The following is a 56,242-nucleotide window of genomic DNA, read 5'->3' as shown; positions in this document are numbered from 1 at the left end:
TCCTCGGGGTGGCCGGCGAGGACGAGGCCGACCCGCTCGACGAATACCTGCGCACCCACAAGGTCGAATACCCGGTCGTGCTGGACGATTCGATGAACGTCTGGCGGGCGTACGCGGTGCGCGAACCTCCCGCCGTCATCATCCTCAGCAAGGACGGCCGGCTGCTGCGCGGCTGGCCCGGCGGCATCGACGCCGCCGCCCTCGACACGCAGCTCAAGGAGCACGTCCTCGGCTGAACCCGCCGCCCGCCCGCGACCGGTCGTCCACGACGGACAGCCGGTCGCGGGCGGTCGCCGTCTCAGGACCGGTCACCGACCATCGCGGCGATCAGTTTCAGCGACTCGGCCGGGTCGAGCGCGGCCGCGCAGAGCTGGTCGTACGCGTGCGCGAACCGCTGGCTGCGCGGCGCCTCCAGGTAGAACCGGCCGGCGAGATTCTCCAGGTAGGCCACCTCCGGGTAGGGGTCCGGCATCTCGAACAGGGTGAACGCGCCGAACGTCCGGGGGCGCAGGTTGGCGTCCGGCGGCAGCACCCGGATCTCGACGTCCCGCTCGCGGGCCAGCCGGCCCAGGTGGACGAGCTGCTCGCGCAGCAGGCCGGCGTCGCCGAACGACCGCCGCAGCACCGCGTCGTCGATCACGACCGACAGCCGGGCCCGGCCCTCCTGGAGCACCCGTTGCCGCTCCATCCGCTTGTCGACGAAGCGGGCGACCCGCTCGGAGGGCACCCGCGGACCCTCGACCAGGCGGACCGACGCCTCGGCGTACGCGCGGGTCTGCAGCAACACGTGCAGCATCGCGGCGTCGAAGAGGCGGATCTCGGTGGCGTTCTCCTCCAGCCACAGGTAGTCGACGAACGTGCTGTCGTAGACCGCGTCGGAGAAGTCGACGTCCCACTGGTCGCTGCGCCAGGTCTCGGTGCAGAGCTGCCGCAGCCGGGCCCGGTCCTGGGCGTCGAAGACGCCGTACAGGTCGAGCAGGGCGACCACGTCGTCGTGCTTGAAGGGCAGCTCGGCCCGTTCGAACCGGCCGAGCGAGCTGTAGTCGTACCGCAGGTAGCTCGCGGCCTCCTGCAGGGTCATTCCGCGCTCGACGCGCAGGTCCCGCAACTGGATGCCCAGCCACTGGGCACGCAGGGTCTTCTTCACGGGCTCTTTGAACGGCATGTCAACCTCTCCGCGCTACGAAACACAATCGGTGCCGTTGTTCCAAACGTTCATCGCCTGGAATCTGGCCATCGCGGTTTCGGTGCGTTCCGCCGTGACGGGCGGAGTGTGCGGAGATCGGGCCCGGGGGCGAACCGGGGAAAACGAATGGGCATGCATTGTTTAGCACGAGGGGTGAGCCGCTGGCGAGTTCGCGTACGGGTGAATCGGTGCCCCGACTCGAATCGTGGTTCGTCCGGCGGAGCCGCCGTTCGCATTTCGAGTAAGGGAGCCAAAAATGCTCCCGGTGATCCGGCGGAATGCGAGGTGGAAAAGGGACCGGCCCCCGGGAGGACGCGTCAGGTCGTCTCCCGGGGGCCGCGCCGCGGGCTGGCACTGGCCCGCGACGTGCTTGCATGGGTCCGGGCGCCAGGGAGGTCTCCGGCGCCCGGACCCGGTATCAGAGCCCCGCGGCGTGGGCCGCGGCCGTACCGCCCACGATGGGCAGGACGATCCGGCTGGTCTTCAGCGCCAGGTCGATGTTCGCCCGGTTCTGGTCAGCCTGGCTGGAGTACTGCGGGTAGCTGCCGACCACGATCACGCCGATCCGGTGGCCCGGCTTGAAGACGTAGTCCTCCGGCAGCAGCGGGAAGTCGTAGTTGTACGCCTGTCCCGGCACCAGCGGCACCGCGTTGCGGATCGACTGGCGGTTCTTGGCGTCGTGGACGCCCTTGGTGACCAGCTCCTGGTCGGCGGTCCAGACCCGGGTCTGCGTGTGCTTGTAGCAGGCGTCGTCGACGGCGCTGCTCTCGCCCCAGCAGTCCTCGGTGGTCAGGGTGATGATGCCGTCGTTGCCACCACGGTGGTGGACCCGCTCGTCGGTGCCGTAGTCGACCAGGATCACGCCGAAGTGGGTGCTGGTCTTGTCGGCGGTGGCCCGGATCTTCAGCCGCGGCGTGCCGGAGATGTGCAGCGGCGCGGTCAGCGGCTCGGACAGGAACGCCAGCTTGTTCGGGCTGGGCACGTCCGGGGTGTTGATCATGGCGTTCTGGCTCTGCGTCGGGCTGTCCTGCCAGGACAGCGTCGTCGGCTTCGCCACCGGCACCAGGCCGAGGCCGCCGGCACCGCCGGTGCCCGGCTGGAAGAACACCTCGGTGTCGTTCATGCCCGGGACCGGCCAGTCGGCGTACGTCGCGAACACGTTGGCGGAGCGCTCCACGTCGGCCCGCGGCTCGTCCATGATGCCGTTCTGGATGTCGTAGAGCCAGAAGTCGAACCAGCGGTGCAGGGTCGACACCCACTCGGCCCGGCGGAAGTCGAACGGGTCGATGTGCCCGGTCTGGTTCAGCCACAGCTTGCGCGGGATGTCGTACTCGGTCAGCGCGTACCAGTACTTGCTGAAGTGGTCGGCGCGGACGTTGTCGTCGTTGGTGCCGTGGATGAGGAACACGCTGGCGGTCTGGTTCTTGACCTTCTTGACGTAGCTGCGCTCGTTCCAGAAGGCGGTGTAGTCGCCGTGCTCGTCGCCGTCCTCGATGGCCAGCCGGTCGCGGACCGGCTTGCAGTACTCCCGGCGCTCCGGGTTGGTGACCGTGTTCGCCAGCGACGACGGGTAGTTGTTGCCCCGAGTGATCACGCCGTTGCTACGGGTGTAGTCGTAGTACTCCGACGGGCCGCCGATCGGCACGATCGTGGTCAGGCCCTTGACGCCGGTGACGGCGGTGGCCATCGCCAGCGAGCCGTCGTACGACTTGCCGATCATGCCGGACTTGCCGTTGTGCCAGTCCGCCTTGACGACCTCACCGGCGGCGTTGCGGGCGGTGGCCCGGCCGTTGAGCCAGTTGATCGCCTGCTTCGCGCTGAGGTTGTCCTCGTTGGCGTTGGTCGTGGGGCAGCCGGTCGAGTTACCGGTGCCGACCATGTCGAGCAGGATCACCGCGTAGCCGCGCGGCACGAAGTAGTTGTCGTACCACAGCGGCCACTTGTCGAGCAGCCCGTCGCCGTCCAGGTCGACCTTGCGCTCGGACTCGTTGCCCCGGCCCAGCGTGGTGTAGTACGGGCTGGCGTCCATGATGACGGGCACCTTGAGCCCGTCCTCGGTCGCCTTCGGACGCATCACGTCGAACGCGATGATGTCCCGCAGCCCGTCGCCGTCACTGTCGAAGGTGGAATCGATGAAGAGCCGTTCCCGGATCGCGTCGCCGTAGCCGAAGACGGGCTGGGTGACCCCGTCGGCGACGACGATCTCCGGCGTGTCCACGGCGAGCGCGTTCGGCGCCGCGCCGAGTACGGCGAGCGCGGTCGTGGCGACCGCCGCCACGCCCACCCGCCATGATCTATGTGTCCGACCCATGCGCACTCCTTGAGGTCCCGAGGTGCGTGCAGGTTATGGGCCGGTTCGCCGATCGAACCATATGCACTTGTCGGAACCTGCCCAGCCAGGTCTTCGACGTGGCGCGGAGGCGGTCGAGGGTCGTCGTGTGGGTAACGCGTGGGCAACTCGCCGGTAATGTGCGACGGCCGGCCCGCGGGTGCGGGCCGGCCGTCGTGGCGCGGGTCGTCGTGGATCAGCGCAGGGTGGCGAGGATCTGTTCGGCCGTCCGGTCACCCTGGACGATGATCGGATTGTCCGAGATGGAAGTATCGGTGGCATCTGTGGCGGTCGCGCCGGCCGGGCCGGCCCGCAGCCCCGGCGTCGCCGGCAGGCTGGCCGACGTTCCGGCCGGCGACCAGAGGACCAGCGTGGTCGCCCCGGCCCGCTCGAACGCCACCCCGGTCACCGCGTCCCGGCTCACGGCGGTGACGGTCGCGCCCCGCGAGGCGGCCACCAGAACCTCCATGATCCGGCCGGCCTCCCGCTCGGCGCCGTCCGGGTCGAGCAACCCGTACCGCACCTCGGAGCCGGCCCGGTTGTTCGGGTTGTAGGCCAGCGGCAGCCACATCACCTGCCGGATCCCGCCGGCCAGCAGCGCGGTCACCACCTTGGTCATCTCACCGGCCCGGCTGGCCGCGTCACCGTCGCCGTCCCGCCAGAACTGGCCGACCTCCCACGCCTCCATCGGCACCCCGGCCGGATTCTCGGCGCGCAGGTAGTCGAGCAGCGCCGACACCCCGCCCGGATGCTCGTAGTAGTGCACCTGGCGGACCTGGACCACGCCCTCGTCGAGCAGCCGCTCGGTGGCGGCCAGGAAGGCGACGTTGCGGGCGTTGGCCTCGTTGGCCAGCGCCCGGTCCAGGGCGGCCGCGTTGCGTACCTCGGGGATCTTCTGGCCCCGGGTGCCGATCCGGCGGGCGAAGTACGCCCCGTACGCGCGGATCGCCGCGTCGGTGTCACCGGCCCTGACCAGCCGGTCGACCACCCCGAACCCGTACGCGACACTGCTGATGCCCGAGTCGACCACCTTCGCCTGCGGGGCGGCCGCGTGGATCGCCTCGGCGGCGGCCCGCACCAGCGTGACGTAGTCCTCCGGCGTGCCCGACCAGTACTGCGGTGCGTTGACCTCGTTCTCCACCGCGAACTGCGTCACCCCGTACGGCGTGTAGCGCTCCACGACCGAGCGGACGAAAGCCTGGTAGGTGGCCATGTCGAGCGGCATCGCCGACTCGGTCTTGTTGGCCTGGCCACGGGTGTGCTGGGCGGTGCCGCCGGTCGCCCAGCAGACCCCGGTGCGGATCTTCAGGTTGAGCGTGATGCCCAGGTCGCGGCTGCGCTGCGCCACCCGGTCGACCGCGGCCCAGTCCACCTGCCCCTTGGTCTTCTCCATCGCGCACCAGGTCAGCTCGTGATAGGTCGCCGATCCGGAGATCTTGCGCAGGTAGGGCGTGAACTGGTCGTAGCGCGACCAGTCCCAGTGCGCCCCGAACGGGTTGGTGCCCTCCGGCACCACCAGCGGCGGCCCGCCGGACGGGGCCGGTGCGCTGCCGGTCGGCTCCGGGCCGGGCGGCGGCGCCGGATCCGGCTCGTCGGCCGTACACCCCACCGAGGCCGCCAGCACGACCGCGACCAGCCCGGCGACCAGGGCCGACCGCCGCCGCCGGTTCGCCCGCGCCCGCGTCACCGGTACCCCAGCTCACGCAGTGTGGACCGGGAGAAGACGAAGACCAGCAGCCGCAGCAGCGGGTCCAGTTCCCGGCGGTACGTGCCCACCCGCGAGCCGTAGATCGGCGCGTCGGTCTTCGCCGCCGCCCGCCGCCTGTCCGCCTCCACCGTGTACTTCGCGGCCACGTCGTGCTGCTTGTCGCCGTACTCCAGCACGTCGGGTTCCCACGGCTCGCCGAGGAACTCGAACAGCGCCCGCATCGTCTTCTCCGGCTCGTTGACCGCGTCCTCGTAGCGCAGTTCGTGGTAGCGGTCGGCGGGCAGTTCCCGGCCGGCGGCGCGGGCGGTGTGGATGTAACGCGGCCACTTCACGACGCACTTCACCGCCGACCAGTAGCCGAACCGCTTGCGGTGCGACACCACCACGTCGCGGCCGTCGCGGATCACGTGCACGATCTGCGCGTCCGGGAAGACCTTCGTGACGAACGGCAGCGACATCGCGTACAGCGGGGTCTTGTCCGCCCAGCGGGCCTTGCCCCGCCCGGCGGCGTAGTCGTGGTGGATGCCGCCGAAGAAGTCGGCGATCCGGCGCAGCCAGTCGTCCTGGGAGAAGCCGAAGCGGGCCAGCCGCTCCCAGTCCCGGCCGACGACGCGTTCGAGGTCGGTCAGGAACCGGGTCTCCGGGCCGCAACTGATGCGCGAGTGCGAATCGAGCACCAGCCGCAGCATCGTGGTGCCCGACCGCTGGCAGCCGACCAGGAAGATCGGCGCGGTGGACGGGGTCGGCTCGGTCACGTAGCGCCTCCAGTTTTCGCCGCCACGGGGCCGCCGGCCGCGACCAGGCGTTCGGTCAGCCGGTCGCACAGGTCGCGCACCCGGGGGTCGATCGGTAGCCGGTCGCGGCGCGGGGTCCGCCGCTCGACGTGGGCGGACAGCGCCGGCCGGTACGGGAAGTCGAGGAAGTCGCACAGCCGGCGGATCTGGCCGGCCGGATCGGTGACCAGCGCGTCGTAGCCGCACAGCAGCACGTCGGCGCGGGTGTGCAGGCCGAGCCGGAAGAACAGGTCGTTGCGGACGTACCAGAACAGGGCGGCGGCGGTGTGCGGGTCCATCCGCGCGTGGTCGAAGCCGTGGATCAGCTCGTACGTCGCCGCGTCCAGCCGCTGCCCCTGCCAGCGCCCGCCGATGGTGCCGTCGGCGATGGCCCGCAGCGCCCGCAGGTTGGCGTCGCCGAACTTGGCGACCTCGGAGCGGGCCCGGTCGTCGACGTCGCGCCACATCCACAGCGCCCGGCCCGGGGCGAGCCCGGGCAGGGCCAGCAACTCGTCCACCCGGTGCGTCTCGCACAGCGGCTTGACCAGCACGTACGCGTGCCGGCTGCGGCGGACCACGGCGGTCAGCACCTCGTCCGCGCGCAACTGGAAGCGGTGGAAGACCCGCCGGTCGTTCTCGTTGCGGACCTCGAACTCCGGCGCGTTGTCGAGGCCGCGGACCAGCATGTTCGTGCCGGAGCGTTGCAGTCCGACGAGGTAGACCGGCACCGCCGTGCCGGGCGCCACCCGGTGCCGCAGCCGCCAGCGGGCCTTGCCCAGGCCGGTGCGCAGCCGTTCGACCGGGTTGAGCCGGTCCTCCTCGATGAGCCGGCCGATGCCCTCGGTCCGCGCCCAGTGGACATGCCGGGCGATCCGCCGCGCCGTGTATGCCAGCGCCGAGGGTTCGTCGTCGGCCACCGTTCCTCCTCCGCCGTCGGATGCCGCCTCCGCCGGATGCCCTCTCCGCCGTCCGTCGGTCGCCTCCGCCGCCGGTGCCACCAGCCCCGACAGCCGGTCCGGGCGAGGTCGGGCCGTGCCAGGCTATACACACGATCCGGCCACAGGCCAGGCCACGGAACTAACGGGCATTCAGGGATCATCCGTTCAGTCAGTTGAAGATCATGAACTGGACTGACCGGGCGGCCCTGAATAGCGTGAGGCTCCAAGTCGGCGCCCGGACCGGCGCCCACGCGCCGGACCCGCCCCGTCCGCCGGTCGAGCTGAGCAGGTCAATGCGCGTCCTCCACGTCAACAAGTTCCTCTACCGCCGCGGCGGCGCCGAGGGCTACCTGCTCGACCTCGCCGACCTCCAGCGCGCGGCCGGCGACGAGGTCGCGTACTTCGGCATGCGGCACCCGGACAACGAGCCGGGACTGCCGTACGAGCGGCACTTCCCGCCGCACCTGGAACTGGACCCGGCACCGCGCGGGCTGCGCCCGCGGACCGCCGCCGCGGCCCGGATGGTCTGGTCGCCCGCCAGCCGGCGCGGGCTGGCCCGGGTCATCGACGACTTCCGGCCCGACGTCGTGCACCTGCACAACATCTACCACCAGCTCTCCCCGTCGGTCCTCGCCGCGGCCCGGTCGGCCGGCGTGCCGTGCGTGCTGACCATGCACGACTACAAGCTGGCCTGCCCCAGCTACCAGTTGCTCGACCGGGGCGGGATCTGCGACGCCTGCGTCACCGGCGGTCCGCTGACCGCCGCCCGCCGGCGCTGCAAGGACGGCTCGCTGGCGGCCAGCGGCCTGCTCGCCGTCGAGTCGTGGCTGCACCGTCGGCTCCGCGCCTACGACCCGGTGGCGGTCTTCGTCAGCCCTAGCCGGTTCCTCGCCGACGTGATGCGCCGGGCCGGGGTGTATCCCGACCGGCTGCGGGTCGTCAACCACTTCGTCGACCTGACCGGCCTGCCGGCCAAGTCGACCCCGGGCGGGGGAGTCGTCTACGCCGGCCGGCTCGCCGCCGAGAAGGGGGTCGACACCCTGGTCGAGGCGGCGGCCGCGCTGCCGCCGGGCGTCCCGGTCGACGTCGCCGGCGACGGGCCGGTCCGCCCGATGCTGGAGGAACTGGCCCGCCGGGTCGCCCCCGGCCGGGTCAGGTTCCACGGCCGGCTCGACAAGGCCCGGCTGCACGAGCTGGTCCGCGCCGCCGGGGTGGTCGCGGTCCCGTCGCGCTGGCACGAGAACCAGCCGCTGTCGGTGCTGGAGGCGTTCGCCTGCGGCGTACCGGTGGTCGGCACCGACCTCGGCGGCCTGCCCGAACTGGTCGAACCGGGCGTCGACGGCGAGATCGTGCCGGCCGACGATCCCGCGGCCCTGGCCGCCGCACTGACCTCGGTCCTCGCCGACCCCGACCGGGCGCTGGCGATGGGCCGGGCCGGCCGGCAGCGCATCGAACGCGACTTCCCGCCGGCGGCGCACCTGCGCCGGTTGCGCGAGATCTACGCCGGGGCGGCCGGGAGCCCGGCCGGCGCCGGCCGGGCGGCCACGGCACCGGCCGGCGGAGGTGGCCGGTGAGCCCGGTCCGGGTGCTCTACCTCGCCGGCAGCGGGCGCAGCGGCAGCACCCTGGTCACCACCGTGCTCGGCCAGCTCGACGGCTGCTTCGCCGCCGGCGAGCTGCGCTACCTGTGGCAGCGCGGGATCCTCGACAACCGGCCGTGCGGCTGCGGGGCACCGTTCGCCGAGTGCCCGCTGTGGACGAGGGTGGTGGCCGCGCTGCCGGCGGCCGACGCCGGCCGGATCGCCGCCGGGCTGCGTACCCGGCTGCGGATGCGCGGGCTGCCCGGCCTGCTGCGCCGGCACCGCGCGGGCCGTACCGCCGTACCGGCGCATCCCGACGACGCCGTGCTCGCCGCGCTCTACACCGCGCTCGCCGGGGCGGTCGGCCCCGCCGGGCCGGCCGGGCCGGTGATCGTCGACTCGTCGAAACTGCCGCCGTACGGGGCACTGCTCGACGGCCTGCCCGGCATCGACCTGCGGATCCTGCACGTCGTACGCGACCCGCGGGCGACCGCCTTCTCGTGGCGGCGGCGGCGGAGCCTGGACGGGGTGCCCGGGGACCGGCTCATGAGCCGCCCGCCGGTGTGGAAGGCGGCCCTGCTCTGGTCGGTGTGGAACGCGGCGACGCTGCGGCTGTGGGGGCGCCGGGCACCGGACCGCTACCTGCGGGTGCGCTACGAGGACTTCGTCGCCGACCCGGCCGGCACCACCGCCCGCATCGCCGGATTCGCCGGGCTCGACGCCGGCGAGCTGCCGTTCACCGGCCCCGGCGAGGTACGCCTCGCCGCCACCCACTCGGTCGCCGGCAACCCGTCGCGGCACCGGACCGGGCCGGTGCCGATCACCGACGACACCGAATGGATCACCGGGCTGTCCCGGCACGGCTACCTGGTGGCCAGCGCGGTGACCGCACCGCTGCTGCGCCGGTTCGGCTATCCGCTGCGCCGGCCCGACCGCCCGGCGGCCGGCGACCGCCCGGCGGCCGGAGACCGGACGGCCTGGACGGCCGACGACCGCCCGGCGGCCGACCTCGCCGGCGGGCGCCGGTCCGACGACGGGGAGGGCTGACACGTGCTGTCAGTGGTGGCCGGCACCGGCCGGTGCGGTTCGACGCTGGTGCAGGAACTGATCGCCCGGCACCCGGACGTCGGCTTCGTCTCCGGCCTGGACGACAAGCTGCCCCGGCTCAACCTGCGCGGGCGGTTCAACGGCCGGCTCTACCGTGGCTCGGTGCCACGGCCGGCCGGGATGACCTCGCTGCGGCACAGCCGGAAGCTGCTGGAGCGCGGCCGGTTGCGGGTCGCGCCGTCCGAGGCGTACCAGTTGCTCGACCGGCAGGTGATGGCCGGCTTCTCCCGGCCGTGCCGGGACCTGGTCGCCGCCGACCTGACCCCGTTCGTGGCCCGGCGGCTGCGGGCGTTCTTCGACTCCCGGATCGAGCGGCAGGGCTGCTCGGTGCTGCTCCAGCCGGTGACCGGCTGGCCGCGGACCGGGTTCCTGCACGCCGCGTACCCGGAGCTGCGGGTGGTCAACGTGGTCCGCGACGGGCGGGCGGTGGCCAACTCGTGGTTGCAGATGGGCTGGTGGGACGGCTGGCGCGGGCCGGACAACTGGCTCTACGGCCCGCTCCCCGGCGACCTGCGCGAGGAGTGGGAGGAGTCCGGGCGGTCGTTCCCGGTGCTCGCCGCGCTGGGCTGGAAGATGCTCATGGCGTCGTTCGGCGAGGCGCGGGCGGCGCATCCGACCGGGCAGTGGCTCGACGTCCGCTACGAGGACCTGATCGCCGACCCGCGCGGGCAGGTGGCCCGGATGCTCGACTTCCTCGGGCTGGAGTGGTCGCCGGCGTTCGACCGGGGCTTCGGGCGCTACGAGTTCCACGTCGGCCGGGGGGCGGCGTACCGCGACGAGTTGACTCCGGAGCAGGTCGCGGCGGTCGAGCGGGTGCTGGAGAAGCCGCTCGCCGAGTGGGGCTACTGAACCGGACCGGCGGCGGCCTCGGCCGGGGACTTTCGCTGGAACGAGCGAAAGGCGTCGTCAAAGCATCGAAAGATGTAGACGTATCCACGTCCGCTGATTAATCTGTTCGCAACATACGGCGTCGCGGTGGTCATGGCACACCCCCGGCGGCGCCCGATCGTTACGGTCCCGGCGCGGCGGCGCGCGCCCGGCCCGAGCCATCCCCAGTCAGGAAGGGATGCACCGCCATGTCCATTTACCGTGGACGGGCGACCGGCGCCGCACTCGTGCTCGCCGCCGCCACCGTCCTGGTGCAGGCGGCCGGCCCACCGGCCGCCGCCCACCCGATCAACGCCACCGACTTCCAGCAGGTCACCCTCGCCAGGGGGGTCGCCGAGGTCGGCGAGCCGATGTCGCTCGCGGTCCTGCCGGACCGGTCCGTCCTGCACACCGCCCGCAACGGCACGGTCCGCCGCACCGACGCGGCCGGCACCACCACCGTCATCGGCACGATCCCGGTCTACACCCACGACGAGGAGGGCCTGCAGGGCATCGGCGTCGACCCGAACTTCGCCACCAACCGGCACGTCTTCCTCTACTACGCGCCCCCACTGTCCACCCCGGGCGGCGACGCCCCGATCACCGGCACCGACTTCTCCGCCTGGCAGGGCGTCAACCGGCTGGCCCGGTTCACCCTCAACGCCGACTTCACCCTCAACACCGGCAGCCAGGTCACCGTCCTCGACGTACCCGCCGACCGCGGGCTGTGCTGCCACGTCGGCGGCGACATCGACTTCGACGCGGCCGGCAACCTCTACCTGTCGACCGGGGACGACACCAACCCGTTCGACTCCGCCGGCTACGCCCCGATCGACGAGCGGACCAACCGCAACCCCGGGTACGACGCCCAGCGCACCTCGGCCAACACCAACGACCTGCGCGGCAAGATCCTGCGGATCAGGGTCAACGCGAACGGGACGTACTCGATCCCGGCCGGCAACCTCTTCGCCCCCGGCACCGCGAGGACCCGGCCGGAGATCTACGCGATGGGCTTCCGCAACCCGTTCCGGATGAGCGTCGACAGGGCCACCGGCCACGTCTACGTCGGCGACTACGGCCCGGACGCCGGCTCCACCAACCCCAACCGCGGACCGTCCGGCCAGGTGGAGTTCAACCGGATCACCTCGCCGGGCAACTACGGCTGGCCGTACTGCACCGGCACCAACACGACCACCGAGACCTACAACGAGTGGGACTTCGCCACCGGCGCCAGCGGGCCGAAGTACAACTGCGCCGGCGGGCCGACCAACAACTCGTTCCGCAACACCGGCCTGACCACCCTGCCGCCGGCCCGGGCGGCCTGGATCCGGTACGGCGGCGACGCCGGCACCCCACCCGCGTTCGGCGGCGGATCGGAATCGCCGATGGCCGGACCCGTCTACCGCCACGACCCCGCCAACCCCTCGGCCACCAAGTTCCCGCAGTCCTTCGACGGGCAGTTCTTCGCCACCGAACTCGGCCGCGGCTGGATCAAGCCGATCCACCTCAACGCCGACGGCAGCCCCGGCACCATCGACACGTTCCCGTGGGTCGGCAAGCAGGTGATGGACTCCGCGTTCGGGCCGGACGGCGCGCTGTACGTACTCGACTACGGCACCGGCTACTTCAACGGTGACGAGAACTCGGCCCTGTACCGCTTCGACTACCTCGGCGGCGGCAACCGGGCGCCGACCGCGGTCGCCGGCGCCACCCCGCTGTCCGGCCCCGCGCCGCTCACCGTCAGGTTCTCGTCCGCCGGCTCCGCCGACCCGGAGGGCGGCGCGCTGACGTACGCCTGGAACTTCGGCGAGGGCACCACGTCGACGGCGGCGAACCCGACGAAGACGTACGCCACGAACGGGACCTACACCGCGACGCTGACCGTACGCGACCCGCAGGGCGCCACCGGCACGGCGAGCGTGACGGTCACCGTCGGCAACACCGCGCCCCGGGTGACGATCAACTCGCCGAGGAGCGGGCAACTCTTCTCGTTCGGCGACACCGTCCCGTTCTCGATCACCGTCACCGACCCGGAGGACGGCACGATCGACTGCTCCAAGGTGAAGATGACGTACGTGCTCGGCCACGACAGCCACGGCCACCAGATCACCTCGACGAACGGCTGCTCCGGCTCGCTGACCGTGCCCAACGACGGCGAGCACGACGACGCCGCGAACATCTTCGCCGTCTTCGACGCCGAATACACCGACGCCGGCGGGCTGACCACGCACACCCAGCACATCCTCCAGCCCCGGCACCGGCAGGCCGAGCACTTCAAGACCAGCTCCGGGGTGAACACCTTCGCCAAGGCGACCGCCGAGGGCGGCCGGACCGTCGGCGACATCCACAACGGCGACTGGATCGCCTTCGACCCGTACGACATCTCCAACGCCACCTCCTTCACCGCCCGGGTCTCGTCGGCCGGCGTCGGCGGCACGGTCCAGGTCCGGGCCGGCTCGGCGACCGGTGCCGTGCTCGGCTCGGCGACCGCGCCCGTCACCGGCTCCTGGGACACGTTCACCGAGGTCACCGGCACGATCGCCAACCCGCCGGCCGGCACCACCACGCTCTACCTGACGTTCGCCGGCGGCAGCGGCGCGCTGTTCGACATCGACGCCTTCACCCTCGCCACCGGTACGACCCCCGGCGGCACCGGTCCGGTGGTCGGGCTGGCCGGCAAGTGTCTGGACGTGCGTAACGCGGCGAGTGTCGACGGTACGCAGGTGCAGCTCTACACCTGTAACGGCTCGGCGGCGCAGACCTGGACGCGTAACGGGCAGACGTTGCGGGCACTGGGCAAGTGCCTGGACGTGTCGGGCGCGGGTACGGCGAACGGTACGAAGATCCAGTTGTGGACCTGCAACGGGACCGGGGCGCAGAACTGGACGCCACGGGCCGACCGGACGCTGCTCAACCCGGCGTCGGGCCGGTGCCTGGACGTGTCCGGCAACAACCCGGCCGACAGCACGCCCGTGCACCTGTGGGACTGCGGCACCGGCGCCAACCAGAAATGGACCCTTCCCTGAGAAAGGAGCAGACCGTGCGTAGATTCGTCAGATCCTCGATCGGCCTCGCCACCGCCTGCCTGGCTGCCCTGGCCTGCACCAGCGCCCCCGCCGGCCCGGCCAGCGCCAGCCCCACCGACGCCCCCTACGACGTGCTGATCTTCTCCAAGACCGCCGGCTTCCGCCACGACTCGATCCCGGTCGGCATCCAGACCATCCGCGACCTCGGCGCGGCCAACAACTTCACCGTCACCACCACCGAGGACGCCGCGGCGTTCACCACCGCCAACCTCAACCAGTACGAGGTGGTCGTCTTCCTCAACACCACCGGCGACGTGCTCAACGACACCCAGCAGGCGGCGTTCGAGGCGTACCTCGCCGGCGGCCGGGGCTACGTCGGCGTGCACGCCGCCGCCGACACCGAGTACGGCTGGTCCTTCTACGGCAACCTGGTCGGCGGCTACTTCGCCTCGCACCCGGCGATCCAGCAGGCGAACGTCAAGGTGGAGGACCGGGCGCACGCCGCCACCGCCCACCTGCCACAGACCTGGACCCGCACCGACGAGTGGTACAACTACCGGACCAACCCCCGCTCCGGCGCCAAGGTGCTGGCCACCCTCGACGAGTCGTCGTACTCCGGCGGGTCGATGGGCGCCGACCACCCGATCGCCTGGTGCAAGACGTACGGCGGCGGCCGCTCCTTCTACACCGGCGGCGGCCACACCCAGGCGTCGTACGCCGAACCCGCGTTCCGGACCCACCTGCTCGGCGGGATCCGCTACGCCGCCGGCCGGGTGCGGGCCGACTGCCGCGCCGAGACCGGCTACACCACCCTCTACAACGGCTCGACCACCGGCTGGTCGCAGGCCGGACCGGGCAGCTTCACCAACTCCGACGCCACCCTCACCTCGGTCGGCGGGATGGGCCTGTACTGGTACAGCGCCCGGCAGTTCACGTCGTACTCGCTGAAGCTGGACTGGCGGATGGCCGGCGACGACAACTCGGGCGTCTTCATCGGCTTCCCGCCGTCGACCGACCCGTGGTCGGCGGTGAACAACGGCTACGAGATCCAGATCGACGCGACCGACGCCGCCGACCGCACCACCGGCGCGGTCTACACGTTCAAGTCCGCCGACCTCGCCGCCCGCGACGCGGCGCTCAACCCGCCCGGCACCTGGAACACGTACGAGCTGCTGGTCGAGGGGGAGCGGCTGCAGATCTTCCTCAACGGTGTCAAGATCAACGACTTCACCAACACCGACCCGGTCCGCTCGCTGGCCGGCCACATCGGCCTGCAGAACCACGGTACGGGCGACGACGTCTCGTTCCGCAACGTCCGGATCCGGGAACTCGGCGGCCCGCCGCCGACCGGCGGCACCGGTCCGGTCGTCGGTCTGGCCGGCAAGTGCCTCGACGTACGAAGTGGTGCGACGGCCGACGGCACCCAGGTGCAGCTCTACACCTGTAACGGCTCGGCGGCGCAGACCTGGACGCGTAACGGGCAGACGTTGCGTGCCCTCGGCAAGTGCCTGGACGTGTCGGGCGCCGGTACGGCGAACGGGACGAAGATCCAGCTGTGGACCTGCAACGGGACCGGCGCGCAGAACTGGACGCCGCAGGCGAACCAGACGCTGGTGAATCCGACGTCGGGCAAGTGCCTGGATGTCTCCGGCAACAACTCCGCCGACAGCACCCCGGTGCACCTGTGGGCCTGCGGCAGCGGAGCGAACCAGAAGTGGACACTTCCCTGAGTTAGAGTGTGGTCGGCGACCCTCGGCGGTGGCCGGTGACCTGGCGGGAGGCGCAACCCGCTGGGCCCAGGTGCGAAAGCACCCGTCGGACCGGGTGTGAAAGCACCCGTCGGACCAGGTGTGAAAGCACCCGTCGGACCAGGTGTGGAAGCACCCACCGGTGACCGCCGTGGCCGCCACGCACCATGGCCTCCTCGCGCCACCCCACCGGCGCCGCGTCAGCGTGCCGCCGCCCGCGAATCCCGCGTCACGACAGGGGAGTAGGACAATGGCGCGACCCATCACCCTTTTCACCGGCCAGTGGGCCGACCTCCCGTTCGAGGAGGTGTGCCGGCTGGCCTCCGAGTGGGGCTACGACGGCCTGGAGATCGCCTGCGGCGGTGACCACTTCGAGGTCGACAAGGCACTGTCGGACGACACGTACGTCGACCGCAAGCGCGAGACGCTCGCCAAGTACAACCTCCAGGTCTTCGCGATCTCGGCGCACCTGGTCGGCCAGGCGGTCTGCGACCACCCGATCGACGAGCGGCACAAGGGCATCCTGCCCGGCCGGATCTGGGGGGACGGCGAGCCCGAGGGGGTCCGGCAGCGGGCCGCCGAGGAGCTCAAGAACACCGCCCGTGCCGCCGCGAAGTTCGGCGTCAAGACCGTCATCGGCTTCACCGGGTCGTCGATCTGGCACACGCTGGCCATGTTCCCGCCGGTGCCGCCGGAGATGATCGACCGCGGCTACCAGGACTTCGCCGACCGCTGGAACCCGATCCTCGACGTCTTCGACGAGGTCGGCGTCCGCTTCGCCCACGAGGTGCACCCCAGCGAGATCGCGTACGACTACTACACCACCAAGCGCACGTTGGAGGCGATCGGTCACCGGCCGGCGTTCGGCCTCAACTGGGACCCGTCGCACTTCGTGTGGCAGGAACTCGACCCGGTGAACTTCATCTTCGATTTCGCCGACCGGATCTACCACGTCGACTGCAAGGACGCGAAGGTCCGTACCGGGGACGGCCGGCGGGGCCGGCTCGCCTCCCACCTGCCGTGGGCGGACATGCGCCGGGGTTGGGACTTCGTCTCCACCGGTCACGGCGACGTGCCGTGGGAGGACTGCTTCCGGGCGTTGAACGCGATCGGCTACGACGGCCCGATCTCGATCGAGTGGGAGGACGCCGGCATGGACCGCCTGGTCGGTGCGCCCGACGCGCTGGCGTTCGTCCGTAGGCTGGCCTTCGACCCGCCGACCGCCGCGTTCGACGCGGCCTTCTCGACCAGGGACTGACCCGGCCTTCGACCAGGGACTGACCCGGTCTTCTCGATCAAGGAGTGACCTGGACGAAAAAGGGGGCCGGTCGCCAGGCGACCGGCCCCCTTTCGCTACCCGGGATTAGAGGGTGCTGCCGTTGGTGTTCGGGCTCGACGGCTTCGGCGTCGACGCCTTCGAGGTCGAAGTCGATCCGCTGCCCACGGACGAGCCGGCGAAGTCGTCGACCGGGCTCGCCGAACCGCCGCCGATGCTCAGCTTCTCGCCGAGTCGGGTGTGGCTCAGGCGGTCCCTGCCTTCGGTGTAGAGGCGGTTCGCCTGCGCCTGGGCGACGCCGGCGGCCTCCTGCACCGTCGGATGGTCGAGGACCTTACGGCCCTTGACGACCAGCTCGTCGTACTTTTCGCGGCCCGCCCGGGCGCCGATTACGAAGCCCGCCGCGACCCCGGCGATGAACCAAAGCTTTCCGCGCATTGCGGCTCCCTCCATGCCTGACGCGGTGTTGCTCCCCGGGACCTGCCCGGCGGTCAACGGTGTCGCGCCTGCGTCGTCTGTCCTGCGTTACCTACCCATCCTCCTCCGAGACCATGCACATCTGGGTGCGCCACGGCGATTTGCCCAGATTTGATGGGGTGGCGTGTCGCGAAGAACCCCCTGGACCGAAGGTGGGGGAGTTGCTGTAAAGTTGTGCCGGCACCAGGGGTCGGAGAGATCCGGAACCGGGCGCACAGCAGTCCCCCGTAGCTCAATTGGCAGAGCAGCCGGCTGTTAACCGGCAGGTTTTTGGTTCGAGTCCAAACGGGGGAGCTTTTTGTGGGCACACCCATTGTCGACACCGATGTTCTCGTCATCGGCGCCGGTCTGGCCGGCCTCGCGGCAGCCCGCCGACTGCACCGGGCCGGCATCGATTGGCAACTCCTCGAAGCAGCCGACCGCGTCGGCGGCCGGGTCACCACCGACGAAGTCGACGGATTCCAGCTCGATCGCGGCTTCCAGGTCCTCAACACCGCCTACCCGCGGCTCACCGCACTCGTCGACGTCGACCGGCTCGACCTGCGCGAGTTCACCGCCGGCGTGCTGGTCCGCCGGGCCGGCCGAACGCACCGGCTCACCAACCCGCTGCGCGACCCCACCGGCGCACCCTCCGCCGCCCTGCCCGGCATCGGCCGGCTGTCCGACCGGCTCCGGTTCGCCGCGCTGGCCACCCGGCTCGCCACCACCGACCCGGACCGGCTGCTCGCCGCACCCGAGGTCAGCACCCAGACCGCGCTGCGCCGCGCCGGCCTGTCCCACCGGATCATCGAGGAACTTCTCCGGCCGTTCCTGTCCGGCGTCTTCGCCGACCGCGAGCTGACGACCTCCAGCCACGTGTTCGCGATGGTCGTCCGCTCGTTCGCCCGCGGCCGGATCGGCGTACCCGCCCGGGGGATGGCCGCCCTGCCCCGGGCGCTGGCCGCGCCACTGCCCGCCGGCCGCATCCGGCTGGACACCCCGGTCGAGCGCGTCGCACCCGGCGCCGTCCACACCGCCGCCGCCCGGATCGGTTGCCGGGCGGTGCTGGTCGCCACCGGCCCGACCACCGCCGCCCGGCTGCTTCCCGACCTGCCGGCTCCCCGGATGCGGGCCCTGACCACCTACTACCACGCCGCGCCCGAGGCACCGCTGCGCGAACCCGTCCTGCTGCTCGACGGTGACCGGCGCGAACTCGTCGCCAGCACCGTCGTCGTCAGCAACGCCGCGCCGACGTACGCGCCACCCGGCCGGCACCTGATCGCGACCTCGGTCGCCGGGCCGGCGGTACCCGAGCCCGTCGTACGCGCCGAACTCGCCCGCCTCTACGGGCGCCCCACCGCCGACTGGACCCATCTGACCACGGTCGAGCTGCCGCAGGCCCTGCCGGCCGCCGACCCGCCCCAGGGGCACCTGCGCAAACCCGTCGCCCTCGGCGACCGGCGCTACGTCGCCGGCGACCACCGGGACAGCCCGTCGATCCAGGGCGCCCTGGCCAGCGGCTGGCGTGCCGCCGGCGCCGTCCTGCGCGACCTACGGGCTCACCACGCCGACGGGGAGTAGTCCTTCAGGAAGCAGCCGTACACGTCCTCGCCCTGCTCGCCGCGCACGATCGGGTCGTACACCCGGGCCGCCCCGTCGACCAGGTCCAGCGGCGCGTGGAACCCCGCGTCCGCCAGCCGCATCTTCGTCGGATGCGGCCGCTCGTCGGTGATCCAGCCGGTGTCCACACTCGTCATCAGGATGCCCTCGGCGAACATGTCGGCCGCGCTGGTGCGGGTCAGCATGTTCAGCGCCGCCTTGGCCATGTTGGTGTGCGGGTGGCCGGCACCCTTGTAGCCCCGGCTGAACTGGCCCTCCATCGCCGAGACGTTCACCACGTACTTGCGCCGCGCCGGTGCCGCCGCCAGCGCCGACCGCAGCCGGCTGACCAGCACGAACGGGGCGGTCACGTTGCACAACTGCACCTCGAGCAGCTCCAGCGGGTCGACCTCGTGCACCCGCTGGCTCCAGCTGTTGACCGGGTCCAGGTCGGGCACCAGACCACCGGCGTCGATCGCCGTCAGGGCCGCGATCCGGTCCGGGGTCGCCGACCGGCTGGTCAGCGCCAGCGCCGTCAGCGCCTGCGGGGTGAACATGCCACCGCCGGCCGCACCGGCGGTCAGCTCGGACCGGCCGGCACCGCCGAAGATCACCAGCTCGGGCAGCGAACCCTCCGGCAGCGGCGCCGATTCCGCCGCGACCAACTGCGCGTACGCCCCGGCGGAACGCCGTACGGTCTGCGCCGCGTTGTTGATCAGGATGTCCAGCGGGCCCTGCCCGGCGACCGAGTCGGCCAGGGCGACCACCTGCGCCGGGTCCCGCAGGTCGATGCCGACCACCTGCAGCCGGTGCAGCCAGTCGGCGCTGTCCGGCATCGCCTTGAAACGGCGTACGGCGTCGTGCGGGAACCGGGTCGTGATCGTGGTGTGCGCCCCGTCGCGCAGCAACCGCAGCGCGATGTACATGCCGATCTTCGCCCGGCCACCGGTCAGCAGCGCCCGCCGCCCGGTCAGGTCGGCCCGGGCGTCCCGCCGATCCCGGTTGATCTTCGCGCACGCCGGGCAGAGCTGGTGGTAGAAGGCGTCCACGTCGTGGTAGCGCTCCTTGCAGACGTAGCAGGCGCGCGGACGCAGCAGCCGGCCCGCGCTCGCCCCGCTCGTCGGCGACACCAGCGGGATGCCCTTGGTCTCGTCGTCGATCCGGCCCGGCGCCCCGGTCGCGGTCGCCGACGTCACCGCCTCGTCCGCGGCGAGCACCGCCTCCCGCCGGTCCCGGCGCCGGTGCTTCTTCACCGTCTTGAACAACCGGGCCGTCGCCCGCCGCACCCGCACCGCGTCCGGATGCTCGACCGGCAGGTCGTCGACCGTGGCCAGCACCCGCAGGCACACCTCGAGATCCGCCGGGTCGATCCCCGCCGCGCCCGCCGCCTGGTCGTACCCGTTCGCCGTCATGTCCCGAGCCGCTTCCGTTCCGCTTCCACCGGGCCGCCGACCAGCCCGCCCTGCGGACTCTACGCAACCGCCCGCCGCCCGCGAAAACCCACCAAGATCCGCGTGATCAGGGAGCTGAGCCGTCGCCATGCCAGCGACACTCCCGACCTGGTCCCTGATCACGCGGATCTTGCGAGCGGGTCCGGAAAGAGGGACGTGGAAAGGAGCCGTCCGGCGTCCCAACCTGACCGGACGTCGCCCGAAAGTGGATCTCGCCGGAGTCGACCCGCCTCTAGGATCGCCGCCATGCCCGCACCCCTGCTCGCCCCCGACTTCGACGCCGCGACGGCGTTTTCCGAGGTGGCCGCGCTACGCGCCGCACTGGCGGCGCACGACCTTCCCACCGTACGGGCCGTGTTCGACGCCGTGGACCCGGACACCCGCACCATGCTCGTCTGGGAGGCCGGCGAGCAGCGCGGGATCGAAGATCACCTGCGGCGGGCCGTCGACGCCGACCCGGCCGACACGCTCGCGGCCACCCTGCTGGCCGTCAACCACATCTCGATCGGCTGGGAGATCCGCACCGACGCCCGGGCACAGCACGTCAGCGCCGAGCAGTTCGCCGCACTACACGACCACCTGCGCCGGGCCGAGCGACTGCTGATCGACGTCACCGCCCGGGAACCAGACAACGCCCCGGCCTGGAACCTGCGCATGACCACCGCCCGCGGACTCCAGTTCGGCCAGGCGGAAACCCGCCGACGCTACGACCGGCTGGCCCGGCACCACCCCCACGACCTGGCCGCCCAACGGAACCTGCTGCAACAGCTCTGCCCGAAGTGGAGCGGCAGCTGGCCGGCGATGCACGCGTTCGCCAAGGAGTGCGCCGGCGCGGCCCCACCCGGCGCCCCCAACGCCGTACTGGTCCTCGACGGCCACCTCGAACGTTGGCTGGACGCCGGCGACCAGGGACAGCGGTACCTGGCGGAGGCCACCGTCCGGCAGGAGATCCGGGAGGCCGCGCAACGTTCGGTGCTCCACCCCGACTTCCGGGAACGGGTCGGCTGGGTCGGGGTACGCAACACCTTCGCGATGATGTTCTGGCTCATCGACGACTACGCCGCCGCGGCCACCCAGTTCACGGCCCTCGGCAACCTTGCCACCGAAAGCCCGTGGCACTACCTCGGCGACGCCGCCACCCAGTTCCAACGATGCCGCGCAGAGGCGTTCGCGAAAGGCCGACAGCAGTGATCACGCAGACCGAGGTCGACGGCGTACCGACCCTGCTCGCCCCCAACCCCAACGGACCCCTGATCGCCGGGCTGACCTTCCGGGTCGGCCAGGCAGACGAGACCCTTGCCCGCGCGGGAATCACCCACCTGCTCGAACACCTCGCCCTGCACCAGTTCGGCCTCACCGACTACCACTACAACGGCAGCACCGGCACGGTCGTCACCCATTTCCACACCCAGGGCAGCCCCGAGAAGGTCACCGCCTTCGTCAACGGCGTCTGCGCCGCGCTCGGCAACCTGCCGATGGACCGCCTCGACATGGAGAAGGGCATCCTGCGTACCGAGCGCGGCAGCCGCGTCCCCGGCTACGGTGAGCCGCTCGCGGTCTGGCGGCACGGCGCGGTCGGCTACGGCCTGCCCGGCCATCCCGAGTTCGGGCTGCGCTCCGTCGGCCCCGACGACCTGCGCGCCTGGGCCGCCCGCTACTTCACCCGGGACAACGTCGTGCTCTGGATCGCCGGCGACGCCGTCCCGGCGGGCCTGCGCCTAGACCTGCCCGGTGGTACCCGGCAACCGGTTCCCCCGGCCTGGTCCGCGCTGCCGGAGACGCCCGCCTACTTCTGCGGCGGCGCCTCCCGGATCGTCGCCTTCGACGCCGTGGTCAGGCGCTCCGTCGCCGCCGGCATCTACACCGCCGTCCTCGAACGGGAACTCTTCCGCGCCCTGCGTCAGGAGGACGGACTGTCCTACATGGCCACCGCGACCTACAGCCCGCGCGGCGACGACCACGCCATGGTCACCGCCGCCGCCGACGCCCTGCCCGACAAGCACGGCGCGGTACTCGGCGGATTCGTCGACGTGCTCGCCAAACTCCGCGTCGGCCGAATCGAGCAGGCGGACCTCGACACCGTGTGCGCGGCGACGGAGGAGACCTACAGCCGGGCCGACTTCGACGCCGCCCGGCTGCCCGGCGCCGCCCTCAACCACCTGACCGGCCAGCCCAACCTCAGCACCGACGAGATGCGTGCCGAACTGAAGGCGGTCACCCTCGCCGACATCCACGCGGTCGCCGTCGAGGCCGCCGGTACCGCCCTGCTGATGGTGCCCGGCAGCCGTGGTGCCGAGTGGGCCGGGTTCGCCGCCGCCCCCACCCACTCCACGTCCGCCGTCACCGGCCGGCGTGCCGCCTCCCGTACCGCGGGCGACGAGACCGGCCTCGTCATCGGCCCGTACGGCGTGACCCTCGACCAACCGGGCGCCCCGGTCACCGTCGAGTACGCCAACTGTGCCGCCCTGCTCGTCTGGCCCGACGGCGGCCGCCAGCTCATCGGCGCCGACGCCCTCTTCGTACCGGTCGAACCCACGATGTACGGCGTGACCGCCGCCGACGTCGCCGCCATCGACAACATCGTGCCCGCCGACCGGCACGTGCCGATGCCGGCCCGCGACCCGGAGAGCATTCCCGTGCCACCGGCCGAGCAGGCCGTCGTGCCGAAGGGACTGCGGCTGCCCAGGTGGTACGAGGCACTGGGGCTGCTCTTCTTCGGCATCCTCGCGCTGCCGTTGCTCCTTTTCATCGTGGTGCAGGGCATCCTCATCGTCACCGGTGACGCCGACGATCCGGACAGTTGGCTCTTCATGGGCGTGTTGCTCGGCCTGACCGCCGGAGTCGCCTGGCCGATCGTCGCCCTGCTGCGCCGGCTCCGCCGGCCGTTGCGGAGGTAGCCGGCGGGCCGGTGGGTCCGCCGGCGGCCGGCCGGGCCAACGTGAAGATGGTGGCAGGGCGGCTGGTCGCGGGTTAGGATCCCCGCGCCGGCACGGGGCGGTAGCTCAGCAGGTTAGAGCAGTCGACTCATAATCGATCGGTCACGGGTTCGAGTCCCGTCCGCCCCACTCTTTCTCTTCGCCTGCGGTTTCTCGATGCCCTCTGATCGGCATGCGAACCATCGCCGCAGTTGGTGGTTGCTTCGGCTGAGGGCGTCACCCGGTTGTGGGTCCGCGTTGGTATAGCATCGTCGCTATGACCTGGGGTACGGTCGAGTTGGAGCCGGAGGTCGAGAAGTGGCTGGAGAGCCTGCCGACCGCGCTGTTCGCCAGGGCGGCGTTCTACGTCGATCTGTTGGCGGAGCACGGCCCGCTGTTGGGGGAGCCGTACACGAAGCAGCTTGACGGGAAGTTGCGCGAGTTGCGCTTCTATCTGGAGCGGCAGGCGGTGCGGGTCACCTACTGGATCGCGTCCGACAAGCGGATCATCCTGTTGACGGTGTTCCACAAGACGCGCATGCGTGACGAGCGGGAGGTCGACCGGGCGCGTCGGGCGTTGGCCCGGTGTGTCGACGAGGCGCACCGTGTCGAAGAGGAGGAGGGCTAGGCCATGGGTGAACGGGCAGACTGGGGCGCCATGCGCGAACGGCGTATGGCTGAGCCCGGAGCCGCGGAGGCGTACGACGCGGCGCGACTGGCGTTCGAACTCGGCCGCGCGGTTCGGGAGCTTCGCGAGCGTCGGGGCTGGAGCCAGTCGCAGCTTGCCCAGGCGTCGGGTATGACCCAGTCGGCGGTCGCCCGGTTCGAGGCGGGTGGGACCGTGCCGACGTTGCCGGTGCTGGAACGGTTGGCGGCGGCGCTGGATGTGAGCCTGAACGTCAGTTTCGAGCCGCGGGGCGCCGCGGCCTGAGGCCCGGATGGTGTCAGGTACGGCTTCGGCGACCGTCATCGGGTACCGCCTGGCGCCCGCGACCTGGTCGAACTCAGTGGTAGCGGGTCACCGGCGATCGTGGCAGTGTGGTTCGCATGGTGGTGCCTCCGGCCCCACGTTGTGCCGCCGAGTTCGGAACCAACGCCCCACCAGTGTGGGTCGAGCGGGCCCATGCTTGGGGTCCATTAGGGTGTGGAGCGTCCGCTCTCCTGAAGGTACGGGCGGGACAGACGCCAGAAGCCGAAGGGGAGAACACCGTGACGAGGTTCGGCCGGTTCGGCAAACTTGCCCTCCTGAGCACCGTGACCAGCGTTGCGCTGGCCATCGGCGGTGCCGCGCCGGCTCACGCCGCCTGGTCGACGTTTGCCGGCCAGTCCGGCTCCGCTGTCGTGATGGCGTGCAAGACGGCGGTCGAAAGCGGGTACGGCCCGTTGTGGGAGATCACTCTGGTGGCGGCGACCACGCCCGGCCGTACTGCGGGAGCCCGGTTCGAGGTGTGGCGCGGCAGCAGCCTCGTCTCGCGCGTGGACCTCGCTGCCAGGGACGGCGCGTGGGACGTCAAGACGACCTGGGCGTCGCGCATCCTCGGCGACACGTACACCGGGGTGGCAGGCACGGGCCTTACCAGTGGTGAAGGCGCCGGCGGAGCGATCGGCGGATCGTTCTCGACCATCGCGGGCTGCTGATCGGAGCAGGACGGACCATGCCCGGCCGGCTCCCTCTGCCGAACGCCACGCCGTGCTGACGCCGTTGTGTGACCGCAGGACGCGTCGGGCGGGTGGCGGTGGGCGAACGCCGGATGTGGCGTGTGGTCAAATCTTGAGGACGTCCACGTCGTACAGCGCTATCGACGCGTCGCGGGAGGCGAGAGTCAAGCCTTCGGTGATCGCCTGCGCCACCAGCATGCGGTCGAAGGGATCGCGATGATGCGGTGGCAGGCGGCGAGCGACGATGGCGTGGGCGTGCGTCACAGGCAGCTCACGGAAGCCCATGTCCTTCACCTGCTCGGCGAGGTCGGGCGGTCCGGCAAGCTTTCCCGCACTCTGTTTGATGGTGATCTCCCACAGGGTGACCGGGGAGAGGAAGATGTCCGGGTCGTGGCGTAGTCGGTCGAGGAATTCGGTGCCGAGGGTCGCGTCGCCGGTGATGGCCCAGAGGGCGACATGCGTGTCCAGCAGCAGGGTCATGCGCCGATGCCGAAGTCGGCGGCGACCTCGGCGTTGGTCTGAGGCGAGTCCCAGTCGCCTGACAGATCCAATTGGCCGGCGAGGGAGCCGACTGCGGTGCGGTTGGCTCGCCGCACCAGCGGCACGACCTTCGCCACCGGGGTGCCCGCCCGGTCGATGATGATCTCTTCGCCGCGCTCCACCCGCTCGATGATGCGCGACAGATGGGTCTTGGCATCATGCATGTTGTAGTGCACGGCATCAGCCGACATGACGAAACCTCCTTGCTTAGCTGATAGCTACGCGGTCGGCTTGGAGGAGGGGCCGCCGAACCGGCCGTCGACCACCAGGTCGTGCGCGACGTCGATGTCCCAGACCCACACGCCCTCCTGGCGGATCAACTGGGTCGTGCCGCCGGTCCGGTCCCGCACATACCTCGCGAACGAGTCCTCCGCGTCCACCGCCACCTCCTAACCATCAGACACGCCACCGCAGCGGATAAGGAGGGGTCTCAGTCGGAGATTTCGCGGCTGGAAGACGGATCGGCTCACTCCTCGGCCTGGCAATCATCGATATACGCCCGGTATATGTACGCGGGATATACACTCAGTGTATGGTCTGCGCATGAGCGTTCCCATGACCCTCCTCGGCCTGCTCGAGCGCGAGCCCAGTCACGGCTACGACCTCAAGCGCGACTACGACTCCTTCTTCAGCCGGGGCAAGCCGCTGCCGTTCGGTCAGGTCTACGCGACCCTCGGCCGGCTCGCCCGCGACGGCAAGATCGTGATTGGTGAGGTCGAGCCGGGCGTAGGCCACGAGCGCAAGCGGTACGTCATCACCGAACTGGGCGCGACCGAGGTCGAATCGTGGCTGACCGAGCCCGTCGAGGCCGAGCCCAACCTGCAGACGGTGCTGTTCACCAAGGTCGTGCTGGCCCTGATGCTCGGCCGGCCCGCCGAGGAGTACCTCGACAGCCAGCGCGCCGCGCACCTGCGGCGGATGACGGAACTCACCGAGATCAGACGCGGCGGCGACCTGGTCGACACCCTGCTGGCCGACCACGGCCTGTTCCGTCTGGAGGCCGACCTGCGCTGGATCGACATCACCGTCGCCCGGTTGGACGCCCTCCGGGAGACGGTGCTGCGGGGATGAAGGCGATCGAGGCACGAGACGTCGTTCTGTCCTTCGGTGAGACGCCGGCGCTGCGCGGCGCCAGCGTCTCGGTGGCCCCGGGCGAGATTGTCGCCATCATGGGCCCGAGCGGTTCCGGGAAGTCCACTTTGCTGCACTGCCTGGCGGGGATCCTCGTACCCGGCGCGGGCGAGGTCTACTACGACGGCCGCCGGGTCGACACCCTGAACGAGAACGAGCGCAGCATCCTGCGCCGGGACCATTTCGGGTTCGTGTTCCAGTTCGGACAGCTCGTGCCCGAGTTGACCGCCGAGGAGAACGTCGCACTGCCGCTGCTGCTCGGCGGCGCCCGGCGGGCCGCCGCGCTCGGCGAGGCGCGGCCGTGGTTCGAGCGGCTCGGCCTGGCCGGGCTGGAGCGGCGCCGGTCCGGTGAGCTGTCCGGCGGGCAGGCGCAGCGGGTCGCGCTGGCCCGTGGTCTGGTCGCCCGGCCCGGGGTTTTGTTCGCCGACGAGCCGACCGGGGCGCTCGACTCGCTGACCGGCGAGCAGGTCATGGACCTCCTGGTCGCCTCGGCCCGCGAGCAGGAGACGACCGTCGTCCTCGTCACCCACGACGCCCGCGTGGCCGCGTGCGCCGACCGGCAGGTCATCGTGCGCGACGGCAAGGTGAACGCGCTGGTGTACTCATGATCCGGTTCGGTCTGCGACTGTCCCTGTCCGGTGGCCGGGAGGCCGCCACCCGGCTCGCCGTCATCGCCACCGCGGTGGCGCTCGGCGTCGGCATGCTCCTGACGACGCTCGCCGCGATGAACGCGGTCGGCGCGCAGAACCAGCGGTACGCCTGGCTCAACACCGCCGCCGCCCCGGCCGCCTCCGACGTGTCGGCCGATCCGATCTGGTGGCTGCTCCGGGAGGACTACCACCAGGGCCGGTCCATCGGCCGGGTCGAGGTCGCGGTGCCGGGTCCGGACGCACCCGTCCCGCCGGGCATCCCGCGCCTGCCGGGGCCGGGCGAGTTCTACGTCTCACCCGCCCTCGGCGAGCTGCTTCGGACCACCCCGGCCACGGAACTCGGTGACCGCTTCCCCGGGCACGAGATCGGCACGATCGGGTCGGCGGCGTTGCCGTCCCCCGAATCGCTGCTGATCGTCATCGGCCGTACCCCGGCGGAGCTGGAGCAGCTGGGGGCCCGCCAGGTCACCCAGATCATGACCCCCGCCCAGAACGACTGCCGCAACGGTTGCCCGGTCGGACTCAACTCCGACGCCATGTCACTCGTGCTCGCCGTCGTCGCGGCCGCCCTGCTCGTCCCGGTGCTCATCTTCATCGGCACCGCGACCCGGCTGGCGGCCACCCGGCGGGAGCAGCGCTTCGCCGCGATGCGGTTGATCGGCGCGACACCACGGCAGATCTCCCTCGTCTCGGCCGTGGAGTCGACGATCGCGACCGCGGCGGGCACCGTTGCCGGGTTCAGTCTGTTCTTCGCGATCCGGCCGGCAATCGCCACGATTCCGTTCACCGGCGAACCGTTCTTCACCGCCGACCTGTCGCTCGACCTCGTCGACGTCCTCGTGGTCGCGCTCGGTATCCCGGTCGGTTCCGTCGTGGCCTCCTGGCTGGCCCTGCGCCGGGTGCAGATCTCGCCGCTGGGCGTGAGCCGTCGGGTGACCCCGAAGCCCCCGCGCGCCTGGCGGCTGATCCCGCTGGTCGTCGGGCTCGCCGAGTTGACGTACTTCATCGGCCGGCGCCCCGACACGACCGACGGCCAGCTTGCCGCGTACCTGTCCGGGTTTCTGCTGGTCCTGACCGGGCTCGTGCTGTCGGGGCCGTGGTTGACCATGGTCGGCGCCCGGGTGCTGGCCGGGCGGGCGAGCCGGCCCGCCACGCTCATCGCCGGGCGACGTCTCGCGGACGACCCGCAGGCCGGCTTCCGATCCGTCAGCGGGCTGATCGTCGCGCTGTTCGTGACCAGCGTGGCGACCGGCACGATCACCACGTTCGTCGCCAACCGCGGCGAACCCCGGACCGACTCGGTGGCCGCCACGTCACTGGCGAAACAGTTCTGGCCGGAGGAAGGGCCCGCACCGACCGCCGACCAGATTCCGGCCGGCCTCGAGACGATCCCCGGCGTGCGCAGCGTGACCCTGGTGCACCTCAACCCCGACCGGGACGGAGGACACGGCGTCATCACGTGCGCGGAGCTGGACCGTCTGGCGGTGTTCGGTAGCTGCCCCGCCGGGGCGCAGGTCGCGGCCGTCCACGGTGACCTCATCGGCATGCGCGCGTTCGACCTGACCAGTGACACGCACGTCTGGGACGCCGCCAGCATCGCCCCCACGGAGGTCGACCGGCAGCCGATCCAGTCGGTGGTCGTCGACACGACCAGCCGCACCGGGTTCGAGCAGGCCCGGACGATGCTGATCAACGCGTTTCCGCTGGGGCGCTTCCCGGCGAGCATCGGCGAGTGGGAGTCGAACTCCGCACGGCAGATGATCCAGTTCCAGCGGCTGGCCGACGTGGTCATGCTGGCCAGCCTGCCGATCGCCGGTTGCAGCCTGGCGGTGAGCGTGGCCGGCGGGCTGAGCGACCGAAAGCGGCCGTTCAGCATGCTGCGGCTCACCGGGGTGCGGCTGTCCACCCTGCGCCGGGTGGTCGCGCTGGAAACCGTCGTGCCGCTGCTGCTCGTCGCCGCGGTGGCCATCGGCATGGGGTTCCTGGCCGCCCATCTCTTCCTGCGGGCGCAACTGGGCTACACACTGCTACCGCCGCACCTGTCATTCTACCTGACCGTCGGTGGCGGGCTGGTGGTGTCCCTGGGAATCATCGCCCTGACGTTGCCGCTGCTGCGCCGGGTCACCGGCCCGGAAACGGCCCGGAACGGGTGAGCCACGCGCCGAGGACCAGCGTGCGGCGGTAGCCCAAGATCACATCGGGATCCAGATCGGCTCGGACGGCACGTCACGTCACCCAGGAGAGGAGCGGCCACGGGACACCGTCGATGGTCGCCGGTTGGTTCGCATGGTGGCGTCCCCGGCCCACGAACACCCTTGACCTGTACGCCTGGCCCGGGATCAGGCCAGCATGCGAACTATCGGCGCGACGTGCGGCTCGTGACTATTCGTAGTGGTAGCGGCACTGCGCTATCTGCACGGTGTCATCGGTGATCCGGTATACCAGGCGGTGCTCCTGATCGATACGCCTCGACCAGACCCCTGACCAGTTGCCCCGGAGCTGCTCTGGCTTGCCGATCCCCTGGTGGCCGTTGCGCCGGATGTCCTCGATCAGGGCGTTCACCCGCTTGAGCATCTGGCGATCCCGCTGCCAGGTCAGGTAATCCTCCCAACCCCGGCTGGCGAACTGCACCTTCACGCTGCCGACGCTCCGCCGTCGCTGGCGTCGGGGTCGATCAGGTCACGCATTTCCCCGCCCCCGTTGCGCAACTCGTCGACGGCCTCGTTCAGCCGGCGCGCGTTGGCAGGGCTGGCCATCAGATACGCCGTCTCCTTCAGGGACTGGTACTCCCGCAGCGAGATGATGACCGCAGCCTCGCGGCCAGAGCGGGTGACCACAACCTCCTCGGCATCATCCACGACATGATCCAGAACTTTGGCCAGGTTCTGCCGGACCTCCGAGTAGGTGACGGTACGCATGATGCCTCCCAATGTGTCGTACAAGAAATTGTACGACAAGGGGTGAGCGTGGCAGGTCGGTTCGGCACGCCTGCCGGATCGCGTCCGGCTCCCGGGCGGTGCTCCCGGGCGCGGCGGCTCAGGCGACGAGCAGCCGGAGGCCGAGTTCCGCCGCGTCGAGGGCGACGAGGTCGCGGTTACGCTCCGCCCACCGGCCCGAGGAAAGGTCTGCGCGGAGCCCGGTCACCGCCCGCTGCTCGGCCTCGGGCCCGACCCTGGTCCATACCGACACCGCGCGGCGCACATGTTCGTCCAGGTACGCCTCGGGCCGGCGCCAGTGGGCCTCGAAGAAGCCGTCGACACAGTCCCACGGGATGAGCACCGGCTCCGCGCGTCCCCCGATCGCGCGGGTCAGGTCGGCCAGGGAAGGCCAGCCGACGAGAAGGTCGGCGAACTCGGGCAGGTAGTCGCGGGTGAGCCAGAACCGCCGACGCCAGCCGGTGTCGTCGGCGTCGTACGTGAACACGACCACCCGCCGGGCCACCCGCCGCATCTCACGCAGCCCGGCGACCGGGTCCGGCCAGTGGTGGACGGTGCTGACCGCCATCGCGGCGTCGAAGGACTGGTCCTCGAACGGCAGGCTCTCCGCGGCGGCGGCCACGCACGGCGCCGCGCCCGCGGGGCGCAGCGCCCGCATGACCGCCGACGGTTCCACCGCCGTGACGTCGCGGTCCGGGGGTTCGTAGGAGCCGGTTCCGGCCCCGACGTTCAGCACCGTCCGTGCGTCCCCCAGCGCGTCCCAGATGCGCGCGGCGATCCGTGGCTCGGTACGCCGCGTCGCCGGGTATGCGGATCCGATGGTGTCGTACAACCGTGTGCCGAACACTCTCAACTGCTCCTCCGGCGTCGTCCTGATCCCCATTGCCCGCGCCTCCAGCTCCCGGTCGATGGCCGTCACCATGGCAGCGGCCCGGTCGCGCTGGTCCAGCAGCAGGCCGCGCAGCCGGCGCAGGTGCGCGACCGCGTCGGTGGCCGGGTCGTCGACCAGATCCGCGATCTCGCGCAATCCGAAGCCCAGCCGCCGGTAGGCGAGCACCTCCCGCAGCCGCTCCACGTCACCCGCGGAGTAGGCCCGGTGCCCGGCCGCGGTTCGCGTGGACGGCCGCAGAAGGCCGATCTCGTCGTAGTGATGCAGCGTGCGGACGGTTATGTCGGCCAGTTCGGCCACCCGCCCCACGGTCAGGTGCTCCTCCACGCCACCGACTATGTGCCATGACGCCACGTGAGGAACAAGCCGAAGCAGCTTGAACAGATCAACCCGTGGGCGTCGGGGTTTCGGCGATTCCGATCGGGCCCTCGCGCGGTCCCTCCGCCGAGGCCGGCTGCACCGCCAGCGACGGGAAGTCGGCCAGCTCGCCCTCCGGCTCGGCGTCCCACTCCGGGAAGACGAGATCGCTCTGGAGGTAGAGGCAGAGGAGCTGCGTGAGATGGCGCAGCCCGTCCAGGTGGGTGCGTTCGTGGCCGTGGGTCGCGTCGACCCCGAAGCCGATCAGCGCCACCCGGGCGTGCGCGCCGGCCTCGACCGCCGCCGCGATGTCCGAGCGGTAGTAGTCGAAGACGTCGCGGACCAGGTCCACGTCGTGTTCGGTGGCGATCGCGGCCAGCTTGCGGGCCAGGTGGTAGTCGAAGGGGCCGACGCCGTCCCCCATGGCCAGCGTGGCGGCGTTCTCCCGGGACTGCTGGCCCGGGGCGACCACCGCGGCGTCCACCGAGACGATCTCCGCGACGTCCGGGTCGAGGCCGTGGCTGGCCCCGTGTCCGATCTCCTCGGTGACGGTGACCAGCAGGTGTGCGGTGACCTTGGGCTGGACGCCCGCGTCGATGATCGCCTTGAACGCGGTGAGTACGGCCGCCACGCCCGCCTTGTCGTCGAGGTGGCGGGACTTCACGTACCCGCTGGGGGTGATCGTCGGGTTGGGGAGCAGCGCCACGAAGTCGCCCGCGTCGATGCCGAGCGCGCGTAGCCCGGCGATGTCCTCGACCGGCTCGTCGACCCGTACCTCGACCCGGTCCCAGCCGACCCCCTGGAGGTCCACGGCCTCGTTGTAGCGGTGCCCGCTGGCCTTCAGCGGCAGCACCTGGCCGGTGATCACCCGTTCCAGGTCGTCGGTGAAGATCCGTACGTGGGCGCCCTCGGCGAACCGGGCGCTGTGCGTGCCGATCGACTTCAGCTCCAGCCGGCCGTTCTCCTTCAGCCGTTTCACCATCCCGCCGATGGTGTCGGTGTGCACCACGATCGCCCGGTCGGCGCCGGTGGCGCGGGGACCGGGCAGGCAGGCGCTCAACGCGCCACGCCGGGTCAGGGTGGAGGAGACGCCGAGGGCGGAGAGGCGCTCGCCGACGTACTGCTGCACGTGGTCGGTACGCCCCGACGGGCTGGGGATCTCCAGGAGTTCCAGCAGCACCTGCCGCAGGTAGTCCAGGTCGAGCGGGAGCGGTACGGGTCGGGCGTCGGTCATGACGTCGAGGATGCCGCACCGGCCGGGGACCAGAGCCGCTGCGGTGCCCGGGTGCCGGGGAAGAGCAGGTCGACGAAGCGTTCGGCGGTCGGCTGCGGTTCGTGGTTGGCCAGGCCCGGTCGTTCGTTCGCCTCGATGAAGACGTGTTCCGGCCGGTCGGGGGACTCGACCAGCAGGTCCAGTCCGGTGACCGGGACATCCAGTGCCCGGCTCGCCGTGACGCACGCCTGCGCGATCTCGGGGTGCAGGTCGGCGGTCACGTCGTGGATCGTGCCGCCGGTGTGCAGGTTCGCGGTCCGCCGGACGGCGAGCACCGTCCCTTCCGGCAGTACGTCGTGCGGGCCGTACCCGGCTTCGGCGATCACCTCGCGGGTCATGTCGTCGACCGGGATGCGGGACTCGCCGCCGGTGGCCGCGGCGCGGCGACGGCTCTGCCGCTCGATCAGCTCGGTGATGTCGTGCCGGCCGTCGCCGACGATCGAGGCGGGCCGGCGTACGGCCGCCGCGACCACCTCGTGGCCGATCACGACCACCCGTAGGTCCTCACCGGTGCACAGTTCCTCGATGAGGACGTCCGGGCAGTACCGTCGGGCCAACCCGACGGCGGCGTGCAGCGCCTCCGTCGTGCGTACGCCGACGGTTATCCCGTTGCCCTGCTCGCCCCGGACCGGCTTGACCACCACGGCGCCGGCCTCGGCCAGGAACGCGGTGTCGGTGTCGTCACCGGCGGCGGCCCGGCCGCGTGGCACGCGCAGTCCCGCTTCGGCGAGGATCCGACGGGTGACCCGCTTGTCGTCGCAGCGGCTCATGGCCACCGCCGAGGTCAGCTCGGAGAGCGACTCGCGGGTCAGGACGGTCCGGCCGCCGCTGGTGAGCCGCAGCTCGCCCCATTCCGGGTCGGTCACCTCGACCCGGATGCCGCGCCGCATCGCCTCGTCGGCGACGATCCGGGCGTACGGGTTGAGCTGGTCGTAGCCGTCGGGCAGGGCGGGCAGGAACAGCCGTTCGTTGATCGGGTTCTTCCGCTTCACGCAGAGCGTGGCGGTGCGGTAGAAACCGAGCCGCTCGTAGAGCCGGATCGCACCGTCGTTCTCGGCGAGCACGGACAGGTCGACGAAGGACCGGCCGCGTTCGGTCAGCCGGGCCGCCAACTCGGACAGCAGCGCCTGGCCGGTGCCGGGTGGGGCGTGGTTGAAGTCGACGGTGAGGCACCACAGGCTGGCGCCGTTCTCCGGGTCGTCGAAGACCTCGACGTGGTCCACGCCGGTGATGGTCCCGACGACCTCCCCGGTGCTCGACTCGGCGACCAGGTGGAGGAACTGTGGGGTGGCGGCGTTGGCGACCAGGACGTCCACCGGGCTGGTCACCATGCCGTTGCTGGCGTAGATCCGGTTCACCGCTTCGGCGTCCGCGACGCTGGCCAGCGGGCGGATTCGCAGTCCGGGCAGCGGGCCGTCGCCCTGTTCGACCCGCCGGCCGCGCAGCGGCAGCCGGTACGTCAGCGACGGGTCGATGAACAGTTCGTCGTGCAGCCGGGACACCAGCACGTGCGGGTCGCGCAGGTAGATGCAGATGTCCCGGGAGCCGGCGGTCTCGGAGCGCAGCACGTCGGCGACGGCCGCCGGATCGTGGAACGTCTGGCCGAAGACCAGCCGCCCCCAGCCGCAGTCGAGCACCACGTCGCCACCGCTGGCCCGGGGGACCCCGGATCCGGGGTGGGGTGGCGTACCGGCGGGATCGCCCTGGGCGACCGGGTCGCCGCCCGGCCCGACCCGTTCCCGCCGCCGGGCCGGCTTCCCGTCGGTCCGCGCTGTTTCCGTCGTCGTCGACATGTCGGCCACGGTCAGGCGATCGCGTGGCTCTGGAGCCACATTTCCAGGAGTCCGATCTGCCACAGCTTGTTTCCGTTCAGCGGGGTGAGTTCGGCGTTCGGGTCGGCGAGCAGGGCGTCGACGTACTCGGGGCGGAACAGGTGGCGGCGGCGGGCCTCCGGGGCGTGCAACGCGTCGCGTACCCGGTCGAGCACCTTGCCCTCGAGGTGGGTGAGGCCCGGCACCGGGAAGTAGCCCTTCGGCCGGTCGATGACCTCGCCGGGGAGAACCCGGCGGCCGATCTCCTTGAGCACGCCCTTGCCGCCCTGGGCGAGCTTCAGCTCCGGCGGGCAGGTGGCGGCGAGTTCCACGAACTCGTGGTCGAGGAACGGAACGCGGGCCTCCAGCCCATGTGCCATGGTCATGTTGTCGACCCGTTTGACCGGGTCGTCGACGAGCATCACGGAGGTGTCGAGGCGCAGCGCGGCGTCGACCGCGGTCTGCGCGCCGGGCCGGGCGAAGTGGGCGGCGACGAACTCCCGCGCCGGGTCGCCGTCGGCCAGCCGGCCCGGGTCGAGGATGCGGGCCAGGCCGGCCGCGTCCCGGTCGAAGAACGCCGTCGCGTACGTGTCGAGGGCGTGCTCCCGGTCCACCCCGGCCAGCGGCGGATACCAGTGGTAGCCGCCGAGGATCTCGTCGGCGCCCTGCCCGGACTGGACGACCTTCAGCTTCTCCGACACCGTCTCGCTGAGCAGGTAGAACGCCACGCAGTCGTGGCTGACCATCGGCTCGCTCATCGCGGCGACGGCGGCCTCCAGCGGCGGGACGAGGTCGGTCGTGGCGATCCGGATCTGGTGGTGGTCGGTGTCGAAGGCCGCCGCGACCAGGTCGGAGTAGCGGAACTCGTCGCCCTCCCGGTTACCGACCGCCTCGAAACCGATGGAGAAGGTGGCGAGCCCGCGCTGTCCCTGTTCGGCGAGGAGCGCGACGACAAGGCTGGAGTCGAGGCCGCCGGAGAGCAGGACACCCACCGGCACGTCGGCGACCATCCGGCGGCGTACCGCCGTGGTCAGCGACTCGTGCAGGGCGTCCTGCCAGTCCCGGTCCGACCAGTCGGCGCGGTCCGGGTGGCGGGTGAACGACGGGTTCCAGTAGACCCGTTCGGTGACCCGGCCGTCGGGTTCGTACGTCCGGACGGTGGCGGGCGGCAGCTTGCCGACGCCGCGCAGGATGGTGCGGGGTGCCGGTACGACACTGTGGAAGCTCAGGTAGTGGGCGAGTGCCACCGGGTCGATGGTGGTGTCCACCCCGCCGCCGGCCAGCAGTGCCGGCAGTGTGCTGGCGAAGCGCACCCGGTCCGGGGTCTCGGCCAGGTAGAGCGGCTTGATGCCGAGCCGGTCCCGGGCCAGCACCAGGCGGCCGGTGTCCCGCTCGACGATCGCCACGGCGAACATGCCGATCAGGTGGTCCACGAAGTCGTCGCCCCACTGCGCGTACGCCTTGAGCACGACCTCGGTGTCTCCCGAGGAGAAGAAGCGGTGCCCGCGGGCCTGCAACTCCTCGCGCAGTTCCCGGTAGTTGTAGATGCAGCCGTTGAAGACACCGGTCAGTCCCGACTGCGGGTCGACCAGGGGTTGCCCACTGGCCGCCGAGAGGTCGATGATCTTCAGTCGTTGGTGGCCGAGGGCGACCGGCCCCCGGGACCAGACCCCGCTGTCGTCGGGGCCCCGGTCGCGCATCGTCGCCGCCATCCGTTCCACCGCCGACACGTCGGCGCGTACGCCGTCGCGGCGCAGTTCCCCAGCCAGCCCGCACATGCGCAGCCATGTTGCCAGAGGATGGCCGGTCCTGCCTGTTGAGCGGATGGTCGCTGAGGTGGGCGTTCGATACAATGCGCGCGATCTTGCCCGGGGGGTGCCGATCGTGGGGAAGTGACGTCCCTCCTGGTCATGGATGACCCTTTTGTTCGGCAGTCGCGCTGTGACAAGGGCCGCAGCTTTTCTCCGGCGGTGCCGGGCCCTCGCGACGCCGGTCCGACGTCCGAGCCCGGTGTCCGTCCGGTGTCCGGGCCGGCCGGTGGCGGCCGGCCCGGACGACGTTACGACCGGGCGGTCCGCCTACCCGCCGAGCCGGCGGTCGGCGTAGACGAACATCGCGTCGCGGAGGTACTCCACCAGCGCGTCGTCACCGCCGCCGATGTTGCGGCGGAAGCGCTCGTCGTCGACGTACATCTGGCCCAGGCCCCGGTAGGCATCCCGGTTCGGGGTCCAGAACAGGCACGTCACCTCGTGGTGGAACCGCACCAGCTCCTGTACCCGGTCGTCGGTGACCGGCACCCCGGCCGCCTTCAGCGGGGCCAGGCCCTCGTGGACCCGGACGTAGCCGGTGCGGGCCTTCTCCGCGTCGTCGGCCGACCAGCCCTGCATCCGCTCGTCGGCGGCGTCGACCGCGGCGTCACCCCACCGCTCGCGGGCCTCCGCCTCGTAGGGGTTCGACTCGAACCCCTCGAAGACCTTTCTCGGGGTCATCTCCCTTCCTTCCTGAACGTTCCCGATCGTGGAGTCGACGGTGCGGATCAGCCGGTCCAGCCGGCCCCGTTCCCGGACCAGCCAGTCCCGGTGCCGTACGAGCACCTCGACGGTGCTGTCCCGGCTCTGCCGGTCGAGCACCTCGGCGACGGCGTCGAGCCCCAGCCCGAGGTCCCGCAACAGGAGAATCCGCTGCAGCCGCAGCAGCTCTTCCTGGCCGTAGAAGCGCCGGCCGTTGTCGGCCGTGAAGGCCGGCGTCAGCAGTCCGATCGCGTCGTAGTGCCGCAGCGTGCGCGACGTGACGCCGGCCTCCTTCGCCACCTCGGCGATCGACCAGGCCATGCCCGTCCCTCCGATGATCGTGGCCGGTGTTTCCGGCCGTGACCACCACGGTATGGGTTGCCGTAGCGTCAACTTCAACCCTGATTCGCGCCGGCCCCGAGGCGCCCCACGCCGTCGGGTTCGACGGGCCGCGGCCGACCGGCCGCGGCCCGGAACCGGGTGCGGCGCGGTCGGGGTGGCGCCGGTTCAGCGGAAGCGGGGATCGTTGCCGGCCCGGGTGTCCACCTTCAGCGACAGCGCGTCGGCGATGTCGGCCCACGAGACGTACGAGAAGTTCGTGGCGTCACGGTCGGCGTCGACGTCCGGCCCCGTCTCCGGCTCGTCGTGGGTGACGAGCAGACCGTGCCGGTAGCCGCCGACGGGACGGTTCGTGACGGCCAGACCGTCGGACCCGTTGACGTCGTCGGTGCCGCGTACGCCCCGGACCCGGAAGCTGCCCACCGGGCGGTTCCGGCCCTGCCGGTCGTACACGGCGAACGTGTCGTCACCCTGGCTCGACACGATCACGTAGCCGGTGCCGCCCGGACCGTAGTAGATGTCGACGCCCTCGACGTCGGCGGTGAGCCGGGGGCCGCCGAAGCCCTCGGCGTCCGGGTCGACCGGTACGCACTCCTCGGACGCCTCGTCGTAGACGTCGTGGATACCGAAGTCGGTGACCCGGTCGACGAGTTCCGGCCGGCCGCCCGAGCCGAGGGGAAGCGGCAGCCGCCACAGGCCGACGTCCTCCTGCGCGGCGTAGAGGACACCCGACCGCTGGTCGACCGCGACACCCTCGAACTGGGGGAGCACGCCCGGCTCCTCGCACGGGACCCAGGTCGAACCGTCCGGCAGCGCGAACGTGCCCGGCATGACGACCTTTCGGATGTCGGTGTAGCCGAGCTTCCCGGCGATCTCGACGACGCGAACGGTCGCGATCGTCGTCCGGCCCTCCTGGGTGACGACGGCGTACGTCTCGCCGCGCCGGGGCTGCCAGACGGCCAGGCCGTACGCCGTGTGCTCCTCGTCCACGGCCGCCCGGTCGGGGTTGAACAGGAACCGCTGGTCGGCGGCGGTCACCTCGACCAGCGGGGTACGCGCGGCCGACCCGGCCGGGTCGATGGCGAAGAACCGGAGCTGGTCGTTGTAGCGGTCCGAGACGACCGCGACGTCGACCGTACGGCCGGCGAGCCGGATGTCGTAGGCGATGTCGACGTTGTTGTAGCGGCCCGGCGCGGGGTCGGTGCGCGGCGCCTCCGTCGCGGGAAGCGACTGGAGCTCGCGCGACCGCAGGTCGTACACGCGCAGGCCGCCCTCCTTGGCGGTCACGACGACGATCGAGCGGTGCGAGTCCTTCGGGTGCACCCAGATGGCCGGGTCGTCGCCGGAGGCGTTGCCGCCCGCCTCGTCGTCGTAGAGGACCGGGGTCTCGTTGTCGGTCGTCACGGTCGCGGTCCGGTCGCGGTGCGCGACGGTCGGCTGGGCGGCGGCGGGGGCCGCTGCCAGCAGGGTCGCGACGACCGTGCCCAGCGTCAGGATGGTTTTCCGGGGATGAGTCACGCGGTGCAGCCTCGCCGACGTACCTTGCGCCGGATCGGGCGCGACATTGACGACAGTTGAAATCGGGGACGCGTGGCGCCATGTCCGCGCGGAGTGCCCGCACTCAGCCGACAGCGAACCGGGTGGACACGCTGCCGGTGATCCCGCAGCGTGTGGGGATGCGCCCCCTACGCTTCGGTCTTGTCTGGGACGGCACCGGATCGCCGGTCGACGTCGCCCGCCGCGCCGAGCGGGCCGGCTACGCCAGCCTGCTGTTCCCGGACCACACCGGCATGGTCGCCCCGATCCCGGCGATGGCCGCCGCGGCGGCCGTCACCCGCCGGATCCGGCTGGGGACCCAGGTCGTCAACGTCGCCTTCCGCCCGCTCGGCGCGCTCGCCCAGGAGCTGGCCGCCGTCGACATCGTCAGTGGCGGGCGCCTCGACGTCGGCCTCGGCGCGGGATACGCGGAATCCGAGGTACGCAGCCTCGGCCTGCCGTTCCCGTCCGCCGGTGAACGGATCCGGGAGGTGGCCCGGGCGCTCGACCTGCTGCCCAGGTTGTTCGCCGGCGAGACGGTGGACGAGGAGGGGGGCACGCCCGGCCGGCTCGCCGGCTTCCGGCTCGAACCGGTGCCACCACAGGGGGCGGCCGTACCGCTGATGGTCGGCGGCAACGGCGACCGGCTTCTCGCGGTCGGCGCCGAACGGGCCGGCATCGTGCAGTTCAGCGGCTTCAGCCCGACGCCCGACGGCCCCGACTTCGGCAACTTCTCCGACAGCGGGCTGGCCGAACGGATCGGGCACGTGCGCCGAGCCGCCGGCGACCGGTTCGCCGACATCGAGCTGAGCGTGCTGGTCCAGTGGGCCGGCGTCGTACCCGATCCCCGGGCCCGGATCGCGGCGATGGAACTGCCCGGCACTGACGTCGACCAGGTGCTCACGAGCCCGTTCGCGCTGCTGGGCACCTCGGTCGACGAGGTCTGCGCCCGCCTGGTCGACCTGCGGGACCGGCACGGCGTGTCGTACGTGACCGTCTTCGACAGCCAGTCGTACGGCTTCGACGAGGTCGTCACGAGGCTGGCCGGTGGCGCGGGGGAGCAGCGGTGAGCGCCGCCGTACCGGCCGGTGTCGCGCCGATCCTCAGCAACTCACCCGGCTCGCTGGCCTGGCACGTGTGGCATGAGCGGCACCCGGCGCTGATCGACCAGCTCGCGGCCGCGCACCCGTACCCGCCGGAACACCTGACCGCGCTGCGGACCCTGCTGGCCGAGACGCTCACCGGCCCGGTCCGGCCCCTGCCGCCGGCCGCGTCGGACCGGGCCACCTGGGACGGGTGGGGCGCCGACCACTTCGGACGGTCGTGGCTCGACGTGCCGTTCCTGTGGGCCGAAAGCTACTTCTACCGCCGGCTGCTGGAGGCGGTCGGATTCTTCACCCCCGGCCCGTGGCTCGGGCTCGACCCGTTCGCGTTCCTGAAGGCGGCCGAACTCGACGCCCCCGACCTCGCCGACGACCTTGGCACGCTGGAGGGCACGGCCGGGCTCACCGCCGCCGAGAAGACCCGGGTCCTGCTGCACGGCGCGCTGTGGGGCAACCAGGCCGACCTCGGATTCCGGATCGGGGTCGCGGCCACCTCCGGCACCGTCGGGCCGTCGGCCCACCTGGTCGCCGACGACACCACCGCCGCGGTGTCCGCGCTGACCACGGGTAGGGGCACGGTCTGCCTGGTCGCCGACAACGCCGGCCGGGAACTGCTCTCCGACCTGGTCCTGGTCGACCACCTGCTGCACGCCGAGCCGGCGGAGCGGGTGACGCTGCACCTCAAGCCATACCCGTACTACGTCTCCGACGCGACCACCGCGGACCTCGTCGGCTGCCTGCGCCGGCTGGCCGCCGGACCACCCGCCGCGGCCGGGATCGCCGACCGGCTGCGCACCGCCGCCGCCGACGGCCGGCTCGACGTCGCCACCCACTGGTTCTACTGCGCGCCGCACCCGTACCACCGGATGCCGGACGACCTCGCCGACACGTACGCCGAAGCGTCCGTGGTCGTACTCAAGGGCGACCTGAACTACCGGCGGCTGGTCGGCGACTGCCGCTGGCCGGAGACGACGCCGTTCGCCGACACCGTCGACTACTTCCCGGCCCCGCTGGTGGCCCTGCGTACGTTGAAGTCCGACGTCGTCGTCGGCCTCGACGCGGCGGACGTGGCCGCCCTCGACAGCGATCCGGCGGCCGGGCGGTGGCGGGTCGACGGCCGGTACGGCCTCGTCCAGGTCCGGGCCTAGGTAGGGCACGGGTCCGGCCGCGCCGGCCGGACCCGTGCGCTCAGCACCAGTTCAGGGACGAGTTGACCCGGGTGACGTTGCGGACGACGTTGTTGCTGCCGTTGCAGGGATTCTGGGTGATGTTGGTGTTGGTGACGGTCAGGTTCTGGATGGTGATGTTCGACGACGGCGGGAACTCCGACCGGGCGGCGATCCGGATCTCACCACCGCCGGTGACAGTGCCGGACTGCGCGGCGATGTTCACGTTGTAGCAGTTCTCCAACAGGATCGAGTTGTTGCCGGTGTTCGAGATGGTGACCCGGTCGATCACCGCGCCGCCGCTCTCCGAGACGCAGAAGATGCCACGCCCGCCACCGCGGGCGATGACGTTGCCGACCCGGATGTTGGTCGGGTAGCTGCTGCCGATCCGGCCGTTGCGGTTGGCCATCCGGAACGCCGCGTAGCCGGTGCCGGCGCCGGCACCGTCGGCGTCGACGGTGCCGATGGTCGCGTTGACGGTGTCGTTGAGGAGCAGGCCCGACTCACCGGTGTTGCGGGCGGTCACCGTGCCGACGGTCAGGCCGTCGACGCCGTACGTCTCCACCGCGTGCGAGCCGGTGCCCTGCGCGTAGACGTTGTCGATACGGATGTTGCGGACCTTGATCGCCCGGTCGCCGCCGTGGTTGTCGATGCGTACGCCGAGCCCGCTGGAGACCCGCATGTCGATCTGGCCCAGCGTCAGGTTGTTGACGTTGCGGGCGAAGATGCCGTAGCGGGGGACACCGGTCACGGTCAGGTTCTGCACCTCGACGTCGGTGGTGCCGCGGGAGTAGACGGGTGCCTGGTCACCGGTGCCGGAGCCGGTGACGTTGACGGTGCCGCAGACGGCCAGCACCGTGTAGCTCGGCAGGGACAGCCGGGAGTTGGCGCTGATCGAGCCGGAGCCGCGCACCACGACCCGCTGCTTGCTCGTACGCCCCGGGGTCAGGCTGTTCACCGCCGCCTGCATCGCGGCGAGCATGTCGGAGCCGGTGTAGACGGTCGAGCCGCCGTTACGGGCGGTCCACGTGTTGCCGTTCAGGGTCGCCTCGGCGTTGAACGACCCGTCGCCGCAGCCGCCGCCGCTGCCGGAACCGACCCGGACCAGTTGCCACTGCTGGTTCCAGCCGCCGAGGTCCTGGTACTGCGAGATGATGCCGCCGTCGGCCGTGGACCACTCCCACACGTCCAGCGCCTTGCTGGTGTGCCGGTTGACGAAGCGGACGTGTCCGCCGTCGGAGTCGGCCAGCCGGAAGTGCTGCCGGGTGGTGCCGTTGTCGGCGTTCTGGATCAGTTGGGTGCCGTCGGTGGCGTTCGGCAGTTCGAGGAACTTTCCGCTGTGCCGCGACCGGATCTTGTAGTAGCCGTTGCCGGCGTCGACGAACTGCCACTGCTGCTGGTTGCCGTCGTTGCGGCTCCACTGCACGATCGGCGCGCCGTCGTTGGTGGCGAAGTTGTAGACGTCGATCGCCTTGCCGCTGTGTCGGGACGTGATGACGTACCAGGCGCCGGTGTCGACGGTGGCGGCCGAGGCCGGGGGTGCCTCGGCGACCTGCCCGGCGACCAAGGCACCGGTCGCCACCATGACGGTGGCCAGCCCGATGGCGAGGCCGCGGCGGGGTCTTCCGTGGGTGTGGGTTGCTGGCATGGGACCTCCCTGGGGGGTGGGTGGGGAAAGCCCGGCGTGCGGGACGGCACGTCTGTCGGAAAGGGCTTTCCGCGCCCCGCAAGGTATCGAACTACGTAGATCAGATCAAACGGTTGCCTACGTGCCGGGACGCGTGGCCATCCGTCGTACGGACGGTGACGCGGTATCGCGGCCGGCGGAACCGCTGTCTAGGGTGGTCGGGTGCTGACCCTCGGTGTCGACCTCGCGGCGGCCGACGTCCGGACCGCGACGGCGTCGATCAGGTGGTCGTCCGGGCGGGCGGTCGTCCACTCCGTAGACCTCGGCGCGTCCGACGAGCAGATCCTGGCGACGCTCCCCGATGCCGACAAGGTCGGGCTGGACTGCCCGCTGGGCTGGCCGGAGCCGTTCGTCGCGTTCCTCACCGCCCACCGGGCCGGGCACGTGTCGCCGCCGCCGGACGACGCCGCGGCGTGGCGGCGCAGCCTTGCCTACCGGACGACCGACGAGGTCGTACGCGCCGAGACCGGCCTCGTGCCGCTCAGTGTCGCCGCCGACCGCATCGGGCACGCCGCGTTCCGCTGCGCCGGGCTGCTGGCCCGGCTCGCCGAACGGGGGCGGCCCGTCGACCGGTGCGGTGACGGCCGTCTGGTCGAGGTGTATCCGGCGGCTTCACTGCTGCGGTGGGGCCTCACCCATCGCGGCTACAAGACGCCCGGGCAGAAGACCGGGCCGAACCTTCTGGTCGACGAACTGCTCGCCGCCGCCCCGTGGCTCGACCTGGGGCCACACGAACAGACCTGCCGGACGAGTCACGACGCCTTCGACGCGGTGATCGCCGCCCTGACCGCCCGGGCCGCCGCGCTCGGCCATGCGTCCCGCCCCGACGACCGGCAGCGGCGGCTCGCCTGTACGGAAGGCTGGATCGCGCTGCCCACGGGGGCCCTGACCGAGCTGGCCACCGGCTAGCCGGCCGCCTCGATGGCGACATTGATCGCCGCCTGTCGGAGCTCGTCCGAGCCGCGCCAGCCGTGTCCGGCCGGACACATCCAGTGTGGACTCTCCTCCCACTCGACGCAGCCGCCGAGCACCAACAAACCACGCTCGGCCGCTTCGAAGGCCTCCAGGCTCGGCATGCCGATGAGGACCGGTCGGCCGGTCTGGCCGCAGCGCGGACACGCGGGTTGTTCGATCGACTGGGCCGGCCGTGTCGTGTCCACCGCTCTCACCCGTGCCGTAGCCGGTCGCGGGCGTCCATGAGGGCGAAGCCGAGCAGGTTCGGCCCCCGCCATCTCGCCGGGTCGGCGGCGCGGGGGTCGTCGGCGGCCAGGCCGATGCCCCACACCCGGTCCAGCGGGCTGGCCTCCACCAGCACCCGTTCACCGGTGCCGAGCAGGTAGGCCCGCAGGTCGGGGTGCTGACCGAACTTGGCGACGCTGCCGGCCACCACGATCTGGTAGCGGTGCTCCACCCAGACGGTCTCGTCGAAGCCACGGACCTGCCGGCCCAGCGCCTTCGCCCGCTGCGGGTGCCCCGCCGCGAGGATCCGTCCGGCGGCCTCCGCGTCGCCGAACAGCGTCGCCTTCGACCACATCATGAAGTGCTCGGCGGTCGCGTACCGGGTGCCGTCGACGGTGAACGCCGCCGGCCACCACTGGCTCAGGCAGCCGGCGCCGATGCTGCCGTCCCGCTGCGGCTGGTGCCCCCAGAAGAACAGGTACTTGACCTTCGTCCCGGAGGCTCGGGCGGCGACGAGGGCGTCCACGGTCAGGGCCGGCATGGCGGCCAGTCTGCCGTACGGGTCCGACGGTCCGCCGCCGAAATTCCGGCCGGCATGTCGTACCCGGCCGGCATGCTGGGCGCCATGATCCCGTTGAGGTTCCTCAAAGGGGACGCGACCAGCCCACAGGCCAAGGGGCCGAAGGTGATCGCCCACGTCTGCAACGACCTCGGCGGCTGGGGCAGGGGCTTCGTGCTGGCGGTCTCCCGCCGGTGGCCGGAGCCCGAGCGCGACTTCCGTGACTGGCACCGGCACCGGGCCCGCAACGACTTCGGACTCGGCGCGACCAGGCTGGTGCGGGTCACACCGGACACCTGGGTCGCCAACATGGTCGGCCAGCGTGGCATCCGGACCGGCAGCAAGGGGCCGCCGATCCGCTACGAGGCGGTCGAACGCTGCCTGACCGCGCTCGCCGACCAGGCGCTCGCGTTGACCGCGTCGGTACACATGCCCCGCATCGGCTGCGGCCTGTCCGGCGGCACCTGGTCGCGGATCGAGCCGATCGTCACCCGTACGCTCTGCGAACGCGACGTGCCGGTGACCGTCTACGACGTGAGTGCCTCGACCAGCCGCTCGCCGTCCGGCCACGGGCCGTAGCCGCTCGACGTGTCGAGGTGGCCCACGTCGCCGGCGTCGAAGAGTTCCGCGCCCCAGTCCTCGGCGTACTGCTCGAACTGCGGGTACGTGGTGTACGGATCGGTCCGGCTGGCGACGACGATCGTGCGGAACGGCAACCGGTCGCGGGGCACGTCGTAGGCGAACTCGTCCGACCGCGGTGTCCAGTTCGGATCGAGGTACGGCGGCGTCACCATCAGCGCGGCCCGCACCGGACCGGTGTGGCGGGCCGCCCACACCGCCACGCTGATGCAGCCGGCACTGTGTGCGATCAGCACCGCCGGCCCGTCGTCGGCGGAGATGGCCGCGTGCAGCGCCGCCACCCGCTCGTCGACGACGTACGGCGGTCCGGGCGGGGGCGGCGCCCAGCGGGCTTCCGGGTGTGTGTCGGCCCAGAGCTGCAACCAGTGTTCGGGCCGGGGGCGCCCCCGCCCGGGCACGAGAAGGTGACGGGTCATCCCGCCGATATTAGGGTCGGCCACCGTGTCTCGCGGCCCTGCGAGGGTGATCGTCTGCGGTTCAGGCTGTGCCGGCACGGCGTGTCGACAGCCTGAACCGCAGACGATCACGGCGAGCCCGCGGCCGGGGCCCGGCCCCGCGTGAACCGGCACCGGCCCGGTGCCTGGGCCGGTGCCGGATCAGGCGGCGGCCGGACCCAGCGCCGCGAGCAGGTTGTCGACGGCGGCGTCGGACGCCCGCCGTACGCTCTCGGTCGTCGCCGCCCCCAGGTGCGGCGTCGGCACCACCCGGGGATGGGCGAGCAGCGCCGACGGCTCCGGCGGCTCGCGGTCGAACGCGTCGACGGAGTAGAGCGCGATCCGGCCCGACCCGAGTTCGACCAGCAGCGCCGTCTCGTCGACGAGCGTCGAGCGCGCGGTGTTCAGCAGTACGACGTCGTCGCGCAGCAGCGCCAGCTCGGCGGCCCCGAGCAGCGGACCGTCCGGTGACGGCGGCACGTGCAACGACACCACCTCACTCGTACGCAGCAACTCGGGCAGCGGCAGCAGCGGCACGTCGCCGGCGTCGGTGACGTACGGGTCGTGCGCCACCACCCGCATCCCGAGCCCACGGCCGAGGTCGGCGAGGCGGCGGCCGATGGCACCGAACCCGACGATGCCGAGGGTCCGTCCGGCGGCCTCCCGGCCGGGGCTGCGCCGCCAGTCGCCGGCCTTCAGCGCGGCGGCCGCCTCGGGCAGCCCGCGCAGGCCCATGAGCGCCAGGGCGACGGCGAGTTCGGCGACGCCCTGCGCGTTCGCGCCCCTGGCGGTCAGCACCTGGACGCCGGCCGCGGCCGCGGCCGCCCCGTCGATGGCGTCGCTGCCGGCACCGTTGCGGCTGATGACACGCAGCGCGTCGGCGTGCGCCAGCACCCGCGCGGGGACGGGCTCGACCCCGGCGATCCAGCCGACGACCCCCGGTACGGCGGCGACGAGTTCGTCGGTGGTCGGCTGCCGCCCCGGCGTCGGGGTGACGACCTCGTAGCCGGCGGCCCGGAGCCGGTCGACCGCCGGCGATCCCGCGACCGACATCGACCGGGGCGTCACCAGGATCCGCGCCCCGGTCACGCGCCCACCTCGCTCCGCTCGGCGGTCGCGTGAGTTCGCTTGAGCCTGCTGGTTCGCTTCGCTCACCGGCGCGCCGCCGTTCCCCGGGCACCGAGTACGCCGAGCAGCCGCTCGACCTCCGCCGCCATCGCGTCGCGGGCCGGGGCGACGTACTTGCGGGCGTCCATCACCTTCGGGTCCGCGTCCAGCCTCTCCCGTACGGCGCGGGTGAAGACCTTGTTCAGGTGGGTCGCGATGTTGACCTTCGTCATGCCACGGGTCACCACGGTCGACAGTGTCGCGTCGTCGACGCCGGAGGAGCCGTGCAACACCAGCGGCACCGGCACCGCCTCGGCGATCGCGGCGACCAGGTCCAGGTCGACGACCGCGTCCCGGGACGCCATCGCGTGCGAGGTGCCGACCGCGACGGCGAGCGAGTCGACGCCGGTGTCGGCGCAGAACCGGCGGGCGTCCTGCGGATCGGTGCGTACGCCGGGGGCGTGCACCCCGTCCTTGCCACCGACCTCGCCGAGTTCCGCCTCGACGGCGACCCCGTTGGCGTGGCAGTGCTCGACGACCCGGCGGGTGGTGGCCCGGTTCTCGTCGTCGGGGAGCTTGGAGCCGTCGTACATGACCGAGGTGAAGCCGAGGTCGACGGCCTGGTGCACGAGGTCGACGTCCTCGGCGTGGTCGAGGTGTACGACGACCGGAACGGTCGCCGCCTCGGCGAGGGCGAGGGTGGCGAGCGCGATCGGGCGCAGCCCGCCGTGGTAGCGGACCGCGTTCTCGCTGATCTGCATGATCAGCGGCGCGCCGGCGGCTTCGGCACCGGCGACCAGCGCCTCGCCGTGTTCGAGCAGGGTGGTGTTGAACGCCCCGACGCCGTACCGCCCGCTGCGGGCGGCGGCGAGGATCGGTCGTGGATCGGCGAGGGGCATGGTTTCTCTCCTATTTGCTGGCGGTTGCGGTCGCGTGGGTCCGGGTCGCGGACCGGGCGGCGTCGAAGCGGGCGCGCGGCAGCGCGTACGCGTCGGCGAGTTCCGGGCGCGGGTCGACGCGCAGCGCGGCGTGCCGCGCGGCCCGCAGCGGTTCGGTGCCGGTCCAGGCTCCGGTGCCGAGCAGGGCCAGGGTGGCGGCGCCGAGGGCGGCGCCGTGCTGGGCGGCGTCCGGCCGGCTGACCGGGCGGCCGATGAGGTCGGCGAGGACCTGGAGCATCAGCCGGCCGCGGGCACCGCCGCCGGTCGCGGTGATCTCCGGCGCGGTCGGTACGGCGGCGAGCATGGTGGCGGCGGCGTCGGCCAGGCTGAAGCCGATCCCCTCGACCAGGGCACGGGCCAGGTGGCCGTGGGCGTGCCCGAGGTCGAGGCCGAGGAAGGCGCCGCGGACGGCCGGGCCGCCCTCGGCGACGGTGCCGCCGGCGAGTGTCGGTACGCAGGTCAGGCCGTCGGCGCCGACCGGTGCGGCGGCCGCCTCGTCGAGCAGGGCGTCGAGGTCGCCGTCGCGGCCGAGTATCCCGGCCAGCCAGTTCAGGCTGCTGCCGCCGCCGAACGTCGACAGGGCCGAGATGTACAGGCCGGGCAGCACGTGGTCGAAGACGAACGGCCGGCCGACCGGGTCGAGTACGGGTTCGGTGGCGGCGACCGTCACCCAGTTCGACGAGCCGAGGGAGACGTACGCCTCGCCGGCCCGGTCGAGCCCGGCGCCGAGCGCCATGCACGAGTTGTCGACGCCGCCGGCGACGACCGGGATTCCGGCCGGCAGTCCGGTCGCGGTCGCCGCGTCGGCGGTGACGTGGCCGACGACGGCGGTCGACGGCACGATCTCCGGCCACCAGTCGGCGGGCAGGTCGAGGGCGGCCAGCACGTCCGGCAGCATCCGCCGGGTGGCGAGGTCGTAGGCGCCGCTGCCGGAGGCGTAGCTCTGGTCGGTGCGCTGGACGCCGGTCAGCCGCGCGTTGACCCAGTCCTTGCTACCGAGGATCCGGACCGTGCGGGCGGCGACGTCCGGGTGCTCGGCGCGCAGCCACGCCGCCTTGAAAACCGTGTACATGCCGCGCGGGAACCCGTTGCCGGTGCGGCCGTACCAGGCGTCCTCGGACCGGCCGCCGGGCGCGAAGTAGCCGGCGGCGGCATCCTCACCCCGGGTGTCGGACCAGATCGGTACGGCGGGCAGCAGCGGGTTCGCGTCCGCGTCGACCGGCACCATCGCCAGGCTGTGCCCGGACAGCCCGACGGCGACGACCTCGTGTCGGCCGCCGTCGGCGGCGAGCAGTTCGCGGGACGACCGGACGACCGCGTCCCACCAGTCCGCCGGCCGCTGCTCGTGGCGGCCCGGTGCCGGATAGCCGGTCTCGTACCCGACGAAGGCGGTGCCGACCACCCGGGCGGCCCGGTCGACCAGCGCCGCCTTGCAGCCGCCGGTCCCCAGGTCGAAGGAAAGAACGACCTCGCTCATGTCCGCCGGTCCGTGTCGAGTACGGCCTCGTGCTGCAGGCCGGAGCGCATGTGCGACAGCCGGGACTTCATCGTGCGGATGTCCTCCAGCGCCGTGCCGTCGCGGCGCAGCAGGACCATCGTGGCGAGGATGTCGACGACGACGAGCTGGGCGAGCCGCGAGATTGTCGGCGTGTAGATGTCGGTGTTGTCCAGCGACTCGACGACGAGCGGGATGTTGCTCAGTTCGGCCAGCGGGGTCTTCCCGCCGGTGATCCCGATGACGGTCGCGCCGCGCTCCCGGGCCACCCGGACGGTGTCCAGGATGGACACTGTCCGGCCGGTGTTCGAGATGGCCACGAACGCGGTCGTCGGCGTACTCGTCGACGCGGCCAGGAACTGCTGGTGGGTGTCGACCGGCGCCGAGCACGGCACGCCGAAGAGCGGGAACTTCTGCTCGGCGTCCATCGCCACGATGCCGGAGGCGCCCAGCCCGATGAAGACGATGTGGGTCGACGCGGCCAGCGCCGCGACCGCGCTGTCGAGGGCGGCGAGGTCGAGGTGGCGCCGTACGTGGTCCAGCGACGTGATCGAGAAGTCGAAGATCTTGCTGACCGTGGTGGCGGTGCCGTCCTGCGCCTCGATCACCGACTGGGTGGCCGGGATGCCGAGCGCGACACTCTGCGCGAGTTGGATCCGGAAGTCGTGGAAGCCGTCGCAGCCGATCGCGTTCGCGAACCGGACGATGGTCGGCTGGCTGACCCCGGCGGCCTCGGCGAGTTCGGCGAGCGTCATCGGTACGACCGCGTGCGGGTCGGCGAGCACCACGTCGGCGACCTTGCGCTCGGAGCGGCGCAGCGACTGGAGGCTGTTGTTGAGACGTTCCAGCACCGGCGGGTTGCTCATCGGGCCACCGCCAGGTCGAGGGTGCCGCCGTGCTCGGGCACGCGTACGGCGACGCCGCCGCGGGCGGCCAGGTCGAGGTCGAAGCCGTCCGGGTCAACGGTGTTGAAGGCAAACATGCCCCAATGATGTGGCACCAGGATTCCGATGCCGGCCCGGGCGCACAGGTCGACCGCCTCGGCGAAGTCGAAGTTGCCGGGGACGCCGTTGGCGAGCCGGTGCGGGTCGCGGCCGTTGACCGGCAGCAGCGCCACGTCGACGCCGAGTTCGCGCAGCCGTTCGGCCTGCCCGTCCCACGGCACGCAGTCGCCGGAGTGGTAGACGCGCAGGCCGCCGGCCTCGACGACGTACCCGAGGAAGCGGTCGTCGCCGTTGTCGTCGCGGACCCGGGTCTCGTGCGCCGACGGCACCGCCGTGACGGTGAACGGTCCGTAGGTGACCCGCTCGCCGTCGGCGAGCGGGTCGATCCGGTCGGCCGGTGCGGCCGAGCGGCGCAGCGCCTCGTCGCGCACCGGGCGGGGGCAGGCGAGCCGGGTCGCGGGCTGGGCGGCCAGCAGCGGGGCGAGGGTGTCGGGGTCCATGTGGTCGGTGTGCGCGTGCGAGCAGAGCACGGCGTGCACCGCCGGCAGACCGGCGACGGTGACCGGGGCGGGGCGCAGCCGGACGTGCGGGAAGAGCGTGCCGGCGTACTTGCGGGCCAGCGAGTCCGACAGGTACGGGTCGACGAGCAGGTGCGCGTCGCCGTACGTGAGTTGGAATCCGGCCTGCCCCAGCCACCTGGCACGCACCGTCACCGCACCTCCTGCGCGGCGTCGTACAGCCGCTCGAAGTCCGGCCCGGCGGTCGGGATGCCCAGGTCGAAGACGGCGTCGACGGCCCGGGTCCAGCCGTGTACGAAGTAGCGCCAGCCGTCCTCGACGGTCAGCCCGTCGGCCCCGGCGCGGGCCCGCGCCTGCCGCAGGAAGCCGAGTTCGCCACGGTAGTTGAACTCCCAGGCGTACCCGCCGGACGGGAAGACGGCGGCGTCGGTCAGCGGCGAGCCGGAGCGGTCCTTGCCCATGCCGGTGGCGTTGACGACCACGGCGCCGGGGGCGAGGCCGGCGAGCAGTTCGTCGTGTGTGTCGCCGGGGGAGAGGCGGTGCGTGACCCAGTCGATCGCTGGGTTGCCGCCGCCGATGTCGGTCCGGATCGAGGCGAGCCGGTCGTCGGCGATGTCGGTGACGACGACCCGGCCGGGCGCGTCGTCACCGGCCCGGTGGGCGAAGTAGTCGCAGAGCGCGAGGGCGGCGCCGCCGGCCCCCATCACCAGGACGTCGCGGCCGGCGAGCCGCGGCACGATGGCCTGCAAGGACAGCTGGCTGGTGATGGTGTCCAGCGCGTGGCCGTCGATCCAGCCGTCGCGGGCCACCAGGGCGCTGACCTCGCGCAGCCGGGCGGCGTCGTCGCTGACCCGGCGCAGCAGGTCGGTGCTGGCCGCGTACAGGTCGAGTTTGTGGGTGGTGACCAGGGCGCCGCGGGAGAGTTCGTCGTCGCGCAGGTGCGCGACCACCCGCCGGTAGACGGCCGGGTCGGCGCCGACCGGTACGTCGATGCCGACGAGTTCGACGTCGTCGAGGCCGAGCAGCGGCCGCCAGGCGGCGAAGACCCGGTGGATCGCGGACGAGCCGGTGGTGACGCCGACGAAGTACATCGTCGGGCTCGTGGCTGGGCGCAGCGTGTCGGGGGTCAGGGTCTCGGCGGTCACGGCGCGGTCCCTCCGGCCTCGGCTACCAGCCGTACGGCGTACGCGGTGTTGATGCCGAACCGGGTCGCGCCCGCGTCGAGCAGGGCGTGCACCTGCTCCAGGGAGCGGATGCCGCCGGACGCCTTGATCTCCCGGTCGGGCCCGGCGATCTCCCGCATGACGCGGACGTGTTCGGGGGTGGTCGCGATGCCCTGCCACCCGGTTCCGGTCTTCAGCGACTCGGCGCCGGCGTCGACGGCGACCCGGGCGGCGTCGCGCAGTTGACCCGCGTCGAGCAGGCCGACCTCAAGGATGACCTTGACCGGTACGCGTCCGTCGACGGCTTCGAGCACGGCGGCGACGTCGCGGGTGGCGGCGGCCAGCTCACCGGAGCGGACCAGGCCGACGTTCATGACGACGTCCATCTCCTGCACCCCGGCGTCGAGCAGCCAGCGGGCCTCGGTGACCTTGACCGGGGTGGCCGAGCCGCCGGACGGGAAGCCGACCGGGGCGCCGGCGTTGGTGGTCGACCCGGCCAGCAGCGGCCGCAGCACGGGCAGCCAGGACGGCAGTACGTGGGCGGCGACGAAGTCGCCGGTCAGCGCGTGCCGGGCCAGTTCCTCGACGTCGGCCCGGCCGTGCTGGGCCTGTACGGCGCTGATGTCGACCATGCGGGCCAGGGCCGGCCCGGTCAGCTCACCGGGGGACATAGCTGGTGTTCTCCTCGAGTCGCCACCCCGTGCCGTCGGCGACGGCCCGGTGCCGCATACCACCGGAGCGGGCGATGATGCCGTAGTCCTGCCCGGCGTCGGCCGGGTAGCAGAAGAGCGTGACGAGGTCCTCGTCGCCCAGGTTGACGCTGCGGTGGATGTGCACCGGCGGGACGTACGCGACGACGCCGGGCCGCAGTTCGGTGACGACGGTCTGCCCGTCGAGGGTCTCCATGAGCATCAGCCCGTGGCCGGACAGGCAGTGGTAGATCTCGGTCCGGTCGTGCTGGGCGTGGATGTGGCCGCGGGTCATGTGGAACTCGGTGCCGACCCGGCCGGCGGACAGGGTCGAGATCCCGGTGATCAGGTCACCGGCCGCGCCCGAGGGCCGGAACTCGTCGACGTGGTAGATCACCCGGTCGGCCTCGGTCGCCAGCCGGGCGGCGAACGCCTCGGCGTCGGCGAACAGTCCGTCGAGATCGGACAGCTTCTTCTCGTAGCGGCCGGTGCGACCCGTCATCCCCTCGGGCTTGATGACGAGTGCCGGTCCAGGCAGCGGTTCGGACACGGTGCTCCTTCTGTTCGTGCCGATGGCGGGGTCCAGCGCTCGGGTGGTGCGAACCCCGTCCGGCCGCGCTCTTCCTGATCACTTTGTAGCAAACTTACAAGCCGGTGTCACTCGCTGGCAATGTTGGCGAGCTGTGCGTGTAGCGTTCTTTCACCACCGCAGTGGCGATCTTGGGAAACCAAAACCTCATACCAGCACTAAAAGCGGACAAAACTGCTCGCGCTGAGTGTGGGTTCGAGTCATCTCGGTGTAACGTTTGAAAATCTCCCGTTGACATACCGGTAGCCAAATGTAGTGTTGCTCCTCGAAATCTGTGGCTTCACCCACACGACACAGGTGGGAAACCACAGCGACCCGCTGGAGGGAGGCGTCGCGATGAACGTGTCCGCCCGCCGTCGTGAGATCGTCGACCTCGTACGCGCCGCCGGCCGGGTCGAGGCCGCCGAGTTGTCCAGCCGCTTCGCGGTCAACGCCGAGACCATCCGCCGCGACCTCTCCGCGCTGGAAGCCGCCGGTGATCTCCAGCGGATCCACGGCGGCGCCGTCGCCCACGTCACCCTCGCCGTCGAGGGCCGGGTCTCCGGACGCATCGCCGAACGGCGCGACGAGAAGCTCGCCATCGCCCGGGCCGCCGCCCGCGAGATCCCGCCGTTCGGCGCCATCTTCATCGAGGCCGGATCGACCACCGGCCACCTCGCCAGGCTGCTGCCCGACCGGGGCGACCTGCTCATCGTCACGAACGCCCTGCAGATCGCCCTCGAACTGACCGACCTGGGCCGCTCGACGGTCATGACCATCGGCGGCCGGGTACGCCCGGCCAGCTACGCCGAGGTCGACGCCTGGGCCCTCGAACGCCTCGCCCAACTGCGTTTCGACGTCGCCTTCGTCGGCGCCAACGCCGTCGACCCGACCTGGGGGCTCTCCACCCCGGACCCCGGCGAAGCCGCGGTCAAGTCGGCCATCCTCGCCTCGGCCCAGAAGGCCGTACTGATGACCGACCACACGAAGTTCGGCCTTCGGGCCGCCTGCCGGTACGGCGCGATCGGGGACGTCGACCTGATCGTGACCGACCGGGGGATCGGGAGCGCGACCGTTGACGACCTGCGGGCGCTCGGTACGGAAGTCCGCCTCGCTGATGGCTGACCCCCGGCAGCGACCGATCGGTGATCACCACGCACACCCCACCACCCTGGAGGAAAGAATGTCTTCCCGAACCCGAGTAAAGGCACTCACCCGCGGCGCCGCCGCGCTGCTGGCGGTGACCCTCTTCGCGACCGCGTGCGGTGGCGGCGGCGGCTCCGACGACGGGCCGAGCGACCCGATCGCCGACCGGCCCACCCCGACCGACCAGGCCCCCGACGGCGAGGTCCGGATCGCCATGATCGGCTTCGCGAACAACCCGTACTGGGTCAACGTGAAGTCCGGCGCCGACTACGCCAACCGGGTGCTGTCCGACAAGAACGGCAGCGTGACCTGGATCGTCGCGGGCGAGAACATCGACGTCCAGACCGTCTCCAGCGCCATCCGCGCCGCCGACGCCCAGGGCTACGACGGCGTCGGGTTCTTCATCGCCGGCGAGGGCAACTGCGCCGACATCCAGACGCTGGCCGGCAAGGACAAGAAGGCCGGCGCGTACAACACCCTCTTCGACTGCGTCGAGGGCTCCGGCGGCACCATCAACTACGCGCAGGAGCAGTACAAGGCCGGCCAGCTCGCCGCCGAGGAAATGATCAAGGCCTCCAACGGCCAGGCCGGCAAGGTCGGCATCATCGTCAGCCAGTTCACCGCCCCCGGCTCGGAGCAGCGTCGCCAGGGCTTCATCGACGGCCTGGCGGGCTCGAACCTGACCCCGGTCAGCCAGGGCGTCGAGGCCCGTGACTCGGCCTCCAACACCTACACCGCGGCGCAGAACTACCTGCAGTCCAACGCCGACCTGGTCGGTATCTACGCCACCGCGGGCGGCCCGTTCGGCGCGGCCCAGGCCGTCGCCGCCGCCGGCAAGCAGGAGACCGTCAAGGTCATCGGCTACGACATCAGCACCGAGAACATCGCGGCCATCAAGGACGGCTCGATGTACGGCGTGATCGGCCAGGACGCCTTCGGCCAGGGCTACAACGTGGCGATCGAACTGTTCAACGCCGCCGTCACCGGCCAGAACCCCAGCCCGGTGCGTCAGGAAGCCACCGCGCCCTTCGTCACGGCGGAGAACCTGGCCCAGCACGACCCGTCGGTGCTGCCGCTCGGTGCCGTGGGCGTCTCCTGAATCGCCCAGAGCCTGAACCGCCTAGAGAAGGCCCGTACCCCATGAAGCCCACCCAGGTGGACGACGTCAAGCCGGCGGCCCTCGCGGCCGCCGGCCTGGCGAAGTCGTTCGGCGCGGTCAAGGCACTGCGCGACGTTTCGCTCGAGTTCCCGGCCGGCCAGGTCACCGGACTCCTCGGGGAGAACGGTGCCGGCAAGTCCACGCTCATCCGACTCTGCTCCGGCCAGATGCAGCCGGACCGCGGACACCTGACCCTCGACGGCACCCAGGTCTCCTTCGGCACCCCGCTGGAGGCGATCGCCGCCGGTATCGTCGTGGTCAACCAGGAACCGCTGCTCATCGGCGAACTGACCATCGCCGACAACCTGTTCCTCTACGACCTCGGCGAACGCCCGGCGTACGCGCTGGCCCGGCGCGGGGAGAACGTGCACAAGGCCCGGGAACTGCTCGACCGGCTCGAGATGGCCGACTACCTGCCCGACCCGGCGACGCTGTGCCGCGACCTGTCCGCGGCGTCGCGCCAGATGGTCGACATCGTCCGGGCCCTGTCCCGCCAGCCCAAGGTGCTCTTCCTCGACGAGCCCAACTCCAGCCTCACCCACGAGGAGTCCGAGCGGCTCTTCGCCGTGATGCGCAAGCTGCGCGACGACGGGGTCGCCGTGGTCCTGGTCAGCCACCGGCTCGCCGAGGTCTACTCGATCGTCGACAACGTGATCGTGCTGCGCGACGGCACGTTCGTCGCCGCCGGCCCGCCCGACGAGATCGACCAGAAGCGGGCCGTCGCGCTGATGGCCGGCGAGAAGAAGCGGGCCGTCGTCGCCGAGGTGGTCGCCGAGCGGGCCGAGGGCATCGAGACCGCCGAGGTCGCCCTCCAGGTGACCGGACTGACCGGTGAGGGCTTCACCGACATCGACTTCAACATCCGGCGCGGCGAGATCATCGGCATGGCCGGTCTGGTCGGCGCCGGCCGTACCGAGATCGCCGAGGCCGTGATCGGGCTCCGGCCGGTCGACCGCGGGCAGATCACCGTCGGCGGCCGCACCGTACGCATCTCCGGCCCCGGCCCCGCCCAGCGGCTCGGCATCGCGTACGTCGCCGAGGAACGCCGTACCGAGGTGTTCCACGCGCAGAGCGTCGGCTACAACATCACCGCCCGGATCCTGTCGAAGCTCGGCCACCTCGGCTGGGTGTCGGGGCGCCGGGCCTCGGCGACCGCCCG

53 protein-coding genes and 2 tRNA genes (2 of these 55 only partly in view) are annotated in these 56,242 nt (G+C 71.8%); 25 read left to right on the top strand and 30 right to left on the bottom strand.

The annotated features are described in order from the left end of the window. Positions 1-236, top strand: the 3' end of a protein-coding gene (locus AB0I42_RS21930; protein WP_357539408.1) for a TlpA disulfide reductase family protein. The gene continues 337 nt to the left of window position 1, outside the view; only the last 236 of its 573 coding nucleotides appear in the window; the start codon falls outside the window, past its left edge; it ends in the stop codon at positions 234-236. Between the two features lie 62 nt (positions 237-298). Here AB0I42_RS21930 and AB0I42_RS21925 read toward each other — a convergent pair whose 3' ends face one another. From AB0I42_RS21925 to AB0I42_RS21905, 5 genes are all read right to left on the bottom strand, one after another. Beyond that, positions 299-1,165: a helix-turn-helix transcriptional regulator gene (locus AB0I42_RS21925; RefSeq protein ID WP_357539407.1), complete on the bottom strand. Its 867-nt coding sequence runs from the start codon at positions 1,163-1,165 to the stop codon at positions 299-301. 439 nt (positions 1,166-1,604) lie between these two features. Next, positions 1,605-3,497 (bottom strand): CocE/NonD family hydrolase, encoded by a 1,893-nt coding sequence (locus AB0I42_RS21920; protein ID WP_357539406.1) that lies wholly within the window; start codon positions 3,495-3,497, stop codon positions 1,605-1,607. A 214-nt stretch (positions 3,498-3,711) separates the two neighbouring features. Beyond that, positions 3,712-5,202 (bottom strand): hypothetical protein, encoded by a 1,491-nt coding sequence (locus AB0I42_RS21915; protein ID WP_357539405.1) that lies wholly within the window; start codon positions 5,200-5,202, stop codon positions 3,712-3,714. Then, positions 5,199-5,978, bottom strand: coding sequence for a sulfotransferase (locus AB0I42_RS21910; RefSeq protein ID WP_357539404.1), 780 nt, complete (start codon positions 5,976-5,978; stop codon positions 5,199-5,201). The genes AB0I42_RS21915 and AB0I42_RS21910 overlap by 4 nt, the downstream gene beginning before the upstream one ends. Beyond that, the gene (locus tag AB0I42_RS21905) at positions 5,975-6,913 is read right to left on the bottom strand and encodes a hypothetical protein (protein WP_357539403.1); all 939 of its coding nucleotides are present in this window, start codon (positions 6,911-6,913) and stop codon (positions 5,975-5,977) included. The genes AB0I42_RS21910 and AB0I42_RS21905 overlap by 4 nt, the downstream gene beginning before the upstream one ends. A 314-nt stretch (positions 6,914-7,227) precedes the next feature. Here AB0I42_RS21905 and AB0I42_RS21900 point away from each other — a divergent pair, with 314 nt between their 5' ends. From AB0I42_RS21900 to AB0I42_RS21875, 6 genes are all read left to right on the top strand, one after another. Beyond that, complete coding sequence (locus AB0I42_RS21900) at positions 7,228-8,508, top strand: glycosyltransferase (RefSeq protein WP_357539402.1); 1,281 nt, start codon at positions 7,228-7,230, stop codon at positions 8,506-8,508. Then, positions 8,505-9,560 (top strand): sulfotransferase, encoded by a 1,056-nt coding sequence (locus tag AB0I42_RS21895; RefSeq protein WP_357539401.1) that lies wholly within the window; start codon positions 8,505-8,507, stop codon positions 9,558-9,560. Before AB0I42_RS21900 ends, AB0I42_RS21895 begins: the two co-directional genes overlap by 4 nt. Positions 9,561-9,563: 3 nt before the next feature. Next, positions 9,564-10,469, top strand: coding sequence for a sulfotransferase (locus AB0I42_RS21890; RefSeq protein ID WP_357539400.1), 906 nt, complete (start codon positions 9,564-9,566; stop codon positions 10,467-10,469). Between the two features lie 227 nt (positions 10,470-10,696). Further along, positions 10,697-13,513: a PQQ-dependent sugar dehydrogenase gene (locus tag AB0I42_RS21885; protein ID WP_357539399.1), complete on the top strand. Its 2,817-nt coding sequence runs from the start codon at positions 10,697-10,699 to the stop codon at positions 13,511-13,513. A 14-nt stretch (positions 13,514-13,527) separates the two neighbouring features. Then, entirely contained in the window at positions 13,528-15,243 is a 1,716-nt protein-coding gene (locus AB0I42_RS21880) for a ThuA domain-containing protein (RefSeq protein ID WP_357539398.1), read from the top strand. 268 nt (positions 15,244-15,511) lie between these two features. After that, positions 15,512-16,519, top strand: coding sequence for a sugar phosphate isomerase/epimerase family protein (locus AB0I42_RS21875; protein WP_357539397.1), 1,008 nt, complete (start codon positions 15,512-15,514; stop codon positions 16,517-16,519). A gap of 105 nt (positions 16,520-16,624) precedes the next feature. On the opposite strand, the gene AB0I42_RS21870 is transcribed toward AB0I42_RS21875, so the two are convergent. Continuing rightward, entirely contained in the window at positions 16,625-16,975 is a 351-nt protein-coding gene (locus AB0I42_RS21870) for a hypothetical protein (RefSeq protein ID WP_357539396.1), read from the bottom strand. A gap of 260 nt (positions 16,976-17,235) precedes the next feature. Here AB0I42_RS21870 and AB0I42_RS21865 point away from each other — a divergent pair. After that, a tRNA-Asn gene (locus AB0I42_RS21865) sits at positions 17,236-17,308 on the top strand. 18 nt (positions 17,309-17,326) lie between these two features. Then, positions 17,327-18,574 carry an NAD(P)/FAD-dependent oxidoreductase gene (locus tag AB0I42_RS21860; protein WP_357539449.1) on the top strand — a complete coding sequence of 416 codons (1,248 nt, stop codon included), beginning with the start codon at positions 17,327-17,329 and terminating at the stop codon, positions 18,572-18,574. Here AB0I42_RS21860 and AB0I42_RS21855 read toward each other — a convergent pair. Then, positions 18,553-20,004 (bottom strand): SDR family NAD(P)-dependent oxidoreductase, encoded by a 1,452-nt coding sequence (locus tag AB0I42_RS21855; RefSeq protein WP_357539395.1) that lies wholly within the window; start codon positions 20,002-20,004, stop codon positions 18,553-18,555. The genes AB0I42_RS21860 and AB0I42_RS21855 overlap by 22 nt on opposite strands. A gap of 285 nt (positions 20,005-20,289) precedes the next feature. Between AB0I42_RS21855 and AB0I42_RS21850 the strand changes: the two genes are divergently transcribed. The 6 genes from AB0I42_RS21850 to AB0I42_RS21825 all read left to right on the top strand — a co-directional run bounded on the left by AB0I42_RS21850 (position 20,290) and on the right by AB0I42_RS21825 (position 24,596). Then, on the top strand, positions 20,290-21,234 hold the full coding sequence (locus tag AB0I42_RS21850) for a hypothetical protein (RefSeq protein ID WP_357539394.1): 945 nt from the start codon (positions 20,290-20,292) through the stop codon (positions 21,232-21,234). Further along, a complete protein-coding gene (locus tag AB0I42_RS21845) occupies positions 21,231-22,940 on the top strand; it encodes an insulinase family protein (RefSeq protein ID WP_357539393.1) in 1,710 nt (569 codons plus the stop codon). The genes AB0I42_RS21850 and AB0I42_RS21845 overlap by 4 nt, the downstream gene beginning before the upstream one ends. Before the next feature lie 94 nt (positions 22,941-23,034). Continuing rightward, positions 23,035-23,108: transfer RNA gene (locus AB0I42_RS21840), tRNA-Ile, on the top strand. Positions 23,109-23,235: 127 nt separating this feature from the next. Further along, entirely contained in the window at positions 23,236-23,586 is a 351-nt protein-coding gene (locus AB0I42_RS21835; protein WP_357539392.1) for a type II toxin-antitoxin system RelE/ParE family toxin, read from the top strand. Between the two features lie 3 nt (positions 23,587-23,589). Continuing rightward, the gene (locus AB0I42_RS21830; protein ID WP_357539391.1) at positions 23,590-23,889 is read left to right on the top strand and encodes a helix-turn-helix transcriptional regulator; all 300 of its coding nucleotides are present in this window, start codon (positions 23,590-23,592) and stop codon (positions 23,887-23,889) included. A gap of 278 nt (positions 23,890-24,167) precedes the next feature. Continuing rightward, entirely contained in the window at positions 24,168-24,596 is a 429-nt protein-coding gene (locus AB0I42_RS21825; protein WP_357539390.1) for a hypothetical protein, read from the top strand. A 126-nt stretch (positions 24,597-24,722) separates the two neighbouring features. Here the strand turns inward: AB0I42_RS21825 and AB0I42_RS21820 are convergent, their stop codons facing one another. From AB0I42_RS21820 to AB0I42_RS21810, 3 genes are read right to left on the bottom strand one after another with little or no spacing between them, the layout of a single operon-like run. Beyond that, the gene (locus AB0I42_RS21820; protein WP_357539389.1) at positions 24,723-25,097 is read right to left on the bottom strand and encodes a type II toxin-antitoxin system VapC family toxin; all 375 of its coding nucleotides are present in this window, start codon (positions 25,095-25,097) and stop codon (positions 24,723-24,725) included. Further along, positions 25,094-25,348: a type II toxin-antitoxin system prevent-host-death family antitoxin gene (locus tag AB0I42_RS21815; protein ID WP_357539388.1), complete on the bottom strand. Its 255-nt coding sequence runs from the start codon at positions 25,346-25,348 to the stop codon at positions 25,094-25,096. The genes AB0I42_RS21820 and AB0I42_RS21815 overlap by 4 nt, the downstream gene beginning before the upstream one ends. Before the next feature lie 27 nt (positions 25,349-25,375). Further along, positions 25,376-25,537, bottom strand: a complete 162-nt coding sequence (locus AB0I42_RS21810; protein WP_357539387.1) for a hypothetical protein — start codon at positions 25,535-25,537, stop codon at positions 25,376-25,378. A gap of 163 nt (positions 25,538-25,700) precedes the next feature. On the opposite strand from AB0I42_RS21810, the gene AB0I42_RS21805 reads away from it, so the two are divergent. The 3 genes from AB0I42_RS21805 to AB0I42_RS21795 are packed head-to-tail and all read left to right on the top strand — an operon-like array spanning position 25,701 to position 29,091. Beyond that, complete coding sequence (locus tag AB0I42_RS21805) at positions 25,701-26,228, top strand: PadR family transcriptional regulator (RefSeq protein ID WP_357539386.1); 528 nt, start codon at positions 25,701-25,703, stop codon at positions 26,226-26,228. Continuing rightward, positions 26,225-26,896 (top strand): ABC transporter ATP-binding protein, encoded by a 672-nt coding sequence (locus tag AB0I42_RS21800; RefSeq protein ID WP_357539385.1) that lies wholly within the window; start codon positions 26,225-26,227, stop codon positions 26,894-26,896. Before AB0I42_RS21805 ends, AB0I42_RS21800 begins: the two co-directional genes overlap by 4 nt. Next, the gene (locus AB0I42_RS21795; RefSeq protein ID WP_357539384.1) at positions 26,893-29,091 is read left to right on the top strand and encodes an FtsX-like permease family protein; all 2,199 of its coding nucleotides are present in this window, start codon (positions 26,893-26,895) and stop codon (positions 29,089-29,091) included. Before AB0I42_RS21800 ends, AB0I42_RS21795 begins: the two co-directional genes overlap by 4 nt. Before the next feature lie 229 nt (positions 29,092-29,320). On the opposite strand, the gene AB0I42_RS21790 is transcribed toward AB0I42_RS21795, so the two are convergent. The 8 genes from AB0I42_RS21790 to AB0I42_RS21755 form a co-directional block, all read right to left on the bottom strand. Continuing rightward, positions 29,321-29,575: a Txe/YoeB family addiction module toxin gene (locus AB0I42_RS21790; RefSeq protein ID WP_357539383.1), complete on the bottom strand. Its 255-nt coding sequence runs from the start codon at positions 29,573-29,575 to the stop codon at positions 29,321-29,323. After that, positions 29,572-29,856, bottom strand: coding sequence for a type II toxin-antitoxin system prevent-host-death family antitoxin (locus AB0I42_RS21785; protein ID WP_357539382.1), 285 nt, complete (start codon positions 29,854-29,856; stop codon positions 29,572-29,574). Before AB0I42_RS21785 ends, AB0I42_RS21790 begins: the two co-directional genes overlap by 4 nt. Before the next feature lie 118 nt (positions 29,857-29,974). Beyond that, positions 29,975-31,090, bottom strand: coding sequence for a MerR family transcriptional regulator (locus tag AB0I42_RS21780; protein WP_357539381.1), 1,116 nt, complete (start codon positions 31,088-31,090; stop codon positions 29,975-29,977). A 58-nt stretch (positions 31,091-31,148) separates the two neighbouring features. Continuing rightward, positions 31,149-32,354, bottom strand: coding sequence for an osmoprotectant NAGGN system M42 family peptidase (locus AB0I42_RS21775; RefSeq protein WP_357539380.1), 1,206 nt, complete (start codon positions 32,352-32,354; stop codon positions 31,149-31,151). Next, positions 32,351-34,186 carry an N-acetylglutaminylglutamine synthetase gene (ngg, locus tag AB0I42_RS21770; protein WP_357539379.1) on the bottom strand — a complete coding sequence of 612 codons (1,836 nt, stop codon included), beginning with the start codon at positions 34,184-34,186 and terminating at the stop codon, positions 32,351-32,353. The genes AB0I42_RS21775 and ngg overlap by 4 nt, the downstream gene beginning before the upstream one ends. A gap of 11 nt (positions 34,187-34,197) precedes the next feature. Continuing rightward, positions 34,198-35,982, bottom strand: a complete 1,785-nt coding sequence (locus tag AB0I42_RS21765) for an N-acetylglutaminylglutamine amidotransferase (RefSeq protein ID WP_357539378.1) — start codon at positions 35,980-35,982, stop codon at positions 34,198-34,200. A gap of 300 nt (positions 35,983-36,282) precedes the next feature. Next, positions 36,283-37,035 carry a MerR family transcriptional regulator gene (locus AB0I42_RS21760; RefSeq protein ID WP_357539377.1) on the bottom strand — a complete coding sequence of 251 codons (753 nt, stop codon included), beginning with the start codon at positions 37,033-37,035 and terminating at the stop codon, positions 36,283-36,285. Between the two features lie 186 nt (positions 37,036-37,221). Beyond that, positions 37,222-38,571 (bottom strand): phytase, encoded by a 1,350-nt coding sequence (locus AB0I42_RS21755; RefSeq protein WP_357539376.1) that lies wholly within the window; start codon positions 38,569-38,571, stop codon positions 37,222-37,224. A 158-nt stretch (positions 38,572-38,729) separates the two neighbouring features. Here AB0I42_RS21755 and AB0I42_RS21750 point away from each other — a divergent pair, with 158 nt between their 5' ends. Together AB0I42_RS21750 and AB0I42_RS21745 are read left to right on the top strand one after the other, a co-directional pair. Beyond that, complete coding sequence (locus AB0I42_RS21750; RefSeq protein ID WP_357539375.1) at positions 38,730-39,659, top strand: TIGR03621 family F420-dependent LLM class oxidoreductase; 930 nt, start codon at positions 38,730-38,732, stop codon at positions 39,657-39,659. After that, positions 39,656-40,840, top strand: coding sequence for a damage-control phosphatase ARMT1 family protein (locus tag AB0I42_RS21745; RefSeq protein ID WP_357539374.1), 1,185 nt, complete (start codon positions 39,656-39,658; stop codon positions 40,838-40,840). Before AB0I42_RS21750 ends, AB0I42_RS21745 begins: the two co-directional genes overlap by 4 nt. Before the next feature lie 40 nt (positions 40,841-40,880). Here AB0I42_RS21745 and AB0I42_RS21740 read toward each other — a convergent pair whose 3' ends face one another. Next, positions 40,881-42,443 carry an RICIN domain-containing protein gene (locus tag AB0I42_RS21740; RefSeq protein ID WP_357539447.1) on the bottom strand — a complete coding sequence of 521 codons (1,563 nt, stop codon included), beginning with the start codon at positions 42,441-42,443 and terminating at the stop codon, positions 40,881-40,883. A gap of 264 nt (positions 42,444-42,707) precedes the next feature. Here AB0I42_RS21740 and AB0I42_RS21735 point away from each other — a divergent pair, with 264 nt between their 5' ends. Then, complete coding sequence (locus tag AB0I42_RS21735; protein ID WP_357539373.1) at positions 42,708-43,454, top strand: DUF429 domain-containing protein; 747 nt, start codon at positions 42,708-42,710, stop codon at positions 43,452-43,454. Here the strand turns inward: AB0I42_RS21735 and AB0I42_RS21730 are convergent. Next, the gene (locus AB0I42_RS21730) at positions 43,451-43,705 is read right to left on the bottom strand and encodes a hypothetical protein (protein ID WP_357539372.1); all 255 of its coding nucleotides are present in this window, start codon (positions 43,703-43,705) and stop codon (positions 43,451-43,453) included. The genes AB0I42_RS21735 and AB0I42_RS21730 overlap by 4 nt on opposite strands. A 5-nt stretch (positions 43,706-43,710) precedes the next feature. Then, a complete protein-coding gene (locus AB0I42_RS21725; RefSeq protein ID WP_357539371.1) occupies positions 43,711-44,265 on the bottom strand; it encodes an NADAR family protein in 555 nt (184 codons plus the stop codon). 84 nt (positions 44,266-44,349) lie between these two features. Between AB0I42_RS21725 and AB0I42_RS21720 the strand changes: the two genes are divergently transcribed. Then, positions 44,350-44,862, top strand: a complete 513-nt coding sequence (locus tag AB0I42_RS21720) for a macro domain-containing protein (protein WP_357539370.1) — start codon at positions 44,350-44,352, stop codon at positions 44,860-44,862. Here AB0I42_RS21720 and AB0I42_RS21715 read toward each other — a convergent pair. The 9 genes from AB0I42_RS21715 to AB0I42_RS21675 form a co-directional block, all read right to left on the bottom strand. Continuing rightward, entirely contained in the window at positions 44,811-45,338 is a 528-nt protein-coding gene (locus AB0I42_RS21715) for an alpha/beta hydrolase (RefSeq protein ID WP_357539369.1), read from the bottom strand. The genes AB0I42_RS21720 and AB0I42_RS21715 overlap by 52 nt on opposite strands. A 180-nt stretch (positions 45,339-45,518) precedes the next feature. Continuing rightward, on the bottom strand, positions 45,519-46,445 hold the full coding sequence (locus AB0I42_RS21710; protein ID WP_357539368.1) for an NAD(P)-dependent oxidoreductase: 927 nt from the start codon (positions 46,443-46,445) through the stop codon (positions 45,519-45,521). 62 nt (positions 46,446-46,507) lie between these two features. Further along, the gene (locus AB0I42_RS21705; protein WP_357539367.1) at positions 46,508-47,362 is read right to left on the bottom strand and encodes a class II fructose-bisphosphate aldolase; all 855 of its coding nucleotides are present in this window, start codon (positions 47,360-47,362) and stop codon (positions 46,508-46,510) included. 10 nt (positions 47,363-47,372) lie between these two features. Further along, a complete protein-coding gene (locus tag AB0I42_RS21700; RefSeq protein WP_357539366.1) occupies positions 47,373-48,878 on the bottom strand; it encodes an FGGY family carbohydrate kinase in 1,506 nt (501 codons plus the stop codon). Continuing rightward, positions 48,875-49,762 (bottom strand): SIS domain-containing protein, encoded by an 888-nt coding sequence (locus tag AB0I42_RS21695; protein WP_357539365.1) that lies wholly within the window; start codon positions 49,760-49,762, stop codon positions 48,875-48,877. The genes AB0I42_RS21700 and AB0I42_RS21695 overlap by 4 nt, the downstream gene beginning before the upstream one ends. Continuing rightward, complete coding sequence (locus AB0I42_RS21690) at positions 49,759-50,553, bottom strand: MBL fold metallo-hydrolase (RefSeq protein WP_357539364.1); 795 nt, start codon at positions 50,551-50,553, stop codon at positions 49,759-49,761. The genes AB0I42_RS21695 and AB0I42_RS21690 overlap by 4 nt, the downstream gene beginning before the upstream one ends. Next, positions 50,550-51,503, bottom strand: coding sequence for a hypothetical protein (locus AB0I42_RS21685; RefSeq protein ID WP_357539363.1), 954 nt, complete (start codon positions 51,501-51,503; stop codon positions 50,550-50,552). Before AB0I42_RS21685 ends, AB0I42_RS21690 begins: the two co-directional genes overlap by 4 nt. Further along, entirely contained in the window at positions 51,500-52,192 is a 693-nt protein-coding gene (gene deoC, locus AB0I42_RS21680; protein WP_357539362.1) for a deoxyribose-phosphate aldolase, read from the bottom strand. Before deoC ends, AB0I42_RS21685 begins: the two co-directional genes overlap by 4 nt. Beyond that, on the bottom strand, positions 52,179-52,760 hold the full coding sequence (locus tag AB0I42_RS21675) for a glucose-6-phosphate isomerase family protein (protein ID WP_357539361.1): 582 nt from the start codon (positions 52,758-52,760) through the stop codon (positions 52,179-52,181). Before AB0I42_RS21675 ends, deoC begins: the two co-directional genes overlap by 14 nt. A gap of 294 nt (positions 52,761-53,054) precedes the next feature. Between AB0I42_RS21675 and AB0I42_RS21670 the strand changes: the two genes are divergently transcribed. The 3 genes in view from AB0I42_RS21670 to AB0I42_RS21660 are tightly spaced (at most 58 nt apart) and all read left to right on the top strand, a layout consistent with a single transcriptional unit that may run on beyond the window. Then, positions 53,055-53,903, top strand: coding sequence for a DeoR/GlpR family DNA-binding transcription regulator (locus tag AB0I42_RS21670; RefSeq protein WP_357539360.1), 849 nt, complete (start codon positions 53,055-53,057; stop codon positions 53,901-53,903). A 58-nt stretch (positions 53,904-53,961) separates the two neighbouring features. Next, on the top strand, positions 53,962-55,023 hold the full coding sequence (locus tag AB0I42_RS21665) for a sugar ABC transporter substrate-binding protein (protein ID WP_357539359.1): 1,062 nt from the start codon (positions 53,962-53,964) through the stop codon (positions 55,021-55,023). A gap of 41 nt (positions 55,024-55,064) precedes the next feature. Next, on the top strand, positions 55,065-56,242 hold the 5' portion of the coding sequence (locus AB0I42_RS21660; RefSeq protein ID WP_357539358.1) for a sugar ABC transporter ATP-binding protein. The gene runs 367 nt beyond the window's last position; only the first 1,178 of its 1,545 coding nucleotides appear in the window; it begins with the start codon at positions 55,065-55,067; its stop codon lies beyond the right edge, outside the window.

This window comes from Polymorphospora sp. NPDC050346 (genome assembly GCF_040655695.1).
GTDB lineage: Bacteria > Actinomycetota > Actinomycetes > Mycobacteriales > Micromonosporaceae > Polymorphospora > Polymorphospora lycopeni.
This window is presented reverse-complemented; position numbering and strand designations above follow the sequence as displayed.

Bases quoted from the DNA above. Each gene is read 5' to 3' on its own strand.
- AB0I42_RS21830 (WP_357539391.1), top strand. From the start codon at position 23,590: ATGGGTGAACGGGCAGACTGGGGCGCCATGCGCGAACGGCGTATGGCT.
- AB0I42_RS21720 (WP_357539370.1), top strand. From the start codon at position 44,350: ATGATCCCGTTGAGGTTCCTCAAAGGGGACGCGACCAGCCCACAGGCC.
- AB0I42_RS21765 (WP_357539378.1), bottom strand. From the start codon at position 35,982: ATGTGCGGGCTGGCTGGGGAACTGCGCCGCGACGGCGTACGCGCCGAC.
- AB0I42_RS21800 (WP_357539385.1), top strand. From the start codon at position 26,225: ATGAAGGCGATCGAGGCACGAGACGTCGTTCTGTCCTTCGGTGAGACG.
- AB0I42_RS21750 (WP_357539375.1), top strand. From the start codon at position 38,730: ATGCGCCCCCTACGCTTCGGTCTTGTCTGGGACGGCACCGGATCGCCG.
- AB0I42_RS21740 (WP_357539447.1), bottom strand. From the start codon at position 42,443: ATGGTGGCGACCGGTGCCTTGGTCGCCGGGCAGGTCGCCGAGGCACCC.
- AB0I42_RS21785 (WP_357539382.1), bottom strand. From the start codon at position 29,856: ATGCGTACCGTCACCTACTCGGAGGTCCGGCAGAACCTGGCCAAAGTT.
- deoC (WP_357539362.1), bottom strand. From the start codon at position 52,192: ATGTCCCCCGGTGAGCTGACCGGGCCGGCCCTGGCCCGCATGGTCGAC.
- AB0I42_RS21775 (WP_357539380.1), bottom strand. From the start codon at position 32,354: ATGACCGACGCCCGACCCGTACCGCTCCCGCTCGACCTGGACTACCTG.
- AB0I42_RS21725 (WP_357539371.1), bottom strand. From the start codon at position 44,265: ATGCCGGCCCTGACCGTGGACGCCCTCGTCGCCGCCCGAGCCTCCGGG.
- AB0I42_RS21795 (WP_357539384.1), top strand. From the start codon at position 26,893: ATGATCCGGTTCGGTCTGCGACTGTCCCTGTCCGGTGGCCGGGAGGCC.
- AB0I42_RS21705 (WP_357539367.1), bottom strand. From the start codon at position 47,362: ATGCCCCTCGCCGATCCACGACCGATCCTCGCCGCCGCCCGCAGCGGG.
- AB0I42_RS21805 (WP_357539386.1), top strand. From the start codon at position 25,701: ATGAGCGTTCCCATGACCCTCCTCGGCCTGCTCGAGCGCGAGCCCAGT.
- AB0I42_RS21925 (WP_357539407.1), bottom strand. From the start codon at position 1,165: ATGCCGTTCAAAGAGCCCGTGAAGAAGACCCTGCGTGCCCAGTGGCTG.
- AB0I42_RS21665 (WP_357539359.1), top strand. From the start codon at position 53,962: ATGTCTTCCCGAACCCGAGTAAAGGCACTCACCCGCGGCGCCGCCGCG.
- ngg (WP_357539379.1), bottom strand. From the start codon at position 34,186: ATGTCGACGACGACGGAAACAGCGCGGACCGACGGGAAGCCGGCCCGG.
- AB0I42_RS21700 (WP_357539366.1), bottom strand. From the start codon at position 48,878: ATGAGCGAGGTCGTTCTTTCCTTCGACCTGGGGACCGGCGGCTGCAAG.
- AB0I42_RS21835 (WP_357539392.1), top strand. From the start codon at position 23,236: ATGACCTGGGGTACGGTCGAGTTGGAGCCGGAGGTCGAGAAGTGGCTG.
- AB0I42_RS21820 (WP_357539389.1), bottom strand. From the start codon at position 25,097: ATGACCCTGCTGCTGGACACGCATGTCGCCCTCTGGGCCATCACCGGC.
- AB0I42_RS21695 (WP_357539365.1), bottom strand. From the start codon at position 49,762: ATGAGCAACCCGCCGGTGCTGGAACGTCTCAACAACAGCCTCCAGTCG.
- AB0I42_RS21760 (WP_357539377.1), bottom strand. From the start codon at position 37,035: ATGGCCTGGTCGATCGCCGAGGTGGCGAAGGAGGCCGGCGTCACGTCG.
- AB0I42_RS21850 (WP_357539394.1), top strand. From the start codon at position 20,290: ATGCCCGCACCCCTGCTCGCCCCCGACTTCGACGCCGCGACGGCGTTT.
- AB0I42_RS21815 (WP_357539388.1), bottom strand. From the start codon at position 25,348: ATGTCGGCTGATGCCGTGCACTACAACATGCATGATGCCAAGACCCAT.
- AB0I42_RS21900 (WP_357539402.1), top strand. From the start codon at position 7,228: ATGCGCGTCCTCCACGTCAACAAGTTCCTCTACCGCCGCGGCGGCGCC.
- AB0I42_RS21885 (WP_357539399.1), top strand. From the start codon at position 10,697: ATGTCCATTTACCGTGGACGGGCGACCGGCGCCGCACTCGTGCTCGCC.
- AB0I42_RS21855 (WP_357539395.1), bottom strand. From the start codon at position 20,004: ATGACGGCGAACGGGTACGACCAGGCGGCGGGCGCGGCGGGGATCGAC.
- AB0I42_RS21875 (WP_357539397.1), top strand. From the start codon at position 15,512: ATGGCGCGACCCATCACCCTTTTCACCGGCCAGTGGGCCGACCTCCCG.
- AB0I42_RS21715 (WP_357539369.1), bottom strand. From the start codon at position 45,338: ATGACCCGTCACCTTCTCGTGCCCGGGCGGGGGCGCCCCCGGCCCGAA.
- AB0I42_RS21920 (WP_357539406.1), bottom strand. From the start codon at position 3,497: ATGGGTCGGACACATAGATCATGGCGGGTGGGCGTGGCGGCGGTCGCC.
- AB0I42_RS21870 (WP_357539396.1), bottom strand. From the start codon at position 16,975: ATGCGCGGAAAGCTTTGGTTCATCGCCGGGGTCGCGGCGGGCTTCGTA.